Genomic DNA, 55,465 nt, shown 5'->3' on the forward strand with positions numbered 1-55,465 from the left:
AGAAAGTTGGCTGGGGTGGCAGGATTCGAACCTGCGCATGACGGGATCAAAACCCGTTGCCTTACCACTTGGCGACACCCCAGTATCGTGCTTTTTTGGCATCATTCCAGCTCTGTCAGCTTTTGGTGAAGAGGCGATACGTTCACCCCTTTAGCTACGAACCCGGTGATGCCGGAGGGTTTGCTTTCCCAGATAATCCGGGCTGCGGATTCTGTAGGGAAACGTCCAAATATGCAAGCCCCGGTTCCGGTTAATCTTGCAGGTCCGAATTGTGTGAGCCATTCCATGCTCTGATTGACTTCAGGATACAGCCTTCTGACTACATCTTCACAGTCGTTTCGGTACCTCGAGGCGTCTCCCTCAAAAGCGGGCGCTATTCTGATTCTCGGGGTGTCCCTTGTCAACCCTTGCTCTGAAAATATCTTTCCTGTGTTGATATCGCAGGCCGGTTTCAGGACCAAAAACCAGTCCTCCGGCGGAAAGGCCGGAGTCAGTTTTTCTCCTACGCCTTCACCGAAAGCCGCGTGTCCGCGCACGAAAACCGGTACATCTGCACCGAGTGCCAGCCCTGTTTCCGCCAGCTCGTCCAACCCTAACCCGAGTTTCCAGAGATAATTGAGCCCGAGCAGCGTCGTCGCCGCATTGGAGCTCCCGCCGCCGAGCCCACCACCCATGGGCAGGCGCTTGTTGATGGCTATGCTCACGCCTGGAAGCTCCCCAGAGATCTTTTCTGCAAGAGCGCGTGCAGCCCTGATGATCAGGTTGTCTTCGTCAGGAACGCCGGGAACGGGGCTCTCGAGCCGAATGCCGGGCTGTTCCGGGGTCAGGTTCAGTGTGATGTCGTCGCCGTAGTCGAGGAACTGGAACAGCGTCTGAAGCTCGTGGTAACCATCCGGGCGCCTGCCAGTGATGTGCAGGAAGAGGTTCAGTTTGGCGGGTGAGGGCAGCGTAATGGTGGCTGTCACTGCGTCAGATCCTGCCAGCTACTTACCACAACACGTACCCGCTTATCTTCTTTAAGTGCGGTAATCCTGGCGGGCAGGGCCGGGATGCTGTCTTGCAGCGCATGCCAGCGGTCATAACGGATTTCCCAGCCGGCCTGGCGGATCATGGTCAGTTCGCCACGGTCATCAAACAGCAGGCGGAAATCGCCGTCGGGCGCCGGCAGGCCTCGTATCCACCAGGTCATACTCTCAAGGGGGAGTTGCCAGCCGGTAGCGGCTTGCATCAGGGCGTCCGGGTCTCCGGAACTGTAGGTCTCACCGTTCGGGAGAGTAAGTTCAATGAACCCCGGCACGCCCTTGAGGATCGTGCTGCCCATTCCGAGAAACGATGATGATAAGGCAAGGTCGTAGGCCTCACCCTCCTGTATCCAGTGATTGATGATAGCGGTACCGCTGTCCGAAGGTTGGCGCACAGCCAGTTTTCCGGACAATTGCCAGTGATCAAACTGGCTGAGCCTGGCGGCGCGGGCCTGCCAGTCGGCGGGTGGCTGATCTGTCATGCCTTCCGGCAGCGGCTCCAGCTGAATGGTGGTACAGGCACTCAACCCGGCAATCATAAACGTGGCAACCCAGGCGCGAACGAGCTGCCCCATTACTGGTCACCATTGCCGGTCAGTCGCTGAATCGTTTCGCGCAAAACATTATGATCCGAATCCTGTTCAAGCCCTTCCTTCCAGATAATCTGTGCCTGCTCTTCGGCACCGTTTATCCACAAAGCCTCGCCGTAGTGAGCAGCAACTTCCGGGTCGGGGTAGGCAGCCCACGCGCGGGACAGGTAATCCAGTGCGGGCTCGATCTGACCTTCCTGAAACAGAACCCACCCCATACTGTCCAGAATGGCAGGGTTTTCCGGGTCCAGCGCTAACGCCTGTTCGATGTAGCCGCGCGCTTCCTTCAGTCGGTCGGTGCGGGTTGCGAGTATGTATCCCAGGGCGTTGAGCGCCACAGCATTTTGGGGATCGTTTTCAACGATCTTCTTTAGGTCGTCTTCGGCTTTGCCGGGCTGTTCCAGTGCGTCGAAAAGCATGGCCCTTGCATACCGGAGCTGTATATTCTCAGGGTAGGCCTCAAGCGCACTGGAACCAGCTTCGAGAGCCTCTTGCTGCAGCTCCTGGTCGAGCAGCAGGTTTACCTCCAGCAGCCAGAAATTTTCTGCTCGCTCAGGATTGGCGCCGCGCAGGGAGCGAATGTTTTCAAGTGCTTCGTCCAGCTTGCCTTCCTCTGCCAACAAGGCGCTGGCACGGGCGACGGAGGGCAGGTAGTAGTTACCCTGCTCCACGCCCAGGTAGTACATGATGGCCTGTTCAGTGTTACCGGCTTCATCTTCAATCCGGCCCAGATAATAGCTGGCTTCGCTGGTGTGATGGCCCTGTTCGGTGAGTTGTGTGAGCTCTTCCTTCGCGAGTTCCAGCTGCCCGTTTTCGAGGGCAACAAGTGCGTGAGAAAGCCGCAGGCCGGGGTTGTCCGGATAGCGATCTACCAGGCGGCTGAATTCATCCTGAGCGGCCTGTAGTTCACCTTCGCTGATCAACATGCGCCCGTACAGCGTGCCCATCTGCCGGTTTGCCGGGAAGCGCCGGGTATTTATCAGCAAGTGGTCGAGGGCTTCGATTGCTTTACCGGCCTGATACAGGAGGTCGCCTTTGAGGATAATGGCCGGCTGAAAATTAGGCTTGTTTGCCAGCAGGGGGTCTAGCCGGCGGAGGGCTGCCTCAGGTTGGCCGGTGATTTTCAGCAACAGGGCGATGCTGTACTCAAGCTCCGGTGTGTCCGGATGGCGGTTTGCCATCTCTTCATACAATGCCAGCAACTCCTGTTGCTGTTCCGGAGGAAGATTTCCTGCCATGGCTGCAAGGCTGTCAAAATCTGCGTCGCCGCCCTGGTCCAGGATCTGTTCCATATACCCCAGAGCAGCTTCAAGTTCATTGCGTTTGACGGACTGAATGGCTGAAACCCGGAGGGCCTGGAGGTTGCCCGGATCCACATCCAGCCATAACTCTGCCAGATTTTTCTGGGCGTTGTCGCCATTGAGTGACTGGGCAATATACATGGCCCGCTCAATAACATTCTTATCCCGGGATTGCTGTGCTGCCCTGAGGTAATTAACCAGAGTGACATCATACCGGCCGCGCTGTGCTGCAATTTCTGCCGAAAGGAGCAGGTAAAGAGTTTCGGGCTCAAAATCAGCATATTCGATGGGGGGCTCGCTGCTTGCTTGCCCGGTGCCTTCCTGTTTGGTCTTGACGGCTGTATCGTCGAAGGCGGTTGTGTCCCCCGAACCGGTTATACTGGCGCAACCTGCCAGTGAAAGGCCGAACAGGCAGGTAACCAAAAGCGGTGCGGATTTGTGCATGCAACTTCCCGTGATTTGTCGACTACGCATCTTGAATAACCCGCGCTCTCGCGTTTTCTTGAGCTGAATCGGGCCCCGGCGGCGGCCGGTTCCCTATAATGGCATAAGCTCCTGTTCTTGCCCAACCTGTCCGCACTTCCCGAAGCAGAAGCTGTTTAGGGTGGCAGCTGAGGGCTTGGGCCGCTAAAATGCCTGCAAAATGGCGCTTGTTTACACAGCTCACCGGTAAAGGATTGTATAACCATTAAATGGCACTGCTAACGCTGGGAATCAATCACCGCACCGCCCCTGTTGAGTTACGGGAGCGAGTTGCGTTTACGCCTGAGCGTATGTCAGAGGCGTTTGCGGAGTTGCGGGCGGCGTCTGGCGCCACCGAGGCAGCCATTCTCTCTACCTGTAACCGCACCGAACTCTATCTGGCGGGCGACGATGACTGCGCGCCGCTTGTGTTGCGCTGGCTGGCGGGCTTTCACGATCTGGATGCCGCGGAGCTCGAAGAGGTGCTCTATATACACCGCGATGCGGATGCGGTGAGGCACATGATGCGCGTTGCGGCCGGGCTGGATTCCATGGTTCTGGGTGAACCCCAGATATTCGGCCAGTTGAAGGATGCCTATGCTCTGGCCCGGGAACACGGCGGAAGCGGCTCCTTCCTGTCCCGCATGTTTGAGCAAACTTTCTCCGTTGCCAAGCGCGTTCGTACACAGACCGCCATCGGCGAAAACCCGGTTTCTGTCGCTTATGCGGCCGTGAACATGGCTCACCGTATTTTTGCGGATATGTCGAAAAACAAGGCGTTGCTGATTGGCGCAGGCAAAACTATCGAACTGGTTGCACGCCACCTTGCCGATGCCGGCGTAAAGAACTTCATTGTTGCTAACCGCACTCTGGAACGCGCTCAGGCGCTGGCAGAATCCAGAGGTGGCCGCGGCATCCTGCTTTCGGAAATTCCGGATTATCTGGCGGATGTCGATATTATTATTTCATCCACTGCCAGCCCGCTGCCTATTCTTGGCAAGGGCGCGGTTGAGCGTTCGCTGAAAAAACGCAAGCACCGGCCGTTTTTTATGGTGGATATTGCTGTGCCCAGGGATATCGAGCCCGAAGTGGCTGCGCTGGCGGATGTGTATCTGTATACCGTTGATGACTTGCGCCAGGTGATCGAAGAAAATATTCGCACCCGGGAGGGCGCGGCTCGTGAAGCGGAAAACCTCATAACCGCTGGCGTGCAGGAATTTCTCAGCCAGCTTCGTGCACTGGATGCGGTTTCCACGCTGAAGCAGTTCCGGCAGCGAGCGGAAGTGTTACGAGACATAGAAACCGAAAAAGCCCTGCGCGCTTTGCGCAATGGCGGTGATCCCGAAACAGCGTTGCGCAGCCTGGCGCGAGGCCTTACAAACAAACTCCTCCACGAACCTTCGATACAGGTTCGCAAGGCCACCACCGAAGGGCGCGCCGAGGTGACTGAATGGCTGAGAGAACTGCATCAGCTTGATGTGTTGGACGCTGACGCGACGACTACTCCGGAAAAAATATGAAACCATCGATACAGTCCCGCCTCGAGCAGCTGGTTGAACGCTACGAGGAGGTGAGTGCTTTGCTCAGCGATCCGGCAACCATCGCCAAGCAGGACAAGTTTCGGGAACTATCCCGTGAGTATTCCGAGATTGAGCCTGTGGTGCAGTGCTTTCAGGCGTGGAAGCGCTCGCTGGACGATATCCGCGAGGCAAAAGAGCTGGCCAAAGACGGCGATGCGGACATGCGCGAAATGGCCGCAGAAGAACTTGAAATTGCCGAACAGAAAACCGAAGAGCTGGATGAAGAGCTGCAGCGCCTGATGCTGCCAAAAGATCCGAACGACGGCAAAAACGTGTTTCTGGAAATTCGTGCAGGAACCGGAGGTGACGAAGCCGCCATTTTTGCCGGAGATTTGTTCCGCATGTATAACCGCTATGCTGAGGGTCGCCGCTGGCAGGTTGAAGTGCTGAGCCAGAACGAAGGTGAGCACGGTGGCTATAAGGAAATCATTGCCCGGGTAGCAGGCGACGCAGTTTACGGAGCACTGAAATTCGAATCCGGCGCGCACCGTGTTCAGCGGGTACCGGAAACCGAGTCCCAGGGTCGCATTCACACTTCGGCCTGTACCGTTGCCGTCATGCCGGAGGCGGACGAGGCCGAGGCGATCGAGATCAACAAAGCCGATCTGCGCGTGGACACCTTCCGTTCCTCGGGCGCGGGTGGCCAGCACGTTAACAAAACCGACTCAGCCATCCGGATTACCCACCTGCCAAGCGGCATTGTGGTGGAGTGTCAGGAGGAACGCTCGCAGCATAAAAATCGGGCCAAGGCCATGAGCTTTCTGGCCTCAAGGCTGCAGAACGTTGAAACTGAGCGGCAACAGAAAACCATGGCAGAAACCCGCAAAAGCCTTGTTGGCAGCGGCGATCGCTCTGAACGTATCCGCACTTATAACTTTCCCCAGGGTCGGGTAACCGACCACCGGATCAACCTCACCCTTTACAAGCTTGATGATGTGATTGCGGGTGATCTGGATTCTGTTGTTGTGCCGCTTCAGCAAGAGCATCAGGCGGAGCTTCTGGCCACGCTTTCTGATGACGAGTAAACCCTCACTGACCTGCGGGGCGTTGTTGGACAATGCAGTGCGCCGGATTGCCGGCGATACTGCCCGGCTCGACGCCGAGTTGCTTCTTGCCCAGGTGACCGGCCTGAGCCGTTCCGGCTTCCGTGCTTTTCCCGAGCGCGAAGTGGATGCCCTGCAGGCAGCTGAATTCGGAGATCTTGTGATGCAGCGTGTGCAGGGCATGCCGGTAGCTTACCTGCTAGGTCATCAGGAGTTCTGGTCGCTTCCGCTCACAGTCAGCGATAGCACTCTTATTCCACGCCCGGATACCGAATGTCTGGTGGAGCAGGCGCTGGAATTGCCTTTGCCTGACAATGCCCGGGTTGTTGATCTTGGCACCGGCACTGGCGCGATTGCTCTGGCGCTGGCCAGCGAGCGTCCCGGTTGGGTGATCAGTGCTTGTGACCTGATGGAAGACGCTGTGGCATTGGCACAGACAAATGCCCGCCAGCTGAAATTACCGGTAGATGTTTTTCAGAGCCATTGGTTTGCCGGGTTGCCCGCTGGCCTTTTTGATCTGATTGTTTCCAATCCACCTTACATCGCTTCAGGCGACCACCATCTCGACGAAGGCGACGTTCGCTTTGAGCCGGTGTCTGCGCTGGTATCCGGAGCGGATGGTCTCGATGATATTCGCCTGATTGTGAGCGAAGCGCCTGCCTGGCTGAATGCTGAAGGCTGGTTGCTTCTTGAGCACGGATTTGACCAGGCTGAGGCCGTTCAGGAGCTGCTCACCGCCCGAGGGTTTGCTAAGGTGGAGAGCCAAAAAGACTACGGCGGCAACGACCGCATGACCTTGGGCCAATGGCCCCGAAAAGGAGCCCTCCATGCTCAGTGATGAAGAACTCCTGCGCTTCAGTCGTCAGATTTTGATGCCGCGTTTTGATATCGCAGGCCAGCAATCATTGAAGTCCGCCCGCATAGTGGTGGTTGGCGCTGGCGGCCTCGGTTGCCCGGTTGCGCTTTATCTGGGTGCGGCAGGGGTAGGCCACTTAACACTGATTGACGATGATGTTATCGAACTGGCTAACCTGCAGCGCCAGATAGCGTTTGAAACCGCACAAATTGGCGAATCCAAGGCAGAAACCCTGGCCGCCCGTGTACGCAGTATCAATCCGGAAGTGTCTATTTCCGTGATTAACCGCCGCCTTGATCTGGATGGCTTTGCGCAGGAAGTGACAGGGAGCAGTTTGGCTTTGGACTGCTCGGATAATTTTGCCACGCGGTTCGCGCTTAATCGTGCTTGTGTGGCAGCGGGTGTTCCGCTTATTTCTGGCGCCGCTATTCGGGGCGAAGGCCAGGTCAGCGTGTATGACAGCCGGAATCCCGACTCTCCTTGTTACCACTGTTTATACCCGGAGCAGGGCAATGAAGATCTCACTTGCTCGGAAGCTGGGGTGATTGCGCCACTGGTTGGCATGATCGGTTCTGTTCAAGCTATGGAAGCCATTAAAGTGCTGTCTGGTGTAGGCACCCCACTTGTGGGCAGGTTATTGATCCTGGATGCCTGGGAAATGCAGTGGCGTGAAATGAAGCTTACAAAAGACCCTGATTGTCCGGTTTGTGGCTTGAAATAGTACCGGACTGGCCGAAGCGGGCATGGGAGAAGACTCTCCAAAACACGCTGTGAATACGTCCGTGTACGCTCGGCTCCGCCCTTTAGCGCTTATTGCTCCTGCGTCGCGCCAAAGGTCCTGGGCAAGCCGTCCATGGCTTGCCCGTGAAGTGCTGCGCACTCCACCCATGGCTCCGCACGGTTTTGGAGAGTCTTCTCCCATGCCCACCTCTACATTGTTCCTCAGTCTAGTCTTTTAGTGCCTGAAACTTCGCTATTGCCTCTTTTCTGCTCTCTTTCAGATCAACAATGGGCCTTGGATATCCACCCGGGATAACACCACCTTTGGACGGATCGTGGATGCGTTTGTTATCCAGCTTTGCCAGCTCAGGCACCCACTCGCGGATGAACTCACCTTTCGGATCAAAGCGCTCACTTTGAGTGACCGGATTAAACACCCGGAAGTAAGGCGCGGCGTCTGTGCCGGTCGATGCGCTCCATTGCCAGCCGCCGTTGTTGGAAGCCAGAAAGCCGTCCACCAATTTGGACATGAAGTAGGCCTCGCCCAGCCGCCAGTCGATAAACAGGTTTTTGGTCAGAAACATCGCCGTAACCATACGCAACCGGTTGTGCATCCAGCCGGTCTGGTTGAGCTGGCGCATGGCTGCGTCAACCAGGGGAATGCCGGTGTTGCCGGATTTCCAGGCTTCGAAATGCTCACCCGGGTCGTTCCATTTCAACGCTTCGGTTTCCGGTTTGAAGGCACGGTGCATGCTCACCCGGGGGCAGTGGTAAAGGGTGTGGATATAGAAATCCCGCCAGGCTATTTCGTTAATCCAGGTCACCAGACCTTCCTGATTGCCGCCCATACCTTGTGCTTGTCGCCCGGCGATCAGGCATTGGCGGCCGGAGAGTACGCCGTTGGCCAGGTAGGGGGAAAGCTGGCTGGTGCCATCAAGTGCGGGGAAGTCTCTTTGCTCTTTGTAGGCGCCGCCGTGTTCGCTGAGGAAGCGCTCCAGCTGCGAGTGCGCCGCATCTTCTCCGGTTTCTACCAGTGCTGGTGGCGCATCTTCAAAGCCCCCAGGAATGTTTTTAATACGCTCTGGCTGAATGGCCTTGCCCTGGGCTTCAGGTACCGGGTAAAGCGTTGGCTGGGTTTCATCAATCCAGGTGCGCCAGCGACGGGAGAATGGTGTAAATACGGAGTAGGGTTCACCCTGGCCGGTCAGTATTTCACCCACAGGCGCCACAGTCTGGTCGCGGTACTTGCGGGTTGTGATACCCAGTTCATCAAAGCGGTGTTTCACCGCCTTGTCGCGCTTGCGCTCGTTGATGCCATACTCCTCATTGAAGTGGAGTTGGCGGATGCTGTGTTTCTGGCAATGGCTTTCAAGGGCTGTGATGCTGTCTTTGAAGCGCTCGGCTTCTATAAAAGACAGCGGTATGCCTAGTTTTGCAAGCTCCTCAGCCAGAGCGTTTGCATGGGCAACAACGAACTGAACCCGCGCCGGCGACCAGTCGTGCTCCTGCCATTGCGCTGGAGTGAGAATGAAGCAGGCTCGAACACCTGTGTTGCCCCCTGCTACGCTGGCTTCTTTGCAGGCAGCCGTAAGGGCGGCGTTGTCGGCTATCCGCAGGTCGTTTCTGAACCATACCAGTTGCGTCATTGTCTGTTCCGTATCGGGTTCCGGCTTTGAATGTAAGGGTAATTACATCGCACTGTGGCAATAAAATCACATAGTTGGATATTCGCCCGGGGTCACTGATTGGATTATAGTTGTCCCAACTTTACCAGCCGTATTCGTCGGAGATGTACAGCCTTTATGGATATTGAAACCGAAAGCCGGCGTGACGGAGTCTGGGCTCAACCGTATCAGCTTTTGTCCGGCCAAACCCAGCACCATAAGCTTGGGCATGTTCGGCTGTGGGTCACTTTGCTGGATAAAGAATGGCAGGTGCGCACGGAAACCCGGGAGCCGGAGACAGACCCAGTGGGCTGGACAGAATCCATAGGTCATCGGCTGCCGCCCTCAAGTGATTCTTTGAAGCGCTTTGTTCGGGAGGGGGATTCGTCAACGGTATCCTTCATACCGGCCGTGGCCAATCTCCCAACGGTCATTCGCCCATATCACCCGCTGACCATTCCCGGCGGTACCCGTTGCACAATATATGTGGGAACGGTTGTCTGGATGAAAATCTGTACCGGACAAAACCAGACCCTTCTCACCGAAGTTCCGCTTGCTGTGCCATCGTTTACCTGGGTGGGCAGAAATACGATGGAGGGTGAACTGTGCTACGCGTCGTCGAACTTTGGTCGTCTGGCGCTTGAAGCAGTGCCGAAACGGGCATGGCGGGCAGTGACTCCGGTCACGATTATCAACCGCAGAACGGAGCCTTTGCTGCTGGAGCGCTTCAGCCTGCCTACACCGTTGCTATCGCTGCATCAGAATGATCGCGGCGAGCTTTGGACGCCTGGTGTGGTGGTGGAAGTGGCAACAGATATGAATTCAGCAAGCCTGAATATTGATGAGGGATTGCTTGTCGCTGCCGGCCCCTGCCAGCCAGTGGCGCCGGCCCGGGAAAAGTCTGCCAGGGGGCGCCTGGTGCGGGCCATCGACCGGGTGTTTGGTTAATGCACATTCTGCGGAGTAATGATTGTGGCTGAAGGGCTGAAAACGGGTGCGATGAATGTGTTTTACGGTATAGCCTGGGGCCAGTGGATCAGTACCGGCTTTTTGTTGGTACTTGGCATAGTTCTCGCGTCATTGGCAGCCCGCAGTGTGTCGAAGGTGATGGCCAAGCGCAGTTCCCGGCATCACACCGTTATGGTCCGGCGGCTGGTGTTTTACGTCATCTTTTTGCTGTTTGGCGTTGCAGCGCTCAGGGAGGCCGGGTTTTCGCTGGACGTCGTGTTGGGCGCGGCCGGTATTCTTACCGTCGCCATCGGTTTTGCATCGCAAACGTCTGCCTCCAATATGATCAGCGGTCTGTTCCTGCTTGTCGAGAAGCCATTTGAAATTGGCGACTTCATTGAAGTGGAAGCCATCATGGGAGAAGTGGTAGGAATCGATATGCTCAGTGTAAAGCTGCGCACAAGAGACAACCTGTATGTTCGCATTCCCAACGAAACCCTGATCAAGACACCGGTTGTTAACCGCTCACGTTTTCCCATTCGCAGGATCGACCTTCAGGTAGGGATTGCCTATGCTGAAGATGCAGAGAAAGTGGAAGACCTGTTGCTGGAGTTGGCAGAAAAGAATCCAGCTTGCCTCGAAGAACCCAAAGCGCTGGTGATGGTAACCGCATTCGGCCCTTCCTCGGTGGATTTGCAGTTTTCGTTCTGGGTCCCGAAAGACAAGGTGCTTGAAGGCAAAAGCGGTATGCTCGTTGCCATAAAGAAAACACTGGATAAAGCGGGTATAGAAATACCCTTCCCGCATACCAGTATCTATGCCGGTAGTCATTCCGAGCCCTTCCGCGTGCAGCTGATGGGGCCGGAGAAAGTCATTGAAAAGGAACCGTTGGATGTCGACAAAGACAGCTGAAGCCATCAAAACCGTAGCGCCAACCCCTGCTGACAACAAACTCAGCCTGGGCTGGCGGGAGTGGGTGGCACTGCCTGATCTGGATATCAGCCGCATCAAGGCAAAGGTGGATACCGGAGCACGTACCTCCTGCCTGCACACGTTTCGCACGGAACCCTACACGCAGGATGGCGAGCGCCGGGTCCGGTTCTGGGTCCATCCTGTTCAGAATGATATGCATCAGGTAGTGGAGTGTGATGCCCGTGTTCTCGATGAACGTGATGTATCAGACTCAGGTGGACACAAGGAGTTGCGGCTGGTCATTGAGACCACCCTGGTAATTGGCGGCCAAAGCTGGCCCGTTGAAATGACTCTGACAAACCGGGACACCATGCGGTTTCGCATGCTCATCGGTCGCACCGCGATGGCGGGCCGTACAACAGTTTATCCCGAAGCTTCCTATCTCGCCGGGGAACCGGCTTTAAGGTCTGAAAAATGAAAATTGCAGTTCTGTCGCGTAACCGGCATTTGTACTCTACCCGCCGTCTGGTGGAAGAAGGTGTCAACCGTGGTCATGAAGTGAAGGTGATTGATTGCCTGCACTGCTCCATGAACATCACGTCTGCCAACCCTCGCATTCATTATCATGAAGAAGTGCTGGAAAACTTTGACGTTGTGATTCCCCGTATCGGGGCTTCCGTTACCTTCTACGGCACAGCGGTTCTGCGCCAGTTTGAAATGATGGGGACCTTCCCGGTAAACGAGTCTGTTGCTATCACCCGTTCAAGGGACAAACTGCGCTCCCTGCAGTTGCTTGCCCGTAAAGGCGTCGGCATGCCCATAACCGGCTTTGCCAACAAACCGGATAACGTACCCGAACTGCTGAAAATGGTGGGCGGTGCACCGGTTGTTATCAAACTGCTGCAAGGCACCCAGGGCATTGGCGTCGTGCTGGCAGAAACCCGCACGGCGGCTGAAAGTGTGATCGAGGCCTTCATGGGCCTCAAAGCCGACATTCTTGTGCAGGAGTTCATCAAAGAAGCCGGCGGCGCCGATATTCGTTGTTTTGTTATTGGCGACAAGGTGATTGCAGCCATGAAACGGCAGGGTGCCGAGGGCGAGTTCCGGTCCAATTTGCATCGCGGCGGCAGCGCTTCTCTGGTTCGTATTACGCCGGAAGAGCGAAAAACAGCCATCACCGCAGCCAAGTCCATGGGCCTGAACGTGGCAGGTGTCGACTTGCTTCGCTCCAGCCGTGGCCCGCTGGTGATGGAAGTGAATTCCTCGCCCGGCCTGGAAGGTATTGAAAACGCTACCGGCAAGAACGTGGCAGGCATGATCGTGAACTGGATTGAAAAAAATCAGGCGCCCTGGCGCACCAAAACCAAAGGCAGAGGTTAATCGATGGCGCGCGCGCCCTTTGAAATCGCCGGAGTTCAGGTTCGGCCCGGCACCCGGCAAACCATAGAAGTCCAGGTTGCAAAATTATACACGCACACCCCTTTGCACATACCTGTTGAGGTTGTGCATGGGCGACGGGACGGACCGGTGTTGATGGTGTGTGGTGCCATACACGGTGATGAAATTGCCGGCGTGGAAATTGTGCGCAGGGTACTTAAAAATTCGGCGCTTCGTAATTTGCGCGGCACTCTGGTAGCAGTGCCTATCGTCAATATCTTCGGGTTTGTGCATCGCACACGCTACTTGCCAGACAGGCGCGACCTTAACCGCTGCTTCCCCGGTAGCGAAAGGGGCTCTCTTGGCGGGCGCATCGCCTATCTTTTGCGCACCCAGATTATGGAGCACGTAACGCATATCATCGATTTGCATACAGGCGCCATTCACCGCTTCAACCTGCCGCAGGTTCGGGCCGAGCTGAAAAACCCTGAAACTGCGCGCATGGCCGAAGCGTTCGCCGCTCCGGTAATTATCGATGCAGGCTTGCGGGAAGGCAGTTTGCGCGCCTACGCAGATTCTCTGGATATTCCTGTAATCACCTATGAGGGCGGCGAAGCCCTGCGCTTTGACGACGTTGTGATCGGCAGTGGCGCCAAAGGCGTGATGCGGGTGATGCGCGAACTGGAAATGGTTCCTCCGCGCAAAGGTCGCAGCACAACGAAAAAGCGCTCAGAAATTGCAGCCAGCTCGCAGTGGGTGAGGGCAGAGATCGATGGCATCATGCGCCCGGTTGCTCAGCTCGGGCAGAAAGTACGTAAAGGCCAGAAGCTGGCCATGGTTGCCGACCCCTTCGGCGAATCCGAAACGGCGATTATGTCACCCTGCTCAGGCATCGTGATTTGTGTGAACAACCTGCCTTTGGTCAACGAAGGTGAAGCGATTTATCATATCGCCCGGTTTGACGAACTGAACGAAGCCGAGAAAGCCATGGAGTATTTCCGTAGCTCCTTCGAGGCGGAAGTAAGCGAAGCCGTTGTGCCCATGCACCCCTGGGACGAACTGCAGAAATAAATCACAGGAGCCGCCATGATCTGGGATCAGACGTTTGTTGACCTGGCACCCCTACCAAGAGGATTTCATCTGGTAAGCAATGAAATCCTCGCCCAGGCGCCGGACATGACCAACTGCGAAGTAGGGCTGCTGCACCTGTTCATCCAGCACACCTCCGCATCGCTGGCGGTCAACGAAAACGCAGATCCGGACGTGCGCGGTGATCTTGAACGCCACTTTAACGTGATGGTGCCAGAGCGGGCGCCGCATTATGAGCATGTGATGGAAGGGCCGGACGACATGCCGGCCCACATCAAGAGCATTCTTATAGGCCCGTCGCTCACGCTGCCCGTGAACCATGGTCGCCTTGCGCTAGGGACATGGCAGGGCATCTATTTGTGCGAACACCGGGACAAAGCCGGTGGTCGGCGGATTGTGGCTACGCTGCAAGGGCGCTGGTGAGTAAAGCGCATCTGTTAAACGTGCTGGCGGGCGTTGAGAAACCCCCAAGAGTTTTAAGGCTCACTTACAGCTCTGCATTCGCTTCAGGCCTCCAGATCCCAGTAAGGCTGATCCCCAAAACGTTCGGATAACAAATCAACCAGTAGCCGAACCTTCGCCGATAAATGCCGGTGGCGGGGATACAGAACGCTAAGCTCAATGTCGGTAGGCGGGTAGTCCGTCAGGACCGTTCGCAGTTGCCCGGTTTTGAGAGCCTCGCCGACGATAAACGTCGGCAGCATTGCGATGCCTTGATGATTGATTGCGGCATCGTTTAGAGGTTCTGCGTTATTGGCCCACATAACACACTGGATCGCGTAGGCCTGCTCACCAGCGGGGCCACGTAAACGCCACTTGCTTCCGGAGCCCAGATAACCGTAATGCAAACAGCGGTGCCCGATGAGGTCGGCAGGTACTGACGGTTCTCCCCACTTCTCCAGATAATCCGGCGAAGCACAAAGCACGCGCCTCGCAGTTGTCAGCTTGCGAGTTACAAGACTGGTGGTCGCCTGCGATGCCCCAACGCGCACAGTCACATCGAAGCCCTCTTCAATCGCATCGACGACGCGATCATTCAGTACCAGCTCAACGTGTACATCCGGATACAGGGCCATGTATTCAGCGAGCACCTTGGATAAGTGGAGAGTGCCAAAAGACATCGGTGCGTTGACGCGGAGATTGCCAGTCGGCTGACTTTGCGAGGTTGTGATAGCCGAGGTTGCTTCGTCCAACTCACTTAAAATGTGAATACAGCGTTCATAGAACGCAAGCCCCGTGTCTGTCGGCGTGACTCGGCGCGTACTGCGCTGAAGTAACTGTGCGCCGAGTTCCTGCTCGAGGTTGATCACGGCCTTGTTGACCACCGATCGCGACAATCCCATCTCCCGCGCTGCAGCCGCAAAACCACCTGCCTTGACGACTTGGGTGAACGCGCGAATACTGGCGAAATTATCCATATACGATCTCTGGCTGTCGCTCGTATAACGACAGTATGTCGCCAACTAACAGTATTGTATCAATAAAAGTGTCGAGTTAGAGTGGAAAATGCAACCAAATTGTATAGGGAGATTTCATGACAAACACACTCAAGGTGCTCTGCATTTCCGGCAGTGTGCGGAAAAATTCCTATAACACAGCCGCGTTGAGGGTTGCCCGGGACAGCGCTCCCGGCAACATGCATATCGAATTTGCCGATCTTTCGCAGATTCCGCTGTATGACCAGGACCAACGAGACGACGCGGTTCCGGCTGCCGTGAAAAAACTCGTTGAGCAGGTTAGGGCGGCTGACGCATTGCTGTTCGCCACACCGGAATACAACTACTCAATGTCCGGCGTTCTGAAAAACGCCATAGATTGGGTCTCACGCGAGCAGCCTCAGCCGTTCGCTGGCAAGCCCGCCGCAATCATGAGTGCCAGCATGAGCCTGCTCGGTGGCGTGCGTGCTCAATACGACTTGCGTCGTGCCATGGTCTTTCTGGACATGCACTGCCTGAACAAGCCTGAAGTCATGATCGCATCGGCGCATGAACGCTTCGACGCGGAAGGCAGACTTACCGATGAGACCACAGGAGAATTCATTGCCAAACTGGTAGCCGCCCTGGGTGACTGGACGCGGAAGCTGCAGGCAGGTGACAAACAATGAGTACACAGCTATGGACACCAGAAGAAGCTTTTGATCAGGATTGTACAGAACCGGCTGGATGCAAGGCAGTCGAGCTGTTGATTGAGCCGCGGGACAGGGATCTGGGCGGCTTCTCTGTAAGGCGTGTTTTACCCGCCAGACAGCGCCGCATGGTTGGACCCTGGGTTTTCTTCGATCATATGGGGCCTGCTGAATTCGCCGCCGGTGACGGCATCAAAGTGCGACCACACCCGCACATTAACCTGGCCACGGTCACTTACCTGTTTGAAGGGGAAATACTGCATCGGGATTCGGTCGGCAGCTACCAGGCCATTTGCCCGGGCGATGTCAATCTCATGGTCGCAGGGAAGGGCATTACCCATTCCGAGCGGGAACGCCCTGAAGTCACCCAAACAGCGCACCGCCTCCACGGCCTGCAACTCTGGCTGGCTTTACCAGAGGCCGATGAAGAGATCGATCCGGCATTTTATCACTATCCCAGCGCCGACATCCCCCGCGTCGAAATCGACGGCGTGCCGATCCGGGTAATTATGGGCAGCGCTTATGGTGAAACATCGCCCGTCAAAGTGTTTGCAGACACCCTTTACGTTGAGGCGCATCTGCGGGCAGGGCAAACAATTCAGGTGCCGGATGCTGATGAGCGTGCAGTCTACGTGGCTGAGGGCGAGCTAACCGCGGACAATACCCGGATCCCCGAGTATGCAATGGCCGTGCTCTCAGACAAACCAGGCATTGAGCTGACTGCAACAGGGGATGCACGCATTGCGATCGTTGGTGGTCAGAACCTGGGCAAGCGATACATGGAATGGAACTTCGTTTCCAGCCGCCGCGAGCGCATTGAGCAGGCCAGGAATGATTGGAAAGCCCAGGCCTTCCCAAAGGTGGTGGGCGACGAAGAAGAATTTATTCCGATGCCGGAATAAGGCGACCGGTCGCAAAGCGCCGGAGGCTACAAGGTATACGCGGCCACCACACCCGGATACCGCTGGTGGCCGCAGAGTTGAGGCCAGGTTGTTGAGTGAAGGGCAGGTATTAAGATGCTTTTTGTTTTTGCACGCAGAGCCTGCTTACCTGCCTGCACTCAACGAAATGGCGGCTCATCAAAGCTGCGCAGCTTGCGTGAATGCAGGGTGTAGCGCTCACTGCGCATCAGTTCCAGTGCGCGGATGCCGATATGCAAGTGCTGGGTAACCGCGCTCTCGTAGAAAGCACCCGCCGCCCCGGGTAACTTGATCTCACTGTGCAGTGGTTTGTCGGAGACGCACAGCAAAGTGCCGTAAGGTACCCGGAACCGATAACCCTGTGCAGCGATGGTTCCACTCTCCATATCCACCGCGATGGCGCGGGCCAGGTTAATCTGCGGCCGCTCCTGTGCCCAGCGCAGCTCCCAGTTGCGATCATCGTAGGTTAATACCGTGCCGGTGCGCAGTCGGCGCCGGAGCGTGTCACCCTCGTCACCAGTGATCTCCGCCGCAGCCTGTTGCAGCACTTGCTGAACTTCGGCTAGCGCCGGCAACGGAATGTTCGGTGGCAGTACCCGGTCAAGAATGCCGTCTCGGCGCATATAAGCATGGGCCAGTACATAGTCACCAATTACCTGTGATTGCCGCAACCCGCCGCAGTGACCGATCATCAGCCAGCAGTGCGGGCGCGTTACGGCCAGGTGATCGGTAATGTTCTTGGCGTTGGAAGGCCCTACGCCGATGTTGACCAGGGTAATACCCTGGCCAGGCTCGGATGCCTTCAGATGGTAGGCTGGCATCTGGAACTTGTGCCAGACCACAGAATCGACAAGCGCCTGCATTTCTTCATTGGCCATACCCCGCTCAATCACCACATTGCCGGGCAATACCATACTCTGAAAGCGTGATTCGCCCTGCAGCATGTCCAGCCCGTGGCGAATAAACTGGTCAACATAGCGATGGTAGTTGGTCAGCAATATCCACCGTTGCACATGCTGCCAGTCACTGCCGGTATAGTGCACCAGCCGGCGCAATGAAAAATCCGTGCGCGCCGCGTCGAACAGAGCCAGCGGCATTTGCTCCAGTTCCTGCCAGTCGTAAAGGCCATCGGCAACGCCGTCGTCGGTGGCGGAGAGGTCTGTACTGGGGAACACCCTTGCCAGCTCGCTGGCGGTAACGCCCGAACCGCCCAGCTCATCACCCCGCTCAACAACATAGGGGTAGGGAATGTTGACCTGGCTCTGACCTACTTCCACTACGACCGTAAAATCCCTCATTATGTGCCCGAGTTGCCTCTCCAGATAACGCCTGAAGGCTTCTGGCTGGGTCACCGTAATGCTGTAAACGCCGGGCACCTGCAGCCGCGCGTAGGCGCGTACGCTGCTGGGCACTTCGCCCTGGGATCGGTAGGTCAGGCGCAGCTCGGGGTACCGGAAGGTGCATTGGGAATCCTGCGGCAGCTGGCGATCAATAAGATACCGTTTCAGCGCCGTGCGCAGTGAGCTGGTGGCTTGTTCATACAGAGTAGCGAGACGATCAACAGCCGCTTCAGCGGTGGTCACTACAACAAAATCATCATCACAAGGTGGTGTCACGACGGGCCTCAGATTTGTTTGATAGTCTTTACGGGGCGATTACGGTGTCGCAAAGTATGGCTATAAAGGATGCCAGAGCAATAAACAAGCAGTTGCAATCAGTTGCCTTCGCGCCGAGAGCCTGGCTTGAAAAGTTTAAACCAGGCGATCAAGGCCGCTGTTGTCCCGAAGCCCAGAAAAGCGAAAAACTCTGCGAAGCTATAGTCACCAACTTCATTCATTAGCCCCAAAACAACTAAAAGAAACGTCCCGATGGTGCCGACAATCCTTAAATTCATATTCTGATTCTCCCAGTTGGTGCGCTCAAATTGATAGCGCTTGGACTTACTCCGGGCTAAGTCCAGTGTTCGTTAAATGGCCGTCCTGAACCGCATCACCCCCCCCCATTTACCGTCAACGTTAATAATCTTGCACGGATGTTCAGCTTCGTGTCCTTTGTTATTTTTTTGGCAATCTATCAAAGAGTTCTCTATCGCGTGCTTTATTGAGGTTCTATTTGACTTCCAGGACCAGGCACCCACAGCAGATTGGGCAAAAGCCTTGTGTTCGGTTGCATGGATATATTCCTCCCGGTACGACTTCAAAGCCTGATTCGTCATGATCGAGGCCTCTCCAGTGGCCTTTTGCTCAAAAGCAGGCTCGATGCTTTCGCCTGTACTTTTTGCTGTAGCGATGGGTTGTTTATAGGTTGCACACCCCGCCAGCAAAGCAATAAATATAATGAAGACTCCTGGTCTCAAATTTGACTCCTTAATTGATGTCAACTTCAACAACATGCTCGACTGCGGAATGGAGGCGAAGCCGCAATGTAGTAGACGTCGCCGTGCCTGTGATTGTTAGGAGCTGCCGAAGAGTGCGGCATTACGTCAGGTCCTGATAAGGGTTGTAGGCTACTTCCCAGTAATGACCTTCCGGATCTTGAAAGTAGCCGGAGTAACCGCCCCAGAAAACCTCCACCGCCGGTTTAATAAGTTGAGCGCCTGCGGATACTGCCTGGCTAAGAACAGCATCAACTTCTGACTTGCTTGCAACATTATGGGCCAGTGTAATGCCAGAAAAGCCGACCTGAGCGGGAATGGGTAATCCGATGTCCTTAGCCAACTCTTCCCGAGGGTAGAGCGCTAACCACGTTCCTTCCAGACTGAAAAAGGATATTTTGCCACCTTCAAAGTCATGCCTCGGCAGACCGAGACCTTCGCCATAGAAACGAGTGGCCCTTTCCAGGTCGTCCACACCAAGCGTGATAATGCTGATTTTCGGTTTCATGGCTCCCTTCCTAACAGCAACTAGACCGCGTTCCGCGATATTGCAAAAAAGTGCGTTCTCGATAACGCCGCTTCTCCAAATCCGCGTCGCGCCCCAAGTTCCAGATTTAACAACAGGTTAGCCCACTTCTCCGGTTCTCTCCATATAATCCCGTGAAGCCTTTATTTAGCGCGGTCAATCATACTGTATAGAAGCGCCGCTGCAGAAACCGGAGCGGCAATGCGCAGGCTGTAGCGGGTTTTTGGTTAGTGAGAGGGGAGGGGCGTCTATCATTACGCCAGCTTAGTGTGGCGGAATTCAACCCATAGACTTTTACTAATGGGTGAGAACGTACCCATTCCTTAGCGTTTTTTTTCAGTTTTTCAGAAAGCCTTTGTTTTATGGCCACTTTTTAATCTGGCCTGCTCCTTGCTACTTCTTTTGCACCGCAGCCCTTCCGGGCTTCGTCGAGCACCCAATAAACAAAATGAACCAGGGAGCATTCTCTATGAAGACCCAAGCCATTATGGCAGTGGCATTCGCCTCTACTCTTGTTGCTAGCCCCGTTTTTGCCCAGGATCGGGCGGGTTGGCCGGATAACTTTACTGTGGGAACGGCCAGTCAGGGCGGTACCTATTTCGCTTATGGCTCCGGTTGGGCCAACTTTGTTGCAGAAAACCTGGGTGTTTCCGGCGGTGCTGAAATCACTGGCGGCCCGATGCAGAACATGGCGCTAGTGCATACTGGCGATCTCAAGTTCGGCCTCACCACCATGGGCCCGGCCCGTGAATCCATGGAAGGCAACAGCCCGCTGGCACCTGGCATGAAGATGGACAACGTTTGTGCCATGTTCCCCATGTACGAGACGCCTTTCTCAGTGACCGCGCTGAGCAGCTCGGGTATCACCTCTATTACTGATATTCCGGATGGCGCCACCATCGGTTTCGGCCCGGCTGGCTCAACGTCTGACACCTATTTCCCGCGCATGATGGAAACCCTGGGTGTTAACTTCGAGCGCCGTAACGGCAGCTGGTCAGATCTTGGTGGTCAGCTTCAGGATGGCCTGATCGATGTCGTGGCTTTTGCCGCAGGCATTCCCATTCCGGCTGTTAGCCAGCTGGAGGTTCAGACCGATGTAAACATAATCGGCATGACCGATGAGGAAGCCAAGAAGGTTACGGATAACTTCCCGGTATCTGAATTCACCATTCCGGCAAGCACCTATCAGTCTCTGGATAAGCCGTCGCGTGTGGTTTCCATGTGGAACTTTGCCATGGTGAATTGCGATGTGTCGGAAAGCTTTGTGTATGAAATCACCAAGCTGACCATGGAGCAAAACGAAAGAATGGTCTCCATTCACAAGGCAGCCCGCAATTCGATTCCCGAAAACTACACAAAGAACAACGTTCTGCCCTGGCACAAAGGTGCAGCTCGCTGGTTCAACGAGAACGGTTACACCATCGAAGAAAGCAAGATCAAATAAGGTTTCTGATCTGAATGCTTGAAAAAAGGGGGCCGCAAGGCCCCTGAACAATAGCCGGTGGTTTGCCGGCTCCGATTTGCCTGCAGGCAGGACACCTAATGACACTTGAACGACACCCCAAAGACTTCTCCGATGTGGAGGTGGGCGAAGACCACGTGCTTGCCCACGATGTGGACAAGGAACCTGTAGAGGCAAATCGCAGGCTGTTTGAAGGCGGCATGCTGAAGTTTGTTACGTTGCTCGCCATTGTTTACTCATCTTTCCATTTGTATGCGCTGAACATCGCGCCGCTGGAAACCTGGTCGTTCCGGATTGTGCACATTGCCGGGGCGCTTGTTCTGGGATTTGTTCTGTTTGCCGGGGCCCGTTTTGTGTCTGTTGAAGAAGGCTCTGCACGCCATCGCTGGACCACCTGGATAGGTGCTGCTGCGGTATTGCCGGCATTCTATGTGCTTTATCAGACTTACTCGTTCTGGCAGATGGTTCAGAACGGCGCCATGCGAATTCCTGTTGAGCTGGAAACCTGGCATTTTGGCTGGCCCCTGCTGGCGGTAACCGCTTTAGGCATTGTGCTGAGCTGGTTCCACCAGCGTGAGCGCTCGCGCTTCAGCGTGCCCGATCTGGTACTGATCGTGTGCTCTGTCGCCGTTGCGGCTTACTTTCTGGTGGCTTATAACACCTCTATGCGCATGTCTACGGGCACCTCGTTTGCGCCGGTGGGCATATCCTTTGCCGCTGTTGCGGGCACAGCGCTGATTATGGAGCTTACCCGCCGGGTTGCCGGCCTGGCATTGGTGATCATCGGGCTGGTGTTTCTGGTGTATGTGTTTGCCGGGCCGTATCTGCCGGGGTTTCTGGGTTATCCCGGGCTGTCTGTACAGCGCTTTTTCAGCCAGGTTTATACCGATGCCGGTATTCTTGGGCCCACCACGGCGGTGTCGTCCACTTACATTATTCTGTTCATCATTTTTGCCGCGTTCTTGCAGGCGTCAAAGGTGGGTGATTACTTCGTAAACTTCGCGTTTGCTGCGGCCGGGCGTTCACGGGGTGGCCCCGCCAAAGTGTCTATTTTTGCCTCCGGCCTGATGGGTATGATCAACGGCACCAGCGCGGGCAACGTGGTATCGACAGGGTCGCTGACTATCCCGCTGATGAAAAAAGTGGGTTACAGCAAAAAATCCGCTGGTGCTGTGGAAGCGGCGGCTTCTACCGGTGGCCAGATCATGCCGCCGATTATGGGGGCAGGTGCCTTCATCATGGCCGAGATTACCGGTATTCCCTATACCGAGATCGCCATCGCGGCCATTATTCCCGCGATACTTTACTTCGGGTCTGTTTACTTCATGGTGGATTTTGAGGCGGCGAAAACCGGCATGCGTGGCATGCGGGAAGATGAGCTGCCAAAACTGCGTACCATGGTTAAGCAATGCTACCTGTTTATACCGATCATCATTCTGGTGGTGGCGCTGTTTATGGGTTACTCGGTGATACGGGCCGGTACTCTGGCCATGGTGTCTGCGGCAGTCGTCAGCTGGTTCTCCCCCAACAAGATGGGTGTTCGCGCGGTTCTGCACGCACTGGAAATTGCCTCGTACATGGCCATACAGATTATTGTGGTGTGTGCGGCGGCGGGCGTTATTGTAGGTGTTATTTCCCTCACCGGTGTCGGTGCCCGCTTCTCGGTGCTGTTGCTTGATGTGGCAGAGGCCAGCCAATTACTGGCGCTGATCTTCGCCATGTTCATCTCGATTCTTCTGGGTATGGGCATGCCGACAACGGCCGCTTATGCCGTTGCCGCTTCAGTGGTGGCCCCGGGCCTGGTGCAGTTGGGTATCGAGCCGCTGACAGCGCACTTTTTTGTGTTCTATTTTGCGGTGGTTTCTGCCATCACGCCGCCGGTTGCTCTGGCGTCTTATGCAGCGGCAGGGATTTCCGGAGCCAATGCTATGGAAACCTCGGTGGCGTCTTTCCGGATTGGTATCGCGGCGTTCATCGTGCCTTTCATGTTCTTCTACAACGGCGCTTTGTTGATGGAGGCAGGATGGTTTGATATCGCCCGTGCACTGGTCACTGCGCTCTTTGGTGTGTACATGTTATCTGGTGGTGTGATGGGTTGGTTTGCCGATGTGTCGGCCCCCTGGATAGCCCGCTTGATGCTGATAGGCGCTGCACTGCTGATGATTGAAGGCGGCCTGGTATCCGATCTGGCAGGTATCGCCGTTGCAGCGACAGTGTTTATGATGCAGCGGCAGCGCAAGGGGCGCATGACAGCCGCCTGAATGTTCCGGCGTTTGTAAGTGCGGGAGGATGCAGCACAGAACGTGCTAGCCCTCCTGGCGCTTGTCCTTGCGTTTGTTCTTGAGAGCGCCGGGCTATACTCTGGCGTCCTTTAACGGTGTTTCGGGAACCGGGTTATGTCCTACCGGATAGGCGCGTTCATAGTCTTTGTAGTCACCCTTGCAGTGTCCTGGATGCTGGGTGGCTGGGTTGGCTACCGCCAGGTGGAGCAGGACAGCCTCGAGGAGTCTTTCCGCTACCGTCAGCTTGTCGGAAACGAGCTTAACCGATATCTGCCCATTCCTGAGCTTATGGCTGAGCACCCGCTGCTGGCAGCCGCCCTGAGTGCTCCGGACGACCCCGCCATTATTCACCAGGCCAATGAAGAAATGCAGCGCATGGCCACGATTGTGGGCAGCTCTGATGTCTATCTTATGGATACGTCTGGGCTGACGATTGCGGCCAATAACTACCAGCAAGCAGACAGTTTTGTGGGTCGGAATTTTGCCTTCAGGCCTTACTTTTATGAGGCGATGGAAAGCGGTCATTCGGCGGTCTACTTTGCTCTCGGGCTTATGTCGGGTGTTCGGGGCCTCTACTTTTCTCACCCGGTTCGTGGCCAGGGTTCCGGGATTCTGGGCATTGTTACGGTTAAAGTACTGGTGCATGAACTGGAGTCCCAGTGGCAAAGGCCAGCGGCCGTGCGTGAGGCAGAAATGGTGGTGCTGGATGAAGCCGGTGTCAGCTTCCTGGCCAGCAAGCCCCAATGGCTTTACAGGGATTTTACCGGCAGGGCAGAGGATGCTCCGGGTGAGGCGTCGCGCCAGCGTTATCCGGGCCGAGACCTCAAACCGGTTGCCCTGGATTATCAGGAGAAGCCCCCTGGCCTGTCTGGCTCCTCCGAGACATTACGCATTCGTGAAAATGGCGGTAGCCGGGAGTACCTGAGCGTTCGAACGCCTCTGCCCAGGCTGGACTGGACGCTTCAGGTTATGGTGAGCACCCGCTCCGTTATCTGGGCGAGGCTCGGGTTTTTGGCGGGCGGCATCGCGGTCTTTTTTGGTGGTTTTCTGGCCTGGCTCTACCTGCGTGAACGTTACCGTCGCGAAGCGGAACTGGCCCTCAGGGGCGAGCAGCTTGAGCTCAGCGTTGCGGAACGAACGGTGGATCTGGAGCGTTCTAACCGCAAACTGCTTGATGAGATACGGGAGCGAGAGCGAACACAGAGCGAACTGCGGGAAACTCAGCAGGAGCTGATACAGGCGGCCAAGCTGGCGGTGCTGGGGCAGATGTCTGCGGGCCTTAATCATGAGATGAGCCAGCCCCTTACCGCTATCCAGACCTACGCAAGAAATAGCCGCCGTTTCCTGGAAAAAGGTGCCGCCGATATGGTGGATGAGAACCTCAGTGAAATCGTACTTCTGTGCGACAAAATGGCGGAGCTGACGCGGCAATTCAAGGTGTTTGCCCGTAAGTCTGAAGGCCCCCCAACAATCGTTGATTTCCGCCTGTCGGTAGATGCGTCCCTGAAAATCATTACGGCACAGAAGAGCAGTGCGGGTGTTGATATTCAATGGGTACGCCCCGAGCATCCGGTTTTTTGCCATGGCGATCTGATCCGCATTGAACAGGTGATGGTTAACTTGCTTGCCAATGCTGTTCAGGCTGTTGAAGGTAAGGCGCAACCGAAAATCACCATAGACGTTGTGGAAGACGAGGGGAGTTGGCGCTGTTTGGTTCGGGACAACGGCTCCGGGCTGCCGGCAAACACAGAGCAGATTTTTGAACCGTTCTTTACCACCAAGTCGGTCAAACAGGGGCTCGGGCTTGGTTTGTCTATATCAAGGCAGATTGCTGATGCCTTGGGTGGTCGGCTTACCGGTCGCAATCGCAGTGATGCAGCCGGTGCGGAATTCGAATTCACTCTGAAAAAACGTGAGGCCACGGAATGACAGAACCCTCGGTGATCTTTGTGGATGATGAGCCACACATCCGTAAGGCCATTGCGCAGGCGCTGACGCTGGAAGATCTGCCTGTGCGCTGTTTTGAAAGTGCTGAATCCGGCCTTGACGCCATTACGCCGGAATACGACGGCGTGGTGCTGTGTGATTACAACATGCCGGGTATGGACGGGCTTGAGATGCTGAGCGCCATTCAGGCGCGGGATAAGACCATTCCCGTTATTATTCTGACCGGGCAGGGCGACATCAGCACGGCGGTTGCCGCCATGCAGCAGGGTGCCTATGATTTTATCGAGAAGCCGTTTAATCACGACGAGCTGATCGAACTGCTAAGGCATGCGTTGGAGAAGCGGCACCTCGCGCTGGAAAATCGTCGCCTGAAGGCCCAACTGCGCCATCTGGCACAGCCTGGCCCGAGGATTCTTGGCGATACGCCCAGCATGCGCAAGGTGATGGATACCATTGCACCGATTCTGGATATTACCGCCAACATTCTGCTGTTTGGTGAAACCGGCTCCGGCAAGGACGCTCTGGCCCGCTATATCCACGAAAGCGGACCGCGCGGCGCGCATAATTTTGTGGCGATCAACTGCGGTGCAGTGCCGGAGAATCTGATTGAAAGTGAGCTGTTTGGCCACGAGGCCGGGGCGTTTACCGGCGCGGATAAACGCCGCATTGGCAAGATTGAGCACGCCCACCGGGGCACACTGTTCCTGGACGAAGTGGAAAGCATGCCCATGCCATTGCAGATCAAGCTGCTCCGAGTGCTTGAAGAGCAGAAGGTCGAGCGCCTGGGTAGCAATCAGGTTCAGGAACTGGACGTGCGTATTATTGCGGCCACCAAAGCCGACCTCAAAACCCTCAGCGACGAAGGCCGTTTTCGTGCCGACCTGTATTACCGTTTGAATGTGGTGAAAGTGGATATTCCGCCCTTGCGGGAGCGCAAAGAAGACATCCCGATGCTGTTTCACCACTTTGTTTTGATTGCCGCCGCCCGTTACGACCGGGAAAGTGTTCCATTGGATGCCAGCCAGGCGGCTCGGCTTATGCACCACAGCTGGCCGGGCAATGTCCGTGAATTGCGTAACCTGGCAGAGCGCTACGTGCTGCTCGGCCCGGCGGCTCTGGATGAAGATGAACCGGCGGCCAAGGCCGATGTGAGTGGCCGTCGAACTCTTACCGAAATGATGGACAGCTTTGAGCATTCGGTGCTCACCAGCGCCCTCAACGCCTGCCACGGCAGCATCAAAGACACCATGGTGCAGCTTGGTGTTGCCCGCAAAACCCTCTACGACAAAATGAAAAAGCATGGCCTGGACAAGGCTCAGTTCAAAGACTGAGCCTTGTTCTGTCGGCTATTACAGGTTGGCTTCCGCAAACTCCGCAAGCAGTGAGCGCGGCACACCTTGCAGGTGAATGTGTCCGCCGTGGTTAAAGGTTTTGAAGCGTTCGGTCATGTAGGTCAGGCCGGAGCTGAGCGCGCTCAGATAAGGCGTGTCGATCTGCGCCAGGTTGCCCAGACAGATTACCTTGGAGCCGTTGCCTGCGCGGGTAATGATGGTCTTGATCTGGTGCGGGGTCAGGTTCTGGGATTCATCGATAATGATCAAACTGTGCTGGAAACTGCGGCCTCGAATGTAGTTCATGGATTTGAAGTGCAGCGGCACCTTGCTGAGAATGTAGTCCACACTGGCGGTCATGTTCTCATCGTCTTCGTGCAACGCTTCCAGGTTATCCACGATGGCGCCCAGCCAGGGCTCCATTTTCTCAGCCTCGGTACCGGGCAGGAAACCGATATCCTCATCCAGCCCCTGGGTTGACCGTGTTGCGATAATCCGCTTGTAGAGCTTGCTGGCAACGGTCATTTCGATGCAGGCAGCCAGCGCGAGAATGGTTTTACCGGAGCCGGCTGAACCGGTGAGGTTGACCAGATGGATGTCCGGGTCCAGTAGTAGATTCAGGGCCATGGCCTGATAGATATCCCGCGGAACAAGGCCCCAGACTTCTTCATTCATAAGATCGTGCTGGTGCAGATCCCTGATGACGATCTGGGTGTCGGTGATGTTGACAGCTCTGCCGATAAACCCCTGTTCATCAAGAACAAACTCGTTGATGTTGAGTTTGGCCAGTTCGCCTTCGCGCTGGAGAATGTGTTCCGTTATGCCTTCCCGTTGCACGGTTTCCACTTTGGTAATGGTGTCCCAGAAGGAGTTGGGAAACTCGATATAGCCTTTTGGCAGCAAGTCAATGTCATCAACCAACTGGTCGTTATGGTAGTCCTGGGCTTCAACACCAAAGCCACGGGCCTTCAGCCGCATGTTGATGTCTTTGCTTACGAGAATGATGTCCCGGGACTTGTGTCTCTCCTGAAGCGCAGCAAGGGTATTGATAATCTTGTTGTCGTTCAGGTGTTCGGGCAATGAGTTGCTGCCGGTGTGCTCGGTGCTCATCAAAATAGACAGTGTGCCCAGTGGCTCTGCCATTTTGGCTCGTACAATGGGTACACCTTTTTCAATATCCCCGGGGCTCGCATCACCAAGCAGTCGGTCGATGGTGCGGATTGCCTGGCGACAGTCAGCCGCCACACTTTGCTTGCCGGATTTCAGGCCGTCGAGTTCTTCAAGGACGGTCATCGGGATGATGACATCGTGTTCTTCAAAATTCAGGAGGGCGTTCGGGTCGTGGATCAGGACATTGGTATCGAGGACGTACATGGTTCGTTTGGCCGATGCTCTGGGCATAGGGGGCGCTACCTCTGTGGTGGTTCAGTTGTTACTGGCGCAGCGTTTCGTAAGCTCCTCATTCGAGACGATTTTCAGCATATCATATGTCGTTACAATGCCGGTTATCTTTGAATCTTTGGTGACAAAAATCCGGTGCAGGTGTTCGCGCATCATGATGTTGGCAATGTCGCGTACTGGCGTGGTCTCGTCAACAGATAAAACGATGGGTGTCATGATATCCCGGACTTCTACCGGCACTTTGCCCATTTCTTCAAAAAGCACCATGCGCAAGCGCCGTGCTTCCTGCTGGTCTTCTGCCGTGAGTTCGTTGTCTGCTTCAGACCGCTTGGCATTCCAGCGGAATTCTGTGATGTCCTTAAGTGTGGCAATGCCGACAATTTCGCCGGAGTCATCCGTAACGGGGCTGCCGGTTATTTCATTATCGGTCAGAAACCGGGCCAGGCGATCCATTGTCCAGGATTGGGGTACGGCCTTGATGCTGGGGGTCATTATTTCATATGCGAGCACGGTCATTGGGTGTTCTCTGCCATGTGAAGTCTTGCCTCAGAGCTTAGCCTTTCGTGCTCTGCCCGTCACGTCTCAGTTGGCTGCCGGTTGTCGCACATCAACCAGTTCGCCGCCTTCGTTGTACACCAGGCTGAAGCCCTGATAACGCTTCAGGGTTGTTACCCGCTGCAGCTCTTCCATGGAACTCAGCGGTATATCAACCAGGAGCGTATTCACCAGCCAGCCCGGCAGAGCGCCGTTAGGGTCTGTGTGTTGCAGCCATATCATCCGGGTTTTACGGCCTTCGGGAAAAAACCGGTACAGGGTGTCTGAACGATCAACTCTTACCCGGTTGCTGTTCTTTGCCCGCTTGCCCGGTGTGGCACTCATTTCCATGATGATTTCGCCGGAACTCTCGTTACCCTGAGTGCGAATGCGCAGAACATAGTCCCGATCTGTTACCGGCCATGGCATGTCGTTTACCGAGTAGACATAGCGATCGTGGAAGCTGTTTTTGCCCACGCCGTAGGACTCTGTGCAGTTAAGCACCCACTCCATACAGGATGCCGGATTGATCATAACGGCCATGACGGCTTCAATGGGTGCGTCGAGCAGAGCTTCAGCTTTGAACGCCTGAAAGCTGGATTCACCCCGGTCCGTGGTGTAGATACGAATGTCGCCGGCCTCCTTGCGCAGGCTCCATGCCTCGCTGCTTTCGGCGGGCAATGCCGCGCGGGCGGTCGCAGCAGCCATTGCAGAAACCAGCAGGGCGCAAATCACACCGCTGATGACTGAGGCCCAGCCTTTATAGCCATGGGCTCCGGTCTTTCTCATAAGCTACACTTCCTTATTGATCGTGAGCTGAGTCTAACATGAGGTGTTGGGCCCTTTAGCTTCCGAAGCGGGGGACTGTGAACCAGGTAACGGCCCGGGGAAACAGTTCGTAAAATCGGCCTGATCTGACAACGAACATGACCAATACAAAGCTGATTGATGCAAAGGGGCACATCTCACCGGGTGTGTTTAACCAACCGGTAGACGAAATAAACTATCTGGATTACGACTTGCGAACTGTAATGGATCGCCCGCGCTCGAAGCTGGCCCGGCGTTGGCGTTTCAACCAGTTCCAGTTTGTAAGTGCGACTGGCCCGGGGTGGGTGTTCGGGCTCGCGATTGTGGATCTGAAATTGCTGGGGAGTGGTTTTTTCTACCTGTACGATTTTGCGTCCGGACAAATGCTTGAGCAGAGTTTTATGAGTCCTCTGGCTATGGCAACCCGAATAGAACCTTACCCCGAGCATGGCTCAGCGTCGTTCGTTAAGGGGGGTGTTTCTATGCGCATCCTGCCTTTCGTCGGTGGGCGGTCCGTTTCGGTATCTGCCCCGGGGGGTATCCGCGTGGAGCTGACGCTTAAAGAGGATAATGATCCTCTGCGGCTTGTATGCCCTGCAGGCTACAACGGTTGGGTGTTTACCCGTAAGTCCGCGGGCTTGCCTGTAGAGGGTGAAATTCGCTGGGATCATCGTATCTGGCGTTGTGATGAGGCCACCCGTGGCGCCATTGACTGGAGCTGCGGCTTTATGCGCCGTGAAACCGCCTGGAACTGGGCGAGCCTGGCCGGGCAACTAGTGGATGGCCGCGCCATCGGGCTCAATCTTGCCGCTGGCGTCAATGAAACAGGCATGACAGAAAATGCGCTCTGGCTGGGCGGGCAATGCCAGAAGCTTGGTGCTGCCCGGTTTCGCTTTGACCGTTATCACCCGGGAGGCGACTGGCACGTGACCACCGAAGATGGGCGGGTTGATCTGCATTTTGAGCCGGCAGCAGCGCGCAAGGAAAAACTGAATGCAGGTATTCTGGCGTCTAATTTCCGTCAGTACGTTGGTATCTTTAACGGAACCATTATTGATGAGGGCGGCAAAAAGATTGCTGTTAAGGGCTTGAACGGCTTGGTCGAGGATCATTTCGCCCGATGGTAGCGGCCAGAGCTCAGTGCAGAACACCTGCCTGCAGAAAACGGGCAGGTGTTCTTGAGTGTCGGCCAGCCTGGCCTGAGTCGGCTCAGCGTTCCGGCAGGGTAACGTTCAGTTCCAGCACGGAGCAACTGCCATTACGGTCCACTTCAACCTGTACCATATCATCACTGATCTGGACATATTTGCGGATCACCGCCAACAGTTCCTGCTGCAATTGCGGCAGATAGTCGGGTTGATCGCGCTGGCCGCGCTCGTGGGCCACTATGATCTGTAACCGCTCTTTTGCCACATTGGCGGAGCCGGTTTTTTTGCCTCTGAAATAGTCGAGGAAACTCATCCGTCAGCCCCCTTTGAACATCCGTGAGAAGAAGCCCTTTTTCTGGTTGGTCATGAAGCGCTGTTCACGCTCCTCACCCAGAAGGCGTGCAACTGCGTCATCGTAAGCCTGGCCGGCATCGCTTTCGGTTTCCAGAATTACCGGCAACCCCTGGTTTGAGGAGTTGAGAACAATCTGGCTTTCGGGGATAACGCCCAGCAACGGAATGGCGAGAATCTCTTCGACGTCCCCTACAGAAAGCATTTCGCCGCGCTCGACGCGGTCCGGGTTGTAACGGGTCAACAGCAGATGCTCCTTGACCGGATCCTGGCCCATTTCAGCGCGCCGGGACTTGCTTTGCAGAATGCCGAGAATGCGGTCGGAGTCCCGAACGGAGGAAACTTCCGGGTTGGTCACTACAACGGCTTCATCTGCATAATACAAAGCCATCATCGCACCGTGCTCAATACCGGCAGGCGAGTCGCAAATGATGTAGTCGAAGGTTTCGGAAAGTTCGTTGATGACTTTTTCGACGCCCTCTTTGGTGAGAGCTTCCTTTTCCTTGGTCTGGGAGGTCGGGAGGATATAGAGCGTATCAACCCGTTTGTCCCGGATCAGGGCCTGGTTCAATGTTGCTTCGCCCTGTATGACATTTACGAAGTCATAAACTACGCGGCGCTCGCAGTTCATGATCAGATCCAGGTTGCGCAGGCCTACGTCGAAGTCAATCACGACGGTCTTGTGGCCACGTTTGGCAATCCCGGTGCTGATGGAGGCGCTGGTGGTGGTTTTACCGACGCCGCCTTTTCCTGAGGTAACGACAATGATTCTGGCCAAGGTTAAATTCCTGTTTCTCGGTGGATTCGTCTTGTCTGCCGGTTAAACCGGTCAAATTATTAGGTTCGATTCCGGTATCAGGCCTTATCCAGTGGCGTTACCGCCAACAGATCGTCCCTGAGCTGAATCTGTACAGCGTTTTTCCAGCCGCTATCCTGAAGATCTTCGGAGATTTTATAGTGTCCGGCAATGGACACAAGCTCTGCCTCAAGAGATTGACAAAAGATTCTTGCAGATTCGGCACCGTGGATGCCTGCCAAGGCCCTGCCTCGCAGTGGTCCGTAGATGTGAATGTTGCCTGCCGCCAGTACTTCTGCGCCCGCCTGAACCGATGCCAGAATAACCAGGTCGCCCTCTGGCGCATGGACTTGCTGGCCTGAGCGAACGGGCTGGCTGATGATCTTGGCCGGAACGACTGCCGGCGCCGCCTGAGGTGCCGGTGCAGCAGGGGACTCGGATGCTTTTTCAGGCGCGGCGCCGGTTTCATGAGCGCGGTCTCTCTGGCCGGTGCCTGGCATCAGGGCTAAAGAGGCCCCGCGGGCCAGCCGGCGCTGGTCGTTAGTGCCACCACGAACGCCAATTACGTGGATGTTGTTACGGCGGCAGGTACCGATAATCTTGAAAAAATCGAGTTCGCTGTCCAGGCCTTCGTACTTTTCCAGGCTGATGATGAGGGGGATATCCCGGAAAAAGCCGGGAGCCTGGCTGATCTTGTCCTTCAATATTTCTTCGAATTCGTCATTGTCAAAATAGTAGAGCTCCAGCGCTGTCATGGAAACGCTGGCGCTTCTCAGCTGGAATCCCTGTTTTACCCCGGGGGTGGAGGTGTCGCTCATTAATGGATCTCTTCCCTGGTATCTGGCTCGGATGGAGCTGCGCGCAGGCGCAGCGGCGCGGTGTCGAAACGGATGCCGGACCAGCCGGTGCTGATGAACTGCCGGATATTGCCATGGCTTTCTTCGGCGGGGTTATCCAGAACCTGCTGATAATGCTGCGCAAAGAGTTTGAGGGTGTCTGCTTCGTTAAGGTTGCAGTATTGAGCAATTCCGAATACCTGGCAGGACCCCGCGTTTTCGCCGGCAGCATTGAATACCGGGCCGTTATGGAAACCGGTGGGCTGATAGTGAAAATACTGTTCAATCAGCGCCAGAGTATCACCGAAATCTGCATGGCCACCATCCAGTGAGGCCAGATGGATACGCAGCGCACCATTTACATTCATTACTTGTGATCCTGCTTGGGGCCGGTCTGATTGGCCGCCTTCCACTCTTCATAAGGCATACCGTAGATTTCTTCGCGAGCGGCGGGATCCGATATCTCAAAGCCTCGCTCGCCGGCTTCTGCCCGGTACCATTTGGAAAGACAGTTACGGCAGAACCCTGCCAGATTCATCAGATCAATGTTTTGGACATCGGGATTGTCGCGCAAGTGTCCAACCAGGCGACGAAATGCGGCTGCTTCTATCTCGGTGCGTTCAGAGTCTGGAATAGAGTTTGTCATGGGGCCTCGTGATGATATCTGATAGTGACATTTGAGAGTGATCGTGGGGTTCCTGACATTCTCAGCATCTTACTTTAAGATACAAGGCTGTATAAATGTACAGAAACCCTACGCGAGCGCAGTCATTATGCCTCAACGCAAGATCATCCATGTGGATTGTGACTGCTTTTATGCGGCAGTGGAGATGCGTGATGACCCAACACTGCGCGATGTTCCCCTGGCAGTGGGCGGTGCGGATGGCCGGGGTGTTGTTACCACCTGCAACTATAAAGCCCGTGAGTTTGGTGTGCGCTCTGCTATGCCCGGCGGTGAGGCCCGGCGGTTGTGCCCGGGGTTGGTAACGGTGCCAACGGATATTCCCCGTTATCGGGTCGTGTCTCAACAGATTATGAGTATTCTCCGCGAACTGACGGATCTAGTGGAGCCTTTGTCTCTGGATGAGGCCTTTCTGGATGTATCCGATATTACCGATCACCGTGGCAGCGCCACACTGATGGCCCGTTACCTGCGCGAGCGGGTGAAGAACGAAGTGGGCATTACCATTTCTGCCGGCGTGGCACCCAACAAATTTCTCGCCAAGATTGCCAGCGACTGGCAAAAACCTGATGGATTGTTTGTAGTAAAGCCTGAAGATATCGACGATTTCGTTCGGGAACTGAAAGTTGAGAAGCTGTTTGGGGTGGGGCAGGTGACAGCGGCGAAGCTGCACGCGCTTGGCGCACAAACCTGCGGTGATCTTCAGGCTCTGGGCGCTGAGGTGTTAATCGAACATTTTGGCAAACAGGGGTATCGGCTTCACGAAATGGCCCATGGCCGGGATGAGCGCCCCGTGGTGGTTTCCCGGATTGCCAAGTCCGTGAGTGTAGAGCGTACTTTTTCCCAGGATCTGCCCGATATGTCGGCCTGTGAAACGGTGCTGGCCTCGCTGACTGCCGATCTCAACCTGCGGCTTTCCCGCAAGGGGCGGGTGAAGCCCATTCACAAACTGTTTATCAAAATACGCTACAGCGATTTTTCCACGCACACTCTGGAGCGCGTGCGGGAGAATATAAAGGAGCCGGCTTTTGAGGACTATCTGCCGCTTCTGACCGAGCTGGTAACCAACCGCGAGCGCCCGGTTCGGCTGCTGGGCCTGGGTGTGCGTTTTCGCAACGATGATGCGCCTGTTACTCAATTAAGGTTGTTCGACTGAGGTCAGCCGGGAAACAGGGTGAGGAAATCACTGAGAAAGTACAACGTTGAAAGGTAACCCATCAGGCTTCCAATCAGAGCGCCAGCTACAACGTCGGTGGGGTAGTGCAGTCCTAGCACAACCCGGGATGCAGCCACACTCAATGTAAATGGAAGGGTGACCAACGCCAATGTAGGTATGGTCGCGAACAGCATGGCCTGGAAGCACGCGGCGTGCAGCGTGTGTCCGGAAGGAAAACTGTAGCGATCTAACGGCGGCGTACCGCAATTAATGGAAGGGAAGGATATAAACGGCCGCTCGCGGATCAGTTTGTGCTTGAGGAGTTTATAAGTCAGGGTGCAGATCAGTCCTGTGAGCGTCATTAGCAGTGCCAGGCCGGCACCAGCCTCGGGTTCCAGGAAGGGGATAACTAAAATCAGTGCGTACCAGAACCATCCGTCACCCAACCGGCTCACCACCTGGAAGTAGTGGAGGAGTGCGCGGAATCTGACCATTCGATTGATGCGCTGGCAGAAAGCGTATTCGCGCTGATCTGCCGAGTCAAAGAAGCGAGATGCTTTGCTGCTTATTTGCATAGTATCGGGCCTTTGGGCTTTGGTTTAGCACGAGTTGCTCGAATTGTTCGACCTGCGAATTCCAGCTCAGTTTTAGAGCATCCAGCCGGGCCTGGTCGCGAATGCGGTTGAGCAGAGTTGGTTGGTTTACCAGCCGGAGAGCCCCGCTGATAAATCGCTCATCCATGGTCAGCGGAGCCTTTATGCCGTTTTCCTCGTGGTGGATGTGTTCGCGGGCTGCGGCGTCGTCGTAAGCAACGACGGCGAGACCGCTAGCCATCGCTTCAAGCACAACGTTTCCAAATGTGTCTGTTTTGCTGGGGAACAAGAACAGGTCGCCAGATGCATAATGGCGGGCAAGATCATTGCCACGCTGGATGCCACAAAAAATATAGTCGGGGTGTTTCTCTTCCAGCTGTTTGCGCATGGGGCCGTCCCCCACCAGCACAAATTTGGTCCGGGGATGCAATTTGCGTATGCGCTCGTAGCATGCCACCGCCATTTTGAGGTTTTTCTCTGCGGCTAGCCGCCCTACAAAAAGCACTGCGCGGCTGTTTCCGTCGAGTCCCCAGCTCTTACGCAGCGATTCGTCCCGCTTTTTTGGTGTAAAGCGGCTGCAATCCACCCCGCGGCTCCAGACGCCGGTCGACGTGATGCCCATTTTTGCGGTGACCTGTTGCATCTTTTTCGTGGGAACCAGGGTGATGTCTGTGCGGTTGTGGAACCAGCGGCCGTAGCTGCAAAGCAACTTTTCCAGAACGCCGACACCGTAATACCGGCTGTATTGGTGGAAGTTGGTGTGAAAGCCGGAGCTGACCGGTATGCCCATTTTTCTTGCTGCAGAGACCGCGGCCACGCCTAACGGTCCCTGTGTCGCTACATAGACTGTATCCGGTCGGTTCGTTTGCCAGAGTCGCCGGAGTTCGCCACCGGTGGTTATACCGAAACGCAGATCGGCATAGCCGGGCAGGGGCAGACCGGCCACAATATATTCCCGGGAAAACAACGCTTCACCAGCACTCGGCGTTAAGCCTTTGCTCTCATGGCGTTGCCGCGGGCGCACAACAGTGACCGTGTGTCCGTCTTGAATGAGCCCCTGGCAAAGTTGCTTCAGTGTGTTGGCAACGCCATTGATTTCCGGCGGAAACGTTTCAGAAACGATGGTAATGTGTTGTTCTCGCGGACTGGCCTGATTGCTTTTGATCACGATGCTTCCAGGAGTTGCTTTAACGTGTATTCACTATGAGAGAGCTGAGTGACAGTTACGCGACACTCCTGCGACATTTTCATTACTCGCTCAACAATCTGAAGCGGAGACGCTAACGCTATGCAAACCCGAAAGCTGGGAAGTACCGACATTGACGTCAGTCTGATATGCCTGGGAACCATGACATGGGGCGAGCAGAACACCGAGCAGGAAGCTTTTGAGCAGCTGGATTACGCCACCTCTGAGGGTGTGAATTTTATTGATGCTGCAGAAATGTACCCGGTACCGCCGCGGGCAGAAACCCAGGGGCTTACCGAGACCTATCTGGGCAACTGGCTGGCACAGCGCGGGCGCCGTGATGATCTGGTGATTGCCTCAAAAGTCGCCGGGCCGGGCAACGGATTGAGCTACCTGCGCAATGGCCCTCGTCTGACCCGCGATCACATCATCGAAGCTTGTGATGCCAGCCTGAAGCGCTTGCAGACGGATTATATAGATCTGTACCAGGTGCATTGGCCAGACCGCAACACCAACTTTTTCGGCAAACTCGGTTATGAGCATGACCCGAAGGAGAAGTTCACGCCGATCGAGGAAACACTGGCTGCACTCGGAGAGTTGGTTGATGCGGGAAAGGTCCGGCATATCGGGCTCTCCAACGAGACACCCTGGGGTATTATGGAGTATCTGCGCCTGGCCGGGGATAAAGGCCTGCCGCGGATTGCCAGTATTCAGAACCCCTACAATTTGCTGAACCGGTCTTTTGAAGTCGGTACCGCAGAAATAGCTCATCGGGAGCATGTTGGTTTGCTGGCCTATTCACCTTTGGCCTTTGGTATGTTGTCCGGTAAATACATGGGTGGTAAGTGGCCTGAAAAGGCACGCCTTACTCTTTTTGAGCGTTTCAGCCGCTACACCAACGGGGGGGGAGCAGATGCGACTCGCGCGTATGTCGAACTTGCCCACCAGAATAATCTTTCTCCGGTTCAGATGGCCCTGGCTTTTGTAAATACCCGGAGTTTCCTGACCAGTAATATCATTGGTGCCACCACCATGGAGCAGCTTCAGGAAAACCTGGGCTCGCTCAAGGTGACGCTAAGCCCTGATACTTTGGAAGCGATTGAAGCGATTCACCGGGAGTTTACCTACCCTTGTCCCTGATAGCAGACACGGTTAAGTAAGTGGTTAAGGTGCTGAATTATTTAGATTTAATTGTTCCTGCCGGGGCCGCTGTTACATCTTGCAATATAGAGGATCATTTTTTGACAAAAAGCGAGTAATCCCGTGACAAAAAAGCGGCGCAATTGTGTGCGGTTTCACATCTTTTCGCCGCTCAGGGGTTAGACTTTAGCCTATGGTATAAGTAAACTTCTACTTCGGTTGAAAGGTCATCGCAAACATCATGATTATTCGCATCTTTATCACATTGCTGGTTCTCAATGTCGCCGCGTTTGTGGTTCGCGCCGAAGCGGCTGAGCGCGGGTTTAATGAACTGAGCGAAATCATGACCACTGAAGACGTCTATGAGCTTCAGCAGCGGATGTCCGGCGATTTTGATGACGACGCCGATGCCTTTGCCGAAATCGGATCCCGCTTGCTGAGCTTGTCGCTGGTGCGTAGCGAGAATACGGGCAAACAATACGCCTCTCAGCCTGCGCAGGCCGACCATGGAATTGCACTTTTGAATGAAGGCGCCTGCCTGAATCTGAAGTGGAATTTCTGATCCCGATTATCGTACCCTCGCACTTTTTAGTCAGTAGTTAATCCCGCCTTCAGAACTTGCACGCTCGCCCTGAGCGATATGTTTTTCCTCCTCCGCATTCCTTGTCTAATCTGATCAAGGCCGGTTAATGGTCGGATTCATGATCTGATGCATTGTCTGATCACATGGGCCATGTGATGATCCTCATATTACAAAAGCTGGTTGACCAATGAGGATCCTGATATGGCGGTAAACAGCAATAAGCGTTTGGGTGACACGGAGCGTTGTGTGGATGAAGTTATCCGCCGGGTTGGCAAGAAGATAACGTTGGGCTTGCCCCTGGGGCTTGGAAAGCCGATCCGCTTTGTTAACGCGCTCTATCAGAGAGCAAAGGACGACCCGGAGATAGATCTGCGGATATTCACAGCGCTTTCACTGGTTGCCCCTTCAGGTAGTTCCTCTCTGGAAAAACGCTTTATGGGTCCGATTGCGGAACGCCTCTACGATGGCATTCCGGACCTGCAGTATGCCCTGGATGTCAACAACAACCGGCTGCCCCCCAACGTTCAGGTTTCGGAGTTTTTCTTCAAGGCTGGCAGTGCCCTCAATAACCGGAGCCAGCAGCGCCACTACATATCGACAAATTACACGCATGCTGCTCGCGATCTCATGGACCTGGGGGTAAATGTGGTCGCCCAGATGGTCGCGCCGGGCGAATTGCACGGTGCTCCGGGCTTGGTAAGCATGAGCTGTAATCCTGATCTGACTCTGGATCTGGTACCGATGCTGAGAGAGCTTGAGGCTGAGGGTTCTCCGGTAGCTATCGTGGGTGAAATCAACCGCCAGTTACCCTGGTTTGGTCGCGACGCGGCTATCGCCGAAGACCAGTTCGATATGATATTCGAGCACGAGACTTCAGAATATCCGATGTTTTCCGCGCCCCAGATGGCCATAAGCCCGGAAGATCATCTGATTGGCTTCTATGCCAGCACCTTGTTGAAGGATGGTGGCACCTTGCAGTTGGGCATCGGTTCGCTTGGCGCGGCGCTTGTGCACAGCGCTATTCTGCGCCACAAGAACAACGATGCCTGGAAGGCTGTTTTTGATTATCTGAAAGTCGCAGAGTACTTCCCCCTTGCAGTCAAAGAGGGCGGGGTCGGGCCGTTTGAGGAGGGACTTTACGGCTGCAGCGAGATGATGGTGGATGGCTTTCTGTATCTTCTGCAGGAGGGTATTCTCCGGCGCGAAGTCTATGATCATGCCGACCTGCAAACGCTCATTAATAATGGCGAGATTGAAAGCACTATCTCCCTGTCGACCCTGGATGTTCTGCGCCGAGAAGGGCTTATTGACTCGCCCATGCGTGCCCGCGATGTAACCTGGCTGACCCGGTTCGGGATTCTGCGAAATGAGGTTGAGTTCAAAGGTGGCCGGTTGCGGGTAGGTGACCATACACTGGATGGTGACCTGGACGACACCGAGTCGAGGGATGCGATTGCGACTCTGGCGCTCGGGGACCGGCTTACTGGCGGTGTTGCCATGCATGGCGGTTTTTACCTGGGGCCCAGGCAGTTCTATCAGTTGCTGCGCGAGCTCTCTGATGAGGACCGCAATCGAATCTGTATGACCAGTGTCAACTTTATCAATCACCTTTATGATCATCGCCTTGGAAATCAACGCCTCAAAGCGGCACAGCGAGTTCATAGCCGGTTCATAAATACTGCAATGATGTACACGCTCAGTGGTGCGGCTGTTTCGGACGGGCTAGAGGATGGCCGGGTTATCAGTGGTGTTGGAGGTCAGTACAATTTCGTATCCATGGCCCATGAGCTCCCCGGCGCCCGGTCCATTATTGCCCTGCGCAGTACCCGCAAAGCCAAGGGTGAGGCGGTATCAAATATTATATTCAACTACGGTCACTGCACGATTCCCCGTCATCTTCGTGATGTCGTTATCACCGAATACGGAATTGCCGACCTGCGCGGCCAGCCAGATGAGCAAGTTTATCTGCGCCTGATCCGCATTGCAGATTCTCGTTTTCAGCAGGACCTGCTCAGCCAGGCCCAGAAAGTCGGCAAGGTTGATGCAGCGTTCAGGCTACCGGAGAGCTGGTTGAACAATACGCCAGATGCCATCGCGAAGCTGTTTTCAGAGGCTGGCGGCAAAGAATGGTTTCCGGCCTTTCCTTTTGGTCGGGATTTTACCGATCAGGAGCTGGTACTGGGCAAAGCCCTCAAGAAACTCAAGTCTGAAACGGCGAGCCGCCGTGGTAAACTGTCGACCCTTTTGCAGGCTTTCCGGGCCAAAGATGAACAAGGCCGCTATACAGAACTCCTGCTACGAATGGGCCTGAACCAGCCTTCAGGGCTGCGTGAAAAACTGGATCAGCGTCTTGTGATCCATGGCCTGCAACTGACAGAAAACCCATCGGATACAGGAAGCTCGAAACCCTGATGCAAGATTCCCAAAAAAGACCTGACGTTTTTACGGTTCACTACGTGCTCAAGAACAAGATCGGCGAGCTGGTTGATACCTCGGAAGGCAGTGAGCCTTTGCACTTTCTTTACGGGAGCCCGGATATTATTGAGGGTATCCAGGAGGCAGTGAAAGACCGTAATGCCGGGGATTGCCTTGAGGTAACCGTGCCGCCTTCCATGGCCTACGGTGAGCACAGGCAAGATCTGGTTCGGAAAATTCCCAAGTCGATGTTTGAGGGCGTGGAAAATCTTCAGGTTGGCATGAAGTTTCAAACCAACACTGGCGACAATGCGCAGATTGTTCAGGTTATGGGAATCGACGGAAATCTTATCCGGGTTGATGCTAACCATCCGTTGGCCGGTTTCACACTGTATTTTGATCTGGAAGTTCTTGAGCGCCGTGAGGCGACCGACGAAGAAATTGCCCAGGGCCGGCCGTTATAACAAATGGGCTGGCTTCGTTGTGGTTGCGGTGAACCCGGCTCAGTGTTTGTGACCGGGTGTAACCGCCGGATTGTTCCATGTATATTTTTGAATAGCATGTATAATTGCTGTTACATCAGGTTGTCTGTATCGTCGGATGCAGAGAAGTAACTGAACCCGGAAAAATAAAATCAGAGATGGACCGCGTGGAACAGACGAACGAAAGTTGGCGAATTCTTATTGTCGAAGATGATGAGCGGCTGGCCGAGCTGACCCGGGAATACCTCGAGAGCAACGGCCTGGCTGTATCAGTTGAAACTCATGGAAGCCCGGCAGTCGAGCGCATCCGCAGCGAGCAGCCAGACCTTGTGGTATTGGATTTGATGTTGCCCGGTGAAGATGGCCTTTCAATTTGTCGCCGTGTAAGACCGTTTTATTCTGGCCCTATTATCATGCTTACTGCGCGCACTGACGATCTGGATCAGGTGCTTGGTCTTGAAATGGGCGCAGATGATTACATCGGCAAACCCGTAAAGCCCCGTGTGCTTCTGGCTCGTATTCGCGCCATGCTGCGCCGTGTAACAGAAAATGCGCAGAACAACGCGGATGAAGCGAACGGTGAAGAACCCACGCGCCTGCAGTTCAACGATCTGGTCGTAGACCGCTCCATGCGTGAAGCCTGGTTGAGTGATGTAAGCATCGACCTGACCAGCGCCGAGTTTGATCTGCTCTGGTTGTTGGCGAGTAATGCAGGAAGGGTACTGAGCCGGGAAGAAATTTTCACCGCCTTGCGGGGTATCGAATACGATGGTCAGGACAGATCCATTGACGTCAGGGTCTCCCGGATTCGCCCAAAAATCGGCGATGACCCAATCCATCCTCGCAGGATCAAGACGGTTCGAAGCAAAGGCTATTTGTTTGTAAAAGAAGCCTGACGATTCAGTCTCTATCGCCGGCCCGGGGTTTCCGGCCGGCGTATTCCTGCCAGGGTTCGTTGACATGCCCCTGAAGTTTTTCCTCAAGTTATACGCCCGCCTTGCCGGTCTTGCTGCACTGGTAATTCTGCTTTGTGTTGTTCTTTTTACGGGTATCAACTCCGTACGCTCACAGTTCTGGCATGAGCGATTCTCTGAGCCGTTGATGCGCTGGCTGGCTTCTTCGCCCGCACCGGAGCAGCAGTATCATTGGATGGTATCCCAGTACGACTTCAGGGTTGCAGGTGCCAGGGAGTTATCGCTCTCTCAGGTTGTTCGTGAACGACTGGGCTATGGTCAGGTTGTAGCCGTGGAAGATAGCCTGGGTTACCGGTTTCTGGTGACCGGGTTTCATGGGGAAGCACTGCAGCTCAGGACTTCCGAACCCTATCAGGATATAGCTGTCGCCTCCGCACAGATTACGCGGGTGCATCTCGATGCAGCCGGACCGGAGGAGCGGGACGAAGCCGTTGAGCGGTTGTCGGCAGGCCTGAATGTAACGGTCCTGAGGGTTCAGGGCCCCGGGGCCTTGCCGGGCGATGCAGTTCTGGACCGGGTGTACAGCCACGGTTCCGCTTTCTATCACGACAAAGGGGAGGGGCGGATTCTCGTGCAGCTGGCCGACGGCGAGCTGATTCAGATCACCCTTCCTGCTCCCTTCAACCCCTGGGCATGGCCAGTCATTCTTTTGCTAGTGGCGGTGTCAGGAAGTGTGCTGGCGCTATCGTTGCTTCTTGCGCTCCGCTATCTGGACAGCAACCTGCGCAAAGTGGAGTCTGTTGCAGTACGGATTGCACGGGGGGAAATGAGTGCTCGTGTAGAAGCAGGCGAGGGCACTATTGTCTCGCGATTGGCGGTGTCGTTTAACGGCATGGCGGAGCAAATACAGCGGCTTGTAAATGTTCAGCGCGAAATGATTCATGCGGTTTCCCACGAATTGAGAACCCCGGTGGCCCGTATTCGCTTTGGCGTGCAGATGATTGAGGATTGCCAGGGCCAGGAAGCTCTTCAAAAACAGCTTGATGGTATCGACGGTGATATCCAGGAGCTTGATGAGCTGATAGATGAAATCCTGACATATGCCCGCCTGGAACAGGGTGGGCCGATTTTTTCGCTACAGGAAGCCTCCATAACCGATATTGTTAAGCAGGTTGTAGCGGAGCAGCAGCGTGTTCGCCCGGCTCTGCGCATCGAGGGTGAGATCGATGACGCGACAGAGCATTGGGCTATGGCCGACGTTGAGCCGCGCTACATTCACCGTGCTATCCAGAATCTTGTGGGGAATGCCGGGCGCTATGCGTCGGGCAAGGTACTTGTTCGTTGCCATATTGATGAAGATCATTGCCGGATTGATGTCGAAGACGACGGCCCGGGTATTCCGGAAGAAGAGTGGGAAAAAGTGTTTACGGCATTTGCCCGGCTTGATGACAGCCGTACCCGGACCTCCGGTGGCTATGGGCTTGGTCTTTCTATCGTGCGTCGCATTTTGTACTGGCACAATGGCCAGGCGTTCGTTAGCCGGAGCGACAGCCTTGGTGGTGCGCGTTTCAGTCTGGTCTGGCCGCGTAAAAAACCGCTGGAGCCTGGTTTTTGATGAGAGCGTGAGACCTGTCTCACGCTCTCACCTGATGTAACAAAGTGGCTACACAAGCACTACTGAACTTTTTGCCGGCGACACAGATAATCGAAGCGTAAGGGATGACTTTTGATGTTGTGGTTCTTACGTATTTTCCTTGTTTCATTCGTCATTTGAGGACCGGTTTCCGGTCCTTTTTTTTCTTTCTTTTTTGTATACCCTGCACTTTCTCCCGGGTATCTTTCCCGAATCATCGCGAATCTTCTTCTTTTTGGGGACCTGCTGCTAGAATCCGGTAATCAGCCAAAGATCAGGATTCGTAATGACCCGATATCTGCTTGCCATCGATCAGGGCACCACCAGCTCCCGTGCGATTGTGTTCGATCAGAGCGGTACCAGCGTTGCTGCATATCAGCAGGAGTTTCCCCAGTACTTTCCCGGTGACGGCCGGGTAGAGCATGATGCCACCGAAATCTGGGAGAGCACCCTCGCGGTATGCCGTGGTGCGCTTAAGCAGGCTTCAGTTAACGCCTCGGAACTCGCCGGAATCGGTATTACCAACCAGCGCGAAACTACGGTTATCTGGGAGCGAGCGACGGGTAGGCCTGTCCATCGCGCGATTGTCTGGCAGGACAGGCGCACAGCTTCACTGTGCACCAAGCTCAAAACCGATGGTCATGAAAGTGCGGTCGTCGAACGCACCGGCCTGCTGATCGATCCTTACTTCTCCGCCACCAAAATCGCCTGGATACTGGATAATGTGGAAGGTGCCCGCACTCGGGCCGAGGCCGGTGAGCTGGCGTTTGGCACGATAGACAGCTGGCTCCTCTGGAATCTGACCGGTGGGCGCTCACACTATACTGACGCCAGTAATGCATCCAGAACCGCGCTGTTCAACATTCACGAACAGCGTTGGGATGATGAGCTGCTATCGCTGTTTCGTGTCCCGCGTTCATTGTTGCCCGATGTTCTCGACAGTGCAGCGGATTATGGTGAAACCGAACCCCAGTGGCTTGGTGCGCCGGTCATGGTAGCCGGTATAGCGGGTGACCAGCAGGCGGCACTGATAGGGCAAGCTTGCTTCAAGCCTGGAATGGCCAAGAGCACTTATGGCACGGGTTGTTTTCTGATGGTCAATACAGGCGCGAAAGCACTGCGTTCCGAGAACCGCTTGTTAACCACCGTAGCCTATCGCCTTGATGGCAAGCCGTGTTATGCGGTGGAGGGCAGTATTTTTGTTGCGGGTGCTGCCATGCAGTGGTTGCGTGATGGCTTGAAGCTGATAAGCCATGCCAACGAATCCTCTGTCCACGCAGAAACTGTCGGTGTGGAAAACTCGGTCTATCTGGTACCCGCGTTTACCGGGCTGGGGGCGCCCCACTGGGATCCGCATGCCCGTGGCGCCATCATGGGGCTGACGCGGGATACCGGGATAGGCGAGATAGTTACGGCTGGGCTGCAATCCGTTTGTTATCAGACAAAGGATCTGGTTCGGGCAATCGTGAATGACGGGGCAACTCTGGCGTCACTTCGTGTCGACGGGGGTATGGTAGTCAATGACTGGCTGATGCAGTTTCTGGCAGATATTCTGAACGTTACGGTTGATCGCCCCCGGGTCATAGAAACGACCGCTTTGGGCGCGGCCTATCTTGCCGGCCTGCAAACAGGTGTCTACGACAGCCTGGAACAGATCTCAGAGCTCTGGGAGTGTGAGCGGCAGTTCCACTCAGGAATGCGCCCAGCGTTGCGTGAGTCGCTGTACGCGGGCTGGCTGGACGCTATAGAAAGAGTCAGCAACAACTGATCTTTTGGTCAGCTGTTGCGTTCGAAAGCAATGAGGTGATCGGCTTCGACCCGCACCGGAACTGTCTCGCCCAGATGAAAGTCCAGGTGGCTTCTGAACAGCGCCTCAAATTCGGTATCTTCAGAGCAGCGGAACCGGTAAAGCGTGGAGGTGCCAGCAAAGGTCTTCTCTACAACTTTCGGGCGCAGCTCTGATTCCGCATCGTAGACAATGTCGTCAGGGCGGATAAGCACGTCTACCAGGGTGCCGGGGGGCCACTTGTAGGCCCGGTTTCCGTGAATAATGCCCAGCTCGGACTCTATGATGTCTGGCCCCACGGCTTTGCCCGGTATAAACCCGCCTTGTCCCACAAAGCTCGCCACGAAGCGATTAACAGGCTCATGGTAGAGGTTGTAGGGTACGTCCCACTGCTGGATTTTCCCACTCTGCAGCACGGCAACCTGATCGCACATTGCGAAGGCCTCCTGTTGGTCGTGAGTTACCAGGATGGCGCTGATGCCGAGGGTTTTCAGAATCTCACGAACGTCGAGGCTGAGCCTGCGGCGCAGATCTGTATCGAGGTTGGAGAAAGGTTCGTCGAGCAGAATCAGTGTTGGCTCTGGAGCGAGAGCTCGTGCCAGGGCAACCCGTTGCTGCTGACCACCCGAAAGTTCATGGGGATAATTATCTGCCAGATCCTGCAGGTGCACGACGTGAAGCAGTTCCATAACTTTTTGCCGCTTCTCGGTTTTGCCCAGCCCACGTAACCCGAAGCCTACGTTATCGGCAATACTCAGGTGCGGAAACAGAGCATAGTCCTGAAAAACCATACCGATGCGGCGTTTTTCCGGCGCCAGAGTGCGGCCGGGCAGGCTGATAGGCTGGGATTGCAAACGTATCTCGCCGTCGGTCAGTGGAAGAAAGCCTGCCAGAGCACGCAATATAGTACTTTTCCCGCAACCGCTGGGCCCGAGCAAGCAGCCGATATCCCCGTGGCTGAGCGCGAAGTTGACATCTTTTACAACAGCGTCTCCGCCGTAACCACAGGTCAGATTGTTTACTTCAAGCAACCAGTTGTGAGCGGTGTTTTCGGGCGAACTCATAAATCTTAGTCCAGGCGGTTCAGAATCAGGAATTCCAGCAGGGCTTTCTGGGCGTGAAGCCGGTTTTCGGCCTCATCCCAGATGACGGAATTCGGATGCTCTATCATGTCGGCAGAAATTTCCTCGCCACGGTGAGCCGGCAGGCAATGCATAAGCAGCGCGTCTTTTTCTGCTACCGCCATCAACGCCGGGTTGATCTGGTAATTGCTGAACGCTCTCTCGCGGGCTTTCTGTTCATCTTCCTGGCCCATCGAGGCCCACACATCAGTAACCAGCAGGTTGGCATTGCGCGCAGCCTCAGCCGGCTCACGCATGAGTGTGACCCGGTCACCGTGGGTCTTCATCAGTTCCGGATCCGGTTCGTAACCTTCGGGCGTTGCGATATTCAGGTGAAAGTCAAACTGTGTAGCTGCGTTGATATAGGAGTGGCACATATTGTTGCCATCACCGATCCAGGCCACCGTGGCGCCACGTATGCTGCCGCGATGTTCGCGATAGGTCTGCATATCGGCCAGCAATTGGCAGGGATGAAAATCATCTGTCAACGCGTTGATAACCGGCGCTCGCGATGCCTTCGCAAACTTTTCAACGGTTTCATGGGCAAAGGTGCGAATCATCACGGCATCCACCATGCTGGAGATGACGATGGCGGAGTCTTCTATAGGCTCTCCGCGTCCAAGCTGTGTGTCTCGTGGAGAAAGAAACATCGCAGAGCCGCCCAGTTGGGTCATGCCGGCTTCGAACGAGACTCGGGTGCGGGTTGAGGACTTCTCGAAAATCATCGCCAGTACGCGATTCTTCAGTGAGTCCCTGACCTTGCCCTGGCGCCATTCGTTCCGGAGCCTGCTTCCATGGTCCACAAGGCTCTCCAGCTCGTTGGTGGTCATGTCATTCAGTGTCAGAAAATGCCTTGCTGCCATGGGATGGCCCTTACCGTGATGAAGCCCTGGATGAGTAAAAATTTTTGATGAAAAATGGGGGCATCAAGTCTAGCCCTTCACGTCATTGATGACAACGCTGCGGTTGGGGGGGCTTGCTTTGCGTCAAACTGTAGAGTTTGTTGAGGGGCTTGCCAGACGTGTACAATGTTGTTCAGATAAGTCAGATTCAACGGCGTAAAAAAAGCGCAATACACTGTTCCGTTTTCAATCAGAGGTGAATGTTCATGGACATCAACGAAACCATTAAAACCCAGCTCTCGGAAAACCCGATTATCCTTTACATGAAAGGATCGCCCCAGGCTCCCCAGTGTGGCTTTTCTGCCAAAACCTCACAGGCCCTGATGGCTTGCGGCGAGCGCTTTGCGTTCGTGAATATCCTTGACAATCAGGAGCTGCGCGAAGGTCTGAAAGTTTATTCAAGCTGGCCGACATACCCGCAGCTTTACGTCAGCGGTGAGCTGGTCGGTGGCTGTGACATTATCATGGAAATGTCCGAGAATGGTGAACTGGCCAAGCTGGTCAAAGAGGCCGCCAAACAGGCCGAAGCCTGAATTTTTCTGCTTTTCAGAGCCGCGACGGAGCAAACACCAGTTTAACTTCGAAGCGGCTCTTGCCGCTCTGATCGGGCGGTGGTTCAGGATACGGGCTGGCAGCAAGTGCGGCCCGGTATGCTGCGCTATCGATCTGCTCAATTCCTGTTGATCTGATAACCCTCACCCTGGTAAGTGCGCCATTCCCCAGCAAGCGAAGTTCAATCTCCATGTCGTGTGAATGAGCCAGCTCCCTGATGGCAGGTATGCGCTGCGTTTCAAGCTGATTGGCCAGATGTATAGCCAGTTTGACCAGGTAAGGATCCTGTTCCGAAGGCGATTGCGTAATCCTGGGCGTTTTTTCAGAGCTTTGGCTGGACGACATTTGCGTGCGGGATTCCGGCTCTGGAGGTTTGCTTGTCGGGCGTGAGGGTGTCGCTGGCCTCGCGGGTTCGATTGCTACTGTTTTTTGTTCAGAGCGGTTTGTCGTCAGCACGGGCTTTTCCGGCAAAGAGTGGCTCTGGTCTGGCGTGTAGGCAGAAGCCGGGGTCTCGGGAGTATTGTCTGCTGCTACCAGTTCGAGTTTCAGTTGCTGCTGGTGTCTGACTGGAGGGTCTGGAACGACGGGTGGAGTGCTGGATAGCAACAGCGTATGAATCAGGAAAGCGATCGATAAGGCAAGTGCGATCCGATACTTAGCCGGAAGGCTGTTGTTGCTGCCATGTTCCAGCATCGACCTCAGAATACTCCTTTAATACCGGGTGATCAGCTGCGCCGAATCGCGGACCTACAGCTTGGCTGAGGGTCCGCGCCGGTTCAGGCAGTTTTGCTGCGCAGGGAGCCGACGACGGCATCCAGTGCCCGATCAATGAATGCCCCTTGTTCTAGCAGAGTCATTCTTCCGCGCCGCATTTCATGCGCGAGCTCAACGCGTGTCTTTTCAATGACTTTCAGGCCCATGCGATTAACAAAGACGAAACAGTCTGCCTCATCAATGATCGCGGAGAGCTTGCAGCGGAAGCTCGCGCCATTTACCAGGCGGAACTCAACCCAGTTGCCTATTTCGATACCGTCGATTTGAGCCATAAACTCAGCGATGGCTGCATCCTCGGGCTGAGGCTGCATCTGGTTCTTGAGGTCGTCCTGCTCGAGCTCCTGTGCCGGGAGCTCCTCAACAAGCTCCGCATTGGAGCTTGCACGGAAGGCCTCAGCCAGCTCGTGCTTAAGCTGGCTCATGGTCTGATCAAGTTTCGTGGCGTTATACGAAACCTCTTCCAGCCCTGCGCGCAGCGACTTGAGAAGGCCCGGAACAACGCGAACCCACTGATCCCTTTCTGCATCTTCCTGGTGCGGATGGAGGCACCAGATCAGATCATCAACAACTTTGACACTTTCCTGCCAGCGGTGCTCAACGTCGTCCCGAAGATAGGCCAGGAACATGACGCGGCTCCAGCCATTGATCAGGATGTTATAAGTAGGCTCTGGCAGCCTGTAACGAGCGACACGTTCCTTGATAACCCGGTCTACCAGTTCCTGGGCTTTCTGGGATTTGATGCGCCCCCGTTCAGATTCGCGAGTACGTTGCTCGACGAGGGATGCTTTGCGATTTTCCCGGGCCAGGAATTCTTCGAACTCATCGTTAAGTGCTTCAAATAAGGCAGTGTCACCATCGAATTCGTTGAGGATTCTTTGCACAATTCCATGAATTTTGTCGTAAAGCTTGTCTCTGGCTTTTTCGTCGCTGTTGCTCCAGCCTATGCCCGCGCGGGCAAGAGCGTTGAGCAGCTTTCTCGCAGGGTGTGTGGTCTTGCTGAAAAAGCTCTTGTCTTTTATGACAACTTTCAGGATAGGTATCTGCAGCCGGCTTATCAGAACCTGGACGGGGGCAGACAGATTGTAGTCATCAAGAATGAACTCAAAAAGCATGGATACAAGGTTAATAAGATCCTCGTCCACCTCTTTGAGTGCAGGCTTTTTGCCGTCGCCGGTATTGGCCTGGGCGAGAATCTGTTGCACCACATCACGAAGATCAATGGTAAGCGGTTCACCTGCGCTGAGATTGTTCCCGGTATCAGCCTGAGCAGTAAATGGCAGGGATGCCAGCAAGCTTGCCAGTTCATTCCCCCCGATAATCCGGATGTTCGGATCATGCTGCCGGGATGGTACACCGGCGTTGGCCCGCTGACGCGCCAGGAGCTGATGAATCTGTTCGAAAACGGCATTGTTGCCCGCCCCGGCGTCCTGGCGGTATTCATCTGCTTCTGCTGAGTCGTCCGGAGCCTTGGCTGCCGGTTGACCCTCAGCTGCACTGTGTTGTTGTCCGCTTTTGCCGTGATAGCGAAAATTCGGGATAACACCTGCCTGAATGAGAATTCTGTTTGCCTCATCCAGAAGCATGCCCAGATTGGATACAACGTAACGATCAAACTGCTTGAGCAGGATTAACCGTTCGCGGATCTGTATTTCCAGCGCCTGGATGGCTTCGGTAAAAGCACTGCACAGGTGCTCGGGTGCCATAGGGTTTACCGGCGATTCGTCGGAGGCACCGTCGTAGACCTGGCTGAAGCGCGTCTGGAGCTGTAAGAGAGGCCCCATAAAATGGGCTTTGGCTTTTGTGATCATGGCGTTCAGAGCAACCTGCTCTTCCAGATCATCGTTACCAACGAGCGCGAGGTTGTCGGCATTGTCCTGCCGCCCCAAAGTGTCATCCTGAAGTTGACCTGTGCGAGGCGGATTGATAAAAAACTGCGCAACTGTATTCTGGAAGTGCCGCTCTACACCTTTCCGCTTGATGCGAATTTCACGCATGGCTTCAAAATAGCGATTCTGTTCATTGTTACTGCGGGCATTGTTGGCCAGCTCGAACAGCGAATCATCAACGGCATCAAAGGCGCCCTGCAACAGATCACCAAGCCCTGCAACAACGGTGTCGCGGATGCGGGTGACCTCCACAGGAACCGGCTTGTTGCTTCCCGCTTCTCTGTGCTCACGGAGGTAATGTATGCCGGACTGCTTGTTCATGGCCGACTCCTGTTTACGGCTCAACCGGGTACATGACCGAGCTTGACTGTCTGTTTTTTGATTATAGGTTAAATTTACCGCATTTTTGGCTGCGTTAACATGAATAAAAACTAACCTGAGCGCTAATACTAAAAATAAAGGGTGCTCCCATGGAACACCCTTTGCTGGTTTACGTGCACGAATGTCGGACTCTGATCTTCAGATTACATAAACCGGCCCGATTCCCGCGCTCCAGATCACAACACTGATTGCAAGAAGAGCGACAAACATAACCAGCCCTACGGTAAGAACTGCTGTGGCAAACATGAAGCCGCGATCCTCCGGTATTTTCATCAGTATCGGCAGGCCTTCGTAAAGCAGATACACCGCGTATGCAATAGCGACGAGCCCCGCCAGCATATTCACCCAGATATTCGGGTAAGCGGCGATAACTCCTATCAAAAACATAGGTGTTGCGGTGTAGGCAGCCATGGCCACACCCCGTGGCTCCTGGTCTACCGCGTCGTAGGTTGCCGCAAAGAAATCAATGAACTTGCCGAGAATAAAGATGCCGGCCAGCATGGCCGCATAGAACAATATCGACAGGCTCAGCGCGCTACTGACAGACAGGCGCGTTATCTGGCCGTCACCGATTTGCCAGCCTACCTGAGTGGTTCCGAAGAAGCCTGCAAGAGCAGGTATCAGTGCGAGAAGTAATACGTGCCCTGTGTATAGGCGGGTAACAGATTCAGATTCTTTTCGAATAGCTTCCCATTGCTGGTCAGGATGGGTCAGAAGGCCAAAGGTATGTGTCAGACTCATGGACAAACTCCTTGCGATTATTATTGTTCCGTACTCACCCTCAGTGTTGGTGGTAGTTTGATATGCGTCAAGGAGATGGTTAAATTTTGATCTTCCAAGAACAGGCTCCGCTATAACCGGAACGTCTATCAAGGAGGCTCTGAAAAGGTATTGTCAGGTTAGGGATCGCGCACGTTTTTTGCGCTTTTTCGGATGCACAATGGCCGCTTTTACAACGTTGTCCTTGATCTGGAGAACCTCGACCCGGTGTCCGTCTACCTTCAGGCAAACGTTGGTGTCCGGAATATTTTCCAGGGTTTCCGTGATCAGGCCGTTTAGTGTCTTCGGGCCGTCGGTAGGCAGTTTCCAGCCCAGGGTTTTGTTGATGGTGCGCACGGCAGTGGTGCCGTCAATAATAAAGGTACCGTCTTCCTGTGGAATGATGTCTGGGCTGGTCGCCGCATAATCCGTTGTGAACTCGCCAACAATTTCTTCGAGAATGTCTTCAAGGGTAGCGAGCCCGAGTACATCACCGTATTCGTCTACAACAATTCCGAAGCGACGCTTACCTTTCTGGAAGTTGATGAGCTGAGTGTTCAGGGGGGTGCTTTCAGGAATAAAGTAAGGTTCCTGACAAAGCTGCATGATCATGGCCTTGTTGATTTCTTCCTGTTGCAGCAGTTTGGTGGCGCTGCGCAGATGCAGAATGCCCTGGATATCGTTTATGTCCCCCTTGAAGACCGGCAGGCGGGTATGCTGGCTGTTCCTCAGTTGGCGCAAAATGGTGTCAGTGTCGTCGTCCAGATCGATGCCTGAGACCTCGTTTCGCGGCACCATGATGTCGTTTACCGTCACTTTCTCCAGGTCCAGAATGCTGACAAGCATATCCTTGTGCTTTGCCGGGATCAGTGCTCCGGCTTCGTTCACCAGGGTTCTGAGTTCCTCCCGGCTGAGGTGGTCGCTGGCCGCATCATTTGGAGAAATCCTCAGGATTCTCAGGATGGCTCCTGTAAAAAGGTTCACGGCCCAAACAATCGGATAGAGAACTTTCAGCAAGGGGCCGAGTACGTAGCTTGCCGGGAATGCTATTTTTTCAGGGAACAGGGAGGCCAGAGTCTTGGGTGTGACTTCGGCAAAAATAAGAATGACGATAGTCAGAAGCAGTGTTGCGATGGCGATACCGGCATCGCCCCATATGCGGATTGCGATGACCGTGGCGATAGACGACGCCAGAATATTGACGAAGTTGTTGCCGATAAGAATGATGCCGATAAGCTGATCGGTGCGCTGCAGCAATCCTTGCGCCCGTTTTGCTCCTTTGTGGCCGGTTTTCGCCATGTGTTTCAGGCGATACCGGTTGAGTGACATCATTCCGGTTTCAGAACTGGAGAAAAATGCCGACAGCATGATCAGCCCGACGAGAATAATCGACAGCGCAGTAAGCGATGTACCGTCCAAACCAGAGGTGTCCTTATGTTACTGACAAGTAGCGAAAGTAGGTTGTGATTGTGCCCGGTGTCAAGAGGTTATGGGTGGGGCATCAGCCGCCCTTCTGGAATACCAGTTCAAGGGCAAACTTACTGCCGTAGAAGGCCACCATGAGAAGGGCGCATCCAGCCAGTGTCCAGCGGCTTGCTGTCATGCCGCGCCAGCCTTTTGTATAGCGCCCGACAAGCAGTGCAACGAAAACCAGCAGCGAGAGCAGCGAGAATATGGTTTTGTGGGCAAGATTCTGGGCGAACAGGTTTTCTATAAAGAGAGCGCCCGTCACAATGGCGAGAACAAGCATGACGACGCCGGCCCAGACCATCTCAAAAAGCAGGGATTCCATCGTTTGCAGTGGCGGCAGATTGCGCACGATCGGGCTGTTATAGTTGCGCTTCAGCTGGCGGTTCTGGAAATAAAGCAGGGTTGCCTGTATGGCCGCCAGAGAAAACAGGCTGTAGGCTGTAACCGATAATGCGATATGTGAAAGTACACCATAGCTTTCATCAGAGACTACTCGTGACGGTGTATGCGTGATCAGCGCCATGATGATGGTAAAAGCTGCTAGTGGATAAACGCCCAAAAAAAGGCTTTGAACCGGCTTTTTGAGGTTCAGTCCCAGTAGAAGGAAAACGATTAACCAGGAAATCAGCACCGAGCTTTTGAAAAAACCCAGGTCGACACCGCCATCGTGGTGAATCGTCTGGGTAATCAAAACTCCGTGGGCTGCAAGAGCCAGCATGCCGACAAGTGTGGTAATAGCAATATTGCTGTGCACGCGTCCACGAAAATGAAGCGCCTGCAAAGCGGTGCCGACGCTGTACAGAAAAAGAGAGGTGACCGCGAGAATCAGCGTTCCCATGACTTCCTTATTAACCACTGTGCTGGCGGAGATCGGCAGGCGTGGCTGCCGATTTGACCGGGTTGGTCGTTTCAGGACGATAGTCTGGTTATAATGTCGCGATTATGCAACAGGAATCAAGGAGCCGAAGCCGGCTCTGAGGTTTGTGCACTCAATTTATCCGGGGTACGGAAGAGCAACATGTTTGAGAACCTCCAAGACCGACTTTCCGGTAGCCTGCGCAAGATTTCCGGTCAGGCGCGGCTTACCGACGACAATATAAAGGACACTCTCCGGGAAGTGCGCATGGCGCTGCTGGAGGCCGACGTCGCCCTGCCTGTGGTAAAGGACTTTGTTGAAGGTGTCCGGCAACGCGCTATTGGCCAGGAAGTGCAGCGCAGCCTTACCCCGGGACAGGTATTTGTAAAAGTTGTCCAGCAGGAGCTGGAACGGGTAATGGGCGAGGGGAATGAAACCCTCAATCTCGCCGTTCAGCCACCGGCAGTGATTATGATGGCCGGCCTTCAGGGTGCGGGTAAAACGACGACGGTCGCAAAACTGTCGCGGTTTTTGAAAGAGCGACAGAAAAAAACCGTGATGGTGGTCAGTGCCGACGTCTATCGCCCCGCCGCTATAAAGCAGCTGGAAACCCTGGCGGGTGAAGTTGGTGTTGAGTTTTTCCCCAGCAGTGCCGATCAGGACCCTGTTACCATCGCGGAGGGCGCGGTTGCCGCCGCCCGCAAGAAGCACATTGATGTTGTGATTCTCGATACCGCCGGACGTTTGCACGTTGATGAGCAAATGATGGGCGAGATCGGTCGCTTGCATAAGGCTGTCAAGCCGGTTGAGACCCTGTTTGTGGTTGATGCCATGACAGGTCAGGATGCAGCAAACACGGCCAAGGCATTTAACGATGCTTTGCCGCTGACTGGCGTGGTGCTGACAAAAACAGACGGTGATGCTCGCGGTGGTGCGGCGCTGTCTGTTCGGCACATTACCGGCAAGCCAATCAAGTTTCTCGGGGTTGGCGAAAAAACCGACGCTCTTGAACCGTTTCACCCGGACCGGGTGGCATCGCGCATTCTTGGTATGGGCGATGTGCTCTCTCTCATTGAAGAGGCCGAGCGCAAACTCGACCAGAAAAAAGCCGAGAAGCTCACCAGGAAGATCAAAAAAGGCAAAAGCTTTGATCTTGAGGATTTCCGTGACCAGCTTCAGCAGATGAAGAGCATGGGGGGGATCGGGGGTTTGCTGGACAAGCTGCCGGGAATGGGGCAGATGGCTCAGGTAGCACAGCAGCAGGTTAACGATAAATCTATGGGGCAGCTGGAGGCGATCATCTGCTCGATGACCGCGAAGGAGCGTCGCCACCCGGATGTCATCAATAACTCCCGCAAGCGCCGCATCGCAACCGGCTCTGGTACGCAGATACAGGATGTGAATCGTCTGCTCAAACAGCACAAGCAAATGCAGAAGATGATGAAGAAGTTTGGTAAAAAGGGCGGAATGGCGAATATGATGCGCGGTCTGGGTGGTATGATGCCGCCGGGCGGTGGCGGCGGTGGAATGCCCCCGTTTGGACGTATGTAAAAAGCCTTACAAGGAAAACCTTGAAACAGTCTGTTTCCCTGTTTTCTTTGGCGCACATTTAGCATAGAATAGCGCCCCTTTCGAGTATGGGTCTCCGCGTTGGCCACCATTGTGGTCAGCGTGAAACGTACAAAGTTCGTATAACAGAACAGGATATTGGTTAAATGGTAACAATCCGTTTGGCTCGTGGCGGTTCCAAGAAGCGCCCGTTCTATCATCTGACAGTAACTGACAGTCGC

General features: G+C 54.9%; 53 protein-coding genes, 1 tRNA gene and 1 pseudogene. 28 read left to right on the forward strand and 27 right to left on the reverse strand.

The window, feature by feature from the left end; genetic code table 11:
* Positions 1-7: 7 nt before the first annotated feature.
* The 4 genes from ACN0RL_RS15780 to ACN0RL_RS15795 form a co-directional block, all read right to left on the reverse strand.
* A tRNA-Gln gene (locus ACN0RL_RS15780) sits at positions 8-82 on the reverse strand.
* Positions 83-101: 19 nt separating this feature from the next.
* Positions 102-965: a 4-(cytidine 5'-diphospho)-2-C-methyl-D-erythritol kinase gene (ispE, locus tag ACN0RL_RS15785; protein WP_417518503.1), complete on the reverse strand. Its 864-nt coding sequence runs from the start codon at positions 963-965 to the stop codon at positions 102-104.
* Positions 962-1,597 (reverse strand): lipoprotein insertase outer membrane protein LolB, encoded by a 636-nt coding sequence (lolB, locus tag ACN0RL_RS15790; protein ID WP_417518505.1) that lies wholly within the window; start codon positions 1,595-1,597, stop codon positions 962-964. Before lolB ends, ispE begins: the two co-directional genes overlap by 4 nt.
* A complete protein-coding gene (locus ACN0RL_RS15795; RefSeq protein ID WP_417518507.1) occupies positions 1,597-3,357 on the reverse strand; it encodes a tetratricopeptide repeat protein in 1,761 nt (586 codons plus the stop codon). The genes lolB and ACN0RL_RS15795 overlap by 1 nt, the downstream gene beginning before the upstream one ends.
* 248 nt (positions 3,358-3,605) lie before the next feature.
* Between ACN0RL_RS15795 and hemA the strand changes: the two genes are divergently transcribed.
* The 4 genes from hemA to ACN0RL_RS15815 are packed head-to-tail and all read left to right on the forward strand — an operon-like array spanning position 3,606 to position 7,575.
* Complete coding sequence (hemA, locus tag ACN0RL_RS15800; RefSeq protein ID WP_417518509.1) at positions 3,606-4,895, forward strand: glutamyl-tRNA reductase; 1,290 nt, start codon at positions 3,606-3,608, stop codon at positions 4,893-4,895.
* A complete protein-coding gene (prfA, locus tag ACN0RL_RS15805; protein ID WP_417518511.1) occupies positions 4,892-5,980 on the forward strand; it encodes a peptide chain release factor 1 in 1,089 nt (362 codons plus the stop codon). Before hemA ends, prfA begins: the two co-directional genes overlap by 4 nt.
* The gene (prmC, locus tag ACN0RL_RS15810; RefSeq protein WP_417518513.1) at positions 5,970-6,836 is read left to right on the forward strand and encodes a peptide chain release factor N(5)-glutamine methyltransferase; all 867 of its coding nucleotides are present in this window, start codon (positions 5,970-5,972) and stop codon (positions 6,834-6,836) included. The genes prfA and prmC overlap by 11 nt, the downstream gene beginning before the upstream one ends.
* Entirely contained in the window at positions 6,826-7,575 is a 750-nt protein-coding gene (locus ACN0RL_RS15815; protein WP_417518515.1) for a molybdopterin-synthase adenylyltransferase MoeB, read from the forward strand. The genes prmC and ACN0RL_RS15815 overlap by 11 nt, the downstream gene beginning before the upstream one ends.
* 226 nt (positions 7,576-7,801) lie before the next feature.
* On the opposite strand, the gene phrB is transcribed toward ACN0RL_RS15815, so the two are convergent.
* Positions 7,802-9,220 carry a deoxyribodipyrimidine photo-lyase gene (gene phrB / locus ACN0RL_RS15820; protein WP_417518517.1) on the reverse strand — a complete coding sequence of 473 codons (1,419 nt, stop codon included), beginning with the start codon at positions 9,218-9,220 and terminating at the stop codon, positions 7,802-7,804.
* Positions 9,221-9,376: 156 nt separating this feature from the next.
* Here phrB and ACN0RL_RS15825 point away from each other — a divergent pair, with 156 nt between their 5' ends.
* The 6 genes from ACN0RL_RS15825 to ACN0RL_RS15850 are packed head-to-tail and all read left to right on the forward strand — an operon-like array spanning position 9,377 to position 13,987.
* Positions 9,377-10,186, forward strand: coding sequence for a hypothetical protein (locus tag ACN0RL_RS15825; protein ID WP_417518519.1), 810 nt, complete (start codon positions 9,377-9,379; stop codon positions 10,184-10,186).
* Between the two features lie 51 nt (positions 10,187-10,237).
* Positions 10,238-11,098, forward strand: coding sequence for a mechanosensitive ion channel family protein (locus ACN0RL_RS15830; protein ID WP_417518604.1), 861 nt, complete (start codon positions 10,238-10,240; stop codon positions 11,096-11,098).
* Positions 11,079-11,576: an ATP-dependent zinc protease gene (locus tag ACN0RL_RS15835; RefSeq protein ID WP_417518521.1), complete on the forward strand. Its 498-nt coding sequence runs from the start codon at positions 11,079-11,081 to the stop codon at positions 11,574-11,576. The genes ACN0RL_RS15830 and ACN0RL_RS15835 overlap by 20 nt, the downstream gene beginning before the upstream one ends.
* Positions 11,573-12,478, forward strand: coding sequence for a 30S ribosomal protein S6--L-glutamate ligase (gene rimK / locus ACN0RL_RS15840; protein ID WP_144779119.1), 906 nt, complete (start codon positions 11,573-11,575; stop codon positions 12,476-12,478). The genes ACN0RL_RS15835 and rimK overlap by 4 nt, the downstream gene beginning before the upstream one ends.
* Before the next feature lie 3 nt (positions 12,479-12,481).
* Positions 12,482-13,546 (forward strand): succinylglutamate desuccinylase/aspartoacylase family protein, encoded by a 1,065-nt coding sequence (locus ACN0RL_RS15845; RefSeq protein ID WP_417518524.1) that lies wholly within the window; start codon positions 12,482-12,484, stop codon positions 13,544-13,546.
* 15 nt (positions 13,547-13,561) lie between these two features.
* A complete protein-coding gene (locus tag ACN0RL_RS15850) occupies positions 13,562-13,987 on the forward strand; it encodes a secondary thiamine-phosphate synthase enzyme YjbQ (RefSeq protein WP_417518526.1) in 426 nt (141 codons plus the stop codon).
* An 83-nt stretch (positions 13,988-14,070) separates the two neighbouring features.
* Here ACN0RL_RS15850 and ACN0RL_RS15855 read toward each other — a convergent pair whose 3' ends face one another.
* A complete protein-coding gene (locus tag ACN0RL_RS15855) occupies positions 14,071-14,982 on the reverse strand; it encodes a LysR family transcriptional regulator (protein ID WP_417518528.1) in 912 nt (303 codons plus the stop codon).
* A gap of 116 nt (positions 14,983-15,098) precedes the next feature.
* On the opposite strand from ACN0RL_RS15855, the gene ACN0RL_RS15860 reads away from it, so the two are divergent.
* Together ACN0RL_RS15860 and ACN0RL_RS15865 are read left to right on the forward strand one after the other, a co-directional pair.
* Positions 15,099-15,668, forward strand: coding sequence for an NADPH-dependent FMN reductase (locus ACN0RL_RS15860; protein WP_417518530.1), 570 nt, complete (start codon positions 15,099-15,101; stop codon positions 15,666-15,668).
* Positions 15,665-16,591 carry a pirin family protein gene (locus ACN0RL_RS15865; RefSeq protein ID WP_417518532.1) on the forward strand — a complete coding sequence of 309 codons (927 nt, stop codon included), beginning with the start codon at positions 15,665-15,667 and terminating at the stop codon, positions 16,589-16,591. Before ACN0RL_RS15860 ends, ACN0RL_RS15865 begins: the two co-directional genes overlap by 4 nt.
* Positions 16,592-16,749: 158 nt before the next feature.
* Here ACN0RL_RS15865 and amn read toward each other — a convergent pair whose 3' ends face one another.
* The 4 genes from amn to ACN0RL_RS15885 all read right to left on the reverse strand — a co-directional run bounded on the left by amn (position 16,750) and on the right by ACN0RL_RS15885 (position 19,491).
* Positions 16,750-18,225 carry an AMP nucleosidase gene (amn, locus tag ACN0RL_RS15870; RefSeq protein ID WP_417518534.1) on the reverse strand — a complete coding sequence of 492 codons (1,476 nt, stop codon included), beginning with the start codon at positions 18,223-18,225 and terminating at the stop codon, positions 16,750-16,752.
* Positions 18,226-18,323: 98 nt separating this feature from the next.
* Complete coding sequence (locus ACN0RL_RS15875; RefSeq protein WP_417518536.1) at positions 18,324-18,503, reverse strand: hypothetical protein; 180 nt, start codon at positions 18,501-18,503, stop codon at positions 18,324-18,326.
* A gap of 72 nt (positions 18,504-18,575) precedes the next feature.
* Complete coding sequence (locus tag ACN0RL_RS15880; protein ID WP_417518538.1) at positions 18,576-18,965, reverse strand: hypothetical protein; 390 nt, start codon at positions 18,963-18,965, stop codon at positions 18,576-18,578.
* 121 nt (positions 18,966-19,086) lie between these two features.
* Positions 19,087-19,491 carry a VOC family protein gene (locus ACN0RL_RS15885; protein WP_417518540.1) on the reverse strand — a complete coding sequence of 135 codons (405 nt, stop codon included), beginning with the start codon at positions 19,489-19,491 and terminating at the stop codon, positions 19,087-19,089.
* A 487-nt stretch (positions 19,492-19,978) separates the two neighbouring features.
* On the opposite strand from ACN0RL_RS15885, the gene ACN0RL_RS15890 reads away from it, so the two are divergent.
* The 4 genes from ACN0RL_RS15890 to ACN0RL_RS15905 all read left to right on the forward strand — a co-directional run bounded on the left by ACN0RL_RS15890 (position 19,979) and on the right by ACN0RL_RS15905 (position 26,531).
* Positions 19,979-20,953 carry a TAXI family TRAP transporter solute-binding subunit gene (locus ACN0RL_RS15890; protein ID WP_417518542.1) on the forward strand — a complete coding sequence of 325 codons (975 nt, stop codon included), beginning with the start codon at positions 19,979-19,981 and terminating at the stop codon, positions 20,951-20,953.
* A 98-nt stretch (positions 20,954-21,051) separates the two neighbouring features.
* Positions 21,052-23,232 carry a TRAP transporter permease gene (locus ACN0RL_RS15895; protein ID WP_417518544.1) on the forward strand — a complete coding sequence of 727 codons (2,181 nt, stop codon included), beginning with the start codon at positions 21,052-21,054 and terminating at the stop codon, positions 23,230-23,232.
* A gap of 135 nt (positions 23,233-23,367) precedes the next feature.
* The gene (locus ACN0RL_RS15900; protein WP_417518546.1) at positions 23,368-25,182 is read left to right on the forward strand and encodes a sensor histidine kinase; all 1,815 of its coding nucleotides are present in this window, start codon (positions 23,368-23,370) and stop codon (positions 25,180-25,182) included.
* On the forward strand, positions 25,179-26,531 hold the full coding sequence (locus ACN0RL_RS15905; RefSeq protein ID WP_417518548.1) for a sigma-54-dependent transcriptional regulator: 1,353 nt from the start codon (positions 25,179-25,181) through the stop codon (positions 26,529-26,531). The genes ACN0RL_RS15900 and ACN0RL_RS15905 overlap by 4 nt, the downstream gene beginning before the upstream one ends.
* Positions 26,532-26,549: 18 nt before the next feature.
* On the opposite strand, the gene ACN0RL_RS15910 is transcribed toward ACN0RL_RS15905, so the two are convergent.
* The 3 genes from ACN0RL_RS15910 to ACN0RL_RS15920 form a co-directional block, all read right to left on the reverse strand.
* Positions 26,550-27,932, reverse strand: coding sequence for a PhoH family protein (locus ACN0RL_RS15910; RefSeq protein WP_417518550.1), 1,383 nt, complete (start codon positions 27,930-27,932; stop codon positions 26,550-26,552).
* Positions 27,933-27,956: 24 nt separating this feature from the next.
* The gene (locus ACN0RL_RS15915) at positions 27,957-28,448 is read right to left on the reverse strand and encodes an HPP family protein (protein WP_417518552.1); all 492 of its coding nucleotides are present in this window, start codon (positions 28,446-28,448) and stop codon (positions 27,957-27,959) included.
* Positions 28,449-28,514: 66 nt separating this feature from the next.
* Positions 28,515-29,255 (reverse strand): START domain-containing protein, encoded by a 741-nt coding sequence (locus tag ACN0RL_RS15920; protein ID WP_417518554.1) that lies wholly within the window; start codon positions 29,253-29,255, stop codon positions 28,515-28,517.
* A 137-nt stretch (positions 29,256-29,392) separates the two neighbouring features.
* On the opposite strand from ACN0RL_RS15920, the gene ACN0RL_RS15925 reads away from it, so the two are divergent.
* A complete protein-coding gene (locus tag ACN0RL_RS15925; protein ID WP_417518556.1) occupies positions 29,393-30,400 on the forward strand; it encodes a DUF2804 domain-containing protein in 1,008 nt (335 codons plus the stop codon).
* An 82-nt stretch (positions 30,401-30,482) separates the two neighbouring features.
* Here the strand turns inward: ACN0RL_RS15925 and minE are convergent, their stop codons facing one another.
* The 5 genes from minE to ACN0RL_RS15950 form a co-directional block, all read right to left on the reverse strand.
* Positions 30,483-30,734 carry a cell division topological specificity factor MinE gene (minE, locus tag ACN0RL_RS15930; protein WP_071266111.1) on the reverse strand — a complete coding sequence of 84 codons (252 nt, stop codon included), beginning with the start codon at positions 30,732-30,734 and terminating at the stop codon, positions 30,483-30,485.
* 3 nt (positions 30,735-30,737) lie between these two features.
* Positions 30,738-31,550: a septum site-determining protein MinD gene (gene minD, locus ACN0RL_RS15935; RefSeq protein ID WP_417518558.1), complete on the reverse strand. Its 813-nt coding sequence runs from the start codon at positions 31,548-31,550 to the stop codon at positions 30,738-30,740.
* A gap of 77 nt (positions 31,551-31,627) precedes the next feature.
* Complete coding sequence (gene minC / locus ACN0RL_RS15940) at positions 31,628-32,386, reverse strand: septum site-determining protein MinC (protein WP_417518560.1); 759 nt, start codon at positions 32,384-32,386, stop codon at positions 31,628-31,630.
* Entirely contained in the window at positions 32,386-32,772 is a 387-nt protein-coding gene (locus ACN0RL_RS15945) for a HopJ type III effector protein (protein WP_417518562.1), read from the reverse strand. The genes minC and ACN0RL_RS15945 overlap by 1 nt, the downstream gene beginning before the upstream one ends.
* Entirely contained in the window at positions 32,772-33,050 is a 279-nt protein-coding gene (locus tag ACN0RL_RS15950; RefSeq protein WP_417518564.1) for a DUF1244 domain-containing protein, read from the reverse strand. The genes ACN0RL_RS15945 and ACN0RL_RS15950 overlap by 1 nt, the downstream gene beginning before the upstream one ends.
* Positions 33,051-33,177: 127 nt before the next feature.
* On the opposite strand from ACN0RL_RS15950, the gene dinB reads away from it, so the two are divergent.
* Positions 33,178-34,242, forward strand: a complete 1,065-nt coding sequence (gene dinB, locus ACN0RL_RS15955; protein WP_417518566.1) for a DNA polymerase IV — start codon at positions 33,178-33,180, stop codon at positions 34,240-34,242.
* Positions 34,243-34,244: 2 nt separating this feature from the next.
* Here dinB and ACN0RL_RS15960 read toward each other — a convergent pair whose 3' ends face one another.
* Positions 34,245-34,817 carry a phosphatase PAP2 family protein gene (locus ACN0RL_RS15960; protein ID WP_417518568.1) on the reverse strand — a complete coding sequence of 191 codons (573 nt, stop codon included), beginning with the start codon at positions 34,815-34,817 and terminating at the stop codon, positions 34,245-34,247.
* On the reverse strand, positions 34,783-36,003 hold the full coding sequence (locus ACN0RL_RS15965) for a glycosyltransferase family 4 protein (RefSeq protein WP_417518570.1): 1,221 nt from the start codon (positions 36,001-36,003) through the stop codon (positions 34,783-34,785). Before ACN0RL_RS15965 ends, ACN0RL_RS15960 begins: the two co-directional genes overlap by 35 nt.
* 120 nt (positions 36,004-36,123) lie before the next feature.
* On the opposite strand from ACN0RL_RS15965, the gene ACN0RL_RS15970 reads away from it, so the two are divergent.
* From ACN0RL_RS15970 to glpK, 7 genes are all read left to right on the forward strand, one after another.
* Positions 36,124-37,161, forward strand: coding sequence for an NADP(H)-dependent aldo-keto reductase (locus ACN0RL_RS15970; RefSeq protein WP_417518572.1), 1,038 nt, complete (start codon positions 36,124-36,126; stop codon positions 37,159-37,161).
* Between the two features lie 241 nt (positions 37,162-37,402).
* Positions 37,403-37,723 (forward strand): hypothetical protein, encoded by a 321-nt coding sequence (locus tag ACN0RL_RS15975; protein WP_417518574.1) that lies wholly within the window; start codon positions 37,403-37,405, stop codon positions 37,721-37,723.
* A 222-nt stretch (positions 37,724-37,945) separates the two neighbouring features.
* Positions 37,946-40,156: an acetyl-CoA hydrolase/transferase C-terminal domain-containing protein gene (locus ACN0RL_RS15980; RefSeq protein ID WP_417518576.1), complete on the forward strand. Its 2,211-nt coding sequence runs from the start codon at positions 37,946-37,948 to the stop codon at positions 40,154-40,156.
* A complete protein-coding gene (locus tag ACN0RL_RS15985; RefSeq protein WP_417518578.1) occupies positions 40,156-40,623 on the forward strand; it encodes an FKBP-type peptidyl-prolyl cis-trans isomerase in 468 nt (155 codons plus the stop codon). Before ACN0RL_RS15980 ends, ACN0RL_RS15985 begins: the two co-directional genes overlap by 1 nt.
* Before the next feature lie 176 nt (positions 40,624-40,799).
* On the forward strand, positions 40,800-41,537 hold the full coding sequence (locus ACN0RL_RS15990) for a response regulator (RefSeq protein WP_417518580.1): 738 nt from the start codon (positions 40,800-40,802) through the stop codon (positions 41,535-41,537).
* A gap of 64 nt (positions 41,538-41,601) precedes the next feature.
* Positions 41,602-43,170 (forward strand): ATP-binding protein, encoded by a 1,569-nt coding sequence (locus ACN0RL_RS15995; protein ID WP_417518582.1) that lies wholly within the window; start codon positions 41,602-41,604, stop codon positions 43,168-43,170.
* 304 nt (positions 43,171-43,474) lie between these two features.
* Entirely contained in the window at positions 43,475-44,956 is a 1,482-nt protein-coding gene (glpK, locus tag ACN0RL_RS16000) for a glycerol kinase GlpK (protein ID WP_417518584.1), read from the forward strand.
* 8 nt (positions 44,957-44,964) lie between these two features.
* Here glpK and ACN0RL_RS16005 read toward each other — a convergent pair whose 3' ends face one another.
* Together ACN0RL_RS16005 and argF are read right to left on the reverse strand one after the other, a co-directional pair.
* Positions 44,965-46,038: an ABC transporter ATP-binding protein gene (locus tag ACN0RL_RS16005; RefSeq protein WP_417518586.1), complete on the reverse strand. Its 1,074-nt coding sequence runs from the start codon at positions 46,036-46,038 to the stop codon at positions 44,965-44,967.
* A gap of 5 nt (positions 46,039-46,043) precedes the next feature.
* Positions 46,044-46,958, reverse strand: coding sequence for an ornithine carbamoyltransferase (gene argF / locus ACN0RL_RS16010; RefSeq protein WP_417518588.1), 915 nt, complete (start codon positions 46,956-46,958; stop codon positions 46,044-46,046).
* A gap of 245 nt (positions 46,959-47,203) precedes the next feature.
* On the opposite strand from argF, the gene grxD reads away from it, so the two are divergent.
* A complete protein-coding gene (gene grxD / locus ACN0RL_RS16015) occupies positions 47,204-47,530 on the forward strand; it encodes a Grx4 family monothiol glutaredoxin (RefSeq protein WP_417518590.1) in 327 nt (108 codons plus the stop codon).
* A 13-nt stretch (positions 47,531-47,543) separates the two neighbouring features.
* Here the strand turns inward: grxD and ACN0RL_RS16020 are convergent, their stop codons facing one another.
* The 5 genes from ACN0RL_RS16020 to ACN0RL_RS16040 all read right to left on the reverse strand — a co-directional run bounded on the left by ACN0RL_RS16020 (position 47,544) and on the right by ACN0RL_RS16040 (position 53,657).
* Positions 47,544-48,242 carry a TonB family protein gene (locus ACN0RL_RS16020; protein WP_417518592.1) on the reverse strand — a complete coding sequence of 233 codons (699 nt, stop codon included), beginning with the start codon at positions 48,240-48,242 and terminating at the stop codon, positions 47,544-47,546.
* An 83-nt stretch (positions 48,243-48,325) separates the two neighbouring features.
* Positions 48,326-50,530, reverse strand: a complete 2,205-nt coding sequence (locus ACN0RL_RS16025; RefSeq protein WP_417518594.1) for a DUF1631 domain-containing protein — start codon at positions 50,528-50,530, stop codon at positions 48,326-48,328.
* Between the two features lie 198 nt (positions 50,531-50,728).
* Complete coding sequence (locus ACN0RL_RS16030; protein WP_417518596.1) at positions 50,729-51,331, reverse strand: Yip1 family protein; 603 nt, start codon at positions 51,329-51,331, stop codon at positions 50,729-50,731.
* Between the two features lie 153 nt (positions 51,332-51,484).
* Complete coding sequence (locus ACN0RL_RS16035) at positions 51,485-52,768, reverse strand: HlyC/CorC family transporter (RefSeq protein WP_417518598.1); 1,284 nt, start codon at positions 52,766-52,768, stop codon at positions 51,485-51,487.
* Between the two features lie 82 nt (positions 52,769-52,850).
* The gene (locus ACN0RL_RS16040; RefSeq protein WP_417518600.1) at positions 52,851-53,657 is read right to left on the reverse strand and encodes a cytochrome C assembly family protein; all 807 of its coding nucleotides are present in this window, start codon (positions 53,655-53,657) and stop codon (positions 52,851-52,853) included.
* Between the two features lie 180 nt (positions 53,658-53,837).
* Between ACN0RL_RS16040 and ffh the strand changes: the two genes are divergently transcribed.
* Entirely contained in the window at positions 53,838-55,226 is a 1,389-nt protein-coding gene (gene ffh, locus ACN0RL_RS16045; RefSeq protein WP_417518602.1) for a signal recognition particle protein, read from the forward strand.
* 164 nt (positions 55,227-55,390) lie between these two features.
* Positions 55,391-55,465: pseudogene (rpsP, locus tag ACN0RL_RS16050) on the forward strand (30S ribosomal protein S16); the annotation flags it as partial.

Source organism: Marinobacter sp., assembly GCF_048259445.1.
Taxonomy (GTDB): Bacteria; Pseudomonadota; Gammaproteobacteria; order Pseudomonadales; family Oleiphilaceae; genus Marinobacter.

What these genes read in the sequence shown, in the direction of transcription:
- ACN0RL_RS15980 (WP_417518576.1), top strand. Translation starts at nt 37,946, where the DNA reads ATGGCGGTAAACAGCAATAAGCGTTTGGGTGACACGGAGCGTTGTGTG.
- prfA (WP_417518511.1), top strand. Translation starts at nt 4,892, where the DNA reads ATGAAACCATCGATACAGTCCCGCCTCGAGCAGCTGGTTGAACGCTAC.
- ACN0RL_RS15960 (WP_417518568.1), bottom strand. Translation starts at nt 34,817, where the DNA reads ATGCAAATAAGCAGCAAAGCATCTCGCTTCTTTGACTCGGCAGATCAG.
- ACN0RL_RS15830 (WP_417518604.1), top strand. Translation starts at nt 10,238, where the DNA reads ATGAATGTGTTTTACGGTATAGCCTGGGGCCAGTGGATCAGTACCGGC.
- ACN0RL_RS15860 (WP_417518530.1), top strand. Translation starts at nt 15,099, where the DNA reads ATGACAAACACACTCAAGGTGCTCTGCATTTCCGGCAGTGTGCGGAAA.
- ACN0RL_RS15890 (WP_417518542.1), top strand. Translation starts at nt 19,979, where the DNA reads ATGAAGACCCAAGCCATTATGGCAGTGGCATTCGCCTCTACTCTTGTT.
- rimK (WP_144779119.1), top strand. Translation starts at nt 11,573, where the DNA reads ATGAAAATTGCAGTTCTGTCGCGTAACCGGCATTTGTACTCTACCCGC.
- ACN0RL_RS15905 (WP_417518548.1), top strand. Translation starts at nt 25,179, where the DNA reads ATGACAGAACCCTCGGTGATCTTTGTGGATGATGAGCCACACATCCGT.
- ACN0RL_RS15910 (WP_417518550.1), bottom strand. Translation starts at nt 27,932, where the DNA reads ATGCCCAGAGCATCGGCCAAACGAACCATGTACGTCCTCGATACCAAT.
- ACN0RL_RS15835 (WP_417518521.1), top strand. Translation starts at nt 11,079, where the DNA reads ATGTCGACAAAGACAGCTGAAGCCATCAAAACCGTAGCGCCAACCCCT.
- ACN0RL_RS15925 (WP_417518556.1), top strand. Translation starts at nt 29,393, where the DNA reads ATGACCAATACAAAGCTGATTGATGCAAAGGGGCACATCTCACCGGGT.
- ACN0RL_RS16005 (WP_417518586.1), bottom strand. Translation starts at nt 46,038, where the DNA reads ATGAGTTCGCCCGAAAACACCGCTCACAACTGGTTGCTTGAAGTAAAC.
- ACN0RL_RS15970 (WP_417518572.1), top strand. Translation starts at nt 36,124, where the DNA reads ATGCAAACCCGAAAGCTGGGAAGTACCGACATTGACGTCAGTCTGATA.
- ACN0RL_RS15985 (WP_417518578.1), top strand. Translation starts at nt 40,156, where the DNA reads ATGCAAGATTCCCAAAAAAGACCTGACGTTTTTACGGTTCACTACGTG.
- ACN0RL_RS16025 (WP_417518594.1), bottom strand. Translation starts at nt 50,530, where the DNA reads ATGAACAAGCAGTCCGGCATACATTACCTCCGTGAGCACAGAGAAGCG.
- ACN0RL_RS15825 (WP_417518519.1), top strand. Translation starts at nt 9,377, where the DNA reads ATGGATATTGAAACCGAAAGCCGGCGTGACGGAGTCTGGGCTCAACCG.
- ACN0RL_RS15885 (WP_417518540.1), bottom strand. Translation starts at nt 19,491, where the DNA reads ATGAAACCGAAAATCAGCATTATCACGCTTGGTGTGGACGACCTGGAA.
- ACN0RL_RS15945 (WP_417518562.1), bottom strand. Translation starts at nt 32,772, where the DNA reads ATGAATGTAAATGGTGCGCTGCGTATCCATCTGGCCTCACTGGATGGT.
- ACN0RL_RS16030 (WP_417518596.1), bottom strand. Translation starts at nt 51,331, where the DNA reads ATGAGTCTGACACATACCTTTGGCCTTCTGACCCATCCTGACCAGCAA.
- minC (WP_417518560.1), bottom strand. Translation starts at nt 32,386, where the DNA reads ATGAGCGACACCTCCACCCCCGGGGTAAAACAGGGATTCCAGCTGAGA.
- minE (WP_071266111.1), bottom strand. Translation starts at nt 30,734, where the DNA reads ATGAGTTTCCTCGACTATTTCAGAGGCAAAAAAACCGGCTCCGCCAAT.
- ACN0RL_RS16020 (WP_417518592.1), bottom strand. Translation starts at nt 48,242, where the DNA reads ATGCTGGAACATGGCAGCAACAACAGCCTTCCGGCTAAGTATCGGATC.
- ACN0RL_RS15975 (WP_417518574.1), top strand. Translation starts at nt 37,403, where the DNA reads ATGATTATTCGCATCTTTATCACATTGCTGGTTCTCAATGTCGCCGCG.
- ACN0RL_RS16040 (WP_417518600.1), bottom strand. Translation starts at nt 53,657, where the DNA reads ATGGGAACGCTGATTCTCGCGGTCACCTCTCTTTTTCTGTACAGCGTC.
- ACN0RL_RS15815 (WP_417518515.1), top strand. Translation starts at nt 6,826, where the DNA reads ATGCTCAGTGATGAAGAACTCCTGCGCTTCAGTCGTCAGATTTTGATG.
- ACN0RL_RS15795 (WP_417518507.1), bottom strand. Translation starts at nt 3,357, where the DNA reads ATGCACAAATCCGCACCGCTTTTGGTTACCTGCCTGTTCGGCCTTTCA.
- ACN0RL_RS15845 (WP_417518524.1), top strand. Translation starts at nt 12,482, where the DNA reads ATGGCGCGCGCGCCCTTTGAAATCGCCGGAGTTCAGGTTCGGCCCGGC.
- ACN0RL_RS15865 (WP_417518532.1), top strand. Translation starts at nt 15,665, where the DNA reads ATGAGTACACAGCTATGGACACCAGAAGAAGCTTTTGATCAGGATTGT.
- ACN0RL_RS15915 (WP_417518552.1), bottom strand. Translation starts at nt 28,448, where the DNA reads ATGACCGTGCTCGCATATGAAATAATGACCCCCAGCATCAAGGCCGTA.
- ACN0RL_RS15895 (WP_417518544.1), top strand. Translation starts at nt 21,052, where the DNA reads ATGACACTTGAACGACACCCCAAAGACTTCTCCGATGTGGAGGTGGGC.
- argF (WP_417518588.1), bottom strand. Translation starts at nt 46,958, where the DNA reads ATGGCAGCAAGGCATTTTCTGACACTGAATGACATGACCACCAACGAG.
- prmC (WP_417518513.1), top strand. Translation starts at nt 5,970, where the DNA reads ATGACGAGTAAACCCTCACTGACCTGCGGGGCGTTGTTGGACAATGCA.
- ACN0RL_RS15900 (WP_417518546.1), top strand. Translation starts at nt 23,368, where the DNA reads ATGTCCTACCGGATAGGCGCGTTCATAGTCTTTGTAGTCACCCTTGCA.
- dinB (WP_417518566.1), top strand. Translation starts at nt 33,178, where the DNA reads ATGCCTCAACGCAAGATCATCCATGTGGATTGTGACTGCTTTTATGCG.
- ACN0RL_RS15995 (WP_417518582.1), top strand. Translation starts at nt 41,602, where the DNA reads ATGCCCCTGAAGTTTTTCCTCAAGTTATACGCCCGCCTTGCCGGTCTT.
- ACN0RL_RS15850 (WP_417518526.1), top strand. Translation starts at nt 13,562, where the DNA reads ATGATCTGGGATCAGACGTTTGTTGACCTGGCACCCCTACCAAGAGGA.
- glpK (WP_417518584.1), top strand. Translation starts at nt 43,475, where the DNA reads ATGACCCGATATCTGCTTGCCATCGATCAGGGCACCACCAGCTCCCGT.
- ACN0RL_RS15920 (WP_417518554.1), bottom strand. Translation starts at nt 29,255, where the DNA reads ATGAGAAAGACCGGAGCCCATGGCTATAAAGGCTGGGCCTCAGTCATC.
- grxD (WP_417518590.1), top strand. Translation starts at nt 47,204, where the DNA reads ATGGACATCAACGAAACCATTAAAACCCAGCTCTCGGAAAACCCGATT.
- lolB (WP_417518505.1), bottom strand. Translation starts at nt 1,597, where the DNA reads ATGGGGCAGCTCGTTCGCGCCTGGGTTGCCACGTTTATGATTGCCGGG.
- ACN0RL_RS15990 (WP_417518580.1), top strand. Translation starts at nt 40,800, where the DNA reads ATGGACCGCGTGGAACAGACGAACGAAAGTTGGCGAATTCTTATTGTC.
- ACN0RL_RS15855 (WP_417518528.1), bottom strand. Translation starts at nt 14,982, where the DNA reads ATGGATAATTTCGCCAGTATTCGCGCGTTCACCCAAGTCGTCAAGGCA.
- ACN0RL_RS15875 (WP_417518536.1), bottom strand. Translation starts at nt 18,503, where the DNA reads ATGAATTTAAGGATTGTCGGCACCATCGGGACGTTTCTTTTAGTTGTT.
- ffh (WP_417518602.1), top strand. Translation starts at nt 53,838, where the DNA reads ATGTTTGAGAACCTCCAAGACCGACTTTCCGGTAGCCTGCGCAAGATT.
- hemA (WP_417518509.1), top strand. Translation starts at nt 3,606, where the DNA reads ATGGCACTGCTAACGCTGGGAATCAATCACCGCACCGCCCCTGTTGAG.
- phrB (WP_417518517.1), bottom strand. Translation starts at nt 9,220, where the DNA reads ATGACGCAACTGGTATGGTTCAGAAACGACCTGCGGATAGCCGACAAC.
- ACN0RL_RS15950 (WP_417518564.1), bottom strand. Translation starts at nt 33,050, where the DNA reads ATGACAAACTCTATTCCAGACTCTGAACGCACCGAGATAGAAGCAGCC.